The 55,029-nt window shown below is 70.3% G+C and carries 56 protein-coding genes (1 of these 56 only partly in view); 29 read left to right on the plus strand and 27 right to left on the minus strand.

Annotation, left to right across the window (positions count from 1 at the left end; genetic code table 11):
• Positions 1-143 precede the first annotated feature (143 nt).
• From mctP to ACZ6I3_RS36895, 3 genes are all read right to left on the minus strand, one after another.
• On the minus strand, positions 144-1,772 hold the full coding sequence (gene mctP, locus ACZ6I3_RS36885) for a monocarboxylate uptake permease MctP (RefSeq protein ID WP_469420714.1): 1,629 nt from the start codon (positions 1,770-1,772) through the stop codon (positions 144-146).
• On the minus strand, positions 1,769-2,023 hold the full coding sequence (locus ACZ6I3_RS36890; RefSeq protein WP_382835897.1) for a DUF3311 domain-containing protein: 255 nt from the start codon (positions 2,021-2,023) through the stop codon (positions 1,769-1,771). The genes mctP and ACZ6I3_RS36890 overlap by 4 nt, the downstream gene beginning before the upstream one ends.
• Positions 2,024-2,160: 137 nt before the next feature.
• On the minus strand, positions 2,161-2,925 hold the full coding sequence (locus ACZ6I3_RS36895; RefSeq protein WP_469420715.1) for a GntR family transcriptional regulator: 765 nt from the start codon (positions 2,923-2,925) through the stop codon (positions 2,161-2,163).
• Between the two features lie 267 nt (positions 2,926-3,192).
• On the opposite strand from ACZ6I3_RS36895, the gene ACZ6I3_RS36900 reads away from it, so the two are divergent.
• The 4 genes from ACZ6I3_RS36900 to ACZ6I3_RS36915 all read left to right on the plus strand — a co-directional run bounded on the left by ACZ6I3_RS36900 (position 3,193) and on the right by ACZ6I3_RS36915 (position 7,947).
• The gene (locus ACZ6I3_RS36900) at positions 3,193-4,473 is read left to right on the plus strand and encodes an extracellular solute-binding protein (RefSeq protein WP_469420716.1); all 1,281 of its coding nucleotides are present in this window, start codon (positions 3,193-3,195) and stop codon (positions 4,471-4,473) included.
• A gap of 73 nt (positions 4,474-4,546) precedes the next feature.
• Positions 4,547-5,533: a carbohydrate ABC transporter permease gene (locus ACZ6I3_RS36905; RefSeq protein WP_469420717.1), complete on the plus strand. Its 987-nt coding sequence runs from the start codon at positions 4,547-4,549 to the stop codon at positions 5,531-5,533.
• On the plus strand, positions 5,530-6,390 hold the full coding sequence (locus ACZ6I3_RS36910; RefSeq protein ID WP_469420718.1) for a carbohydrate ABC transporter permease: 861 nt from the start codon (positions 5,530-5,532) through the stop codon (positions 6,388-6,390). The genes ACZ6I3_RS36905 and ACZ6I3_RS36910 overlap by 4 nt, the downstream gene beginning before the upstream one ends.
• A gap of 9 nt (positions 6,391-6,399) precedes the next feature.
• On the plus strand, positions 6,400-7,947 hold the full coding sequence (locus ACZ6I3_RS36915) for a glycoside hydrolase family 3 protein (RefSeq protein WP_469420719.1): 1,548 nt from the start codon (positions 6,400-6,402) through the stop codon (positions 7,945-7,947).
• 161 nt (positions 7,948-8,108) lie between these two features.
• Here the strand turns inward: ACZ6I3_RS36915 and nagB are convergent, their stop codons facing one another.
• Positions 8,109-8,894, minus strand: coding sequence for a glucosamine-6-phosphate deaminase (gene nagB, locus ACZ6I3_RS36920; protein WP_469420720.1), 786 nt, complete (start codon positions 8,892-8,894; stop codon positions 8,109-8,111).
• Positions 8,895-9,140: 246 nt separating this feature from the next.
• Here nagB and ACZ6I3_RS36925 point away from each other — a divergent pair, with 246 nt between their 5' ends.
• Positions 9,141-10,214 carry an SIS domain-containing protein gene (locus ACZ6I3_RS36925; protein ID WP_469420721.1) on the plus strand — a complete coding sequence of 358 codons (1,074 nt, stop codon included), beginning with the start codon at positions 9,141-9,143 and terminating at the stop codon, positions 10,212-10,214.
• Positions 10,215-10,286: 72 nt separating this feature from the next.
• Here the strand turns inward: ACZ6I3_RS36925 and ACZ6I3_RS36930 are convergent, their stop codons facing one another.
• Entirely contained in the window at positions 10,287-11,039 is a 753-nt protein-coding gene (locus tag ACZ6I3_RS36930) for an SDR family oxidoreductase (RefSeq protein WP_469420722.1), read from the minus strand.
• 88 nt (positions 11,040-11,127) lie between these two features.
• On the opposite strand from ACZ6I3_RS36930, the gene ACZ6I3_RS36935 reads away from it, so the two are divergent.
• The gene (locus ACZ6I3_RS36935; RefSeq protein WP_469420723.1) at positions 11,128-11,781 is read left to right on the plus strand and encodes a TetR/AcrR family transcriptional regulator; all 654 of its coding nucleotides are present in this window, start codon (positions 11,128-11,130) and stop codon (positions 11,779-11,781) included.
• Positions 11,782-12,159: 378 nt separating this feature from the next.
• The gene (locus tag ACZ6I3_RS36940; RefSeq protein WP_382836010.1) at positions 12,160-13,626 is read left to right on the plus strand and encodes a sensor histidine kinase; all 1,467 of its coding nucleotides are present in this window, start codon (positions 12,160-12,162) and stop codon (positions 13,624-13,626) included.
• A 187-nt stretch (positions 13,627-13,813) separates the two neighbouring features.
• Here the strand turns inward: ACZ6I3_RS36940 and ACZ6I3_RS36945 are convergent, their stop codons facing one another.
• Together ACZ6I3_RS36945 and ACZ6I3_RS36950 are read right to left on the minus strand one after the other, a co-directional pair.
• The gene (locus ACZ6I3_RS36945) at positions 13,814-14,071 is read right to left on the minus strand and encodes a WhiB family transcriptional regulator (RefSeq protein WP_016639615.1); all 258 of its coding nucleotides are present in this window, start codon (positions 14,069-14,071) and stop codon (positions 13,814-13,816) included.
• Between the two features lie 322 nt (positions 14,072-14,393).
• On the minus strand, positions 14,394-15,362 hold the full coding sequence (locus ACZ6I3_RS36950) for a diacylglycerol/lipid kinase family protein (RefSeq protein WP_469420724.1): 969 nt from the start codon (positions 15,360-15,362) through the stop codon (positions 14,394-14,396).
• Positions 15,363-15,478: 116 nt separating this feature from the next.
• Between ACZ6I3_RS36950 and ACZ6I3_RS36955 the strand changes: the two genes are divergently transcribed.
• On the plus strand, positions 15,479-15,928 hold the full coding sequence (locus ACZ6I3_RS36955; RefSeq protein WP_469420725.1) for a hypothetical protein: 450 nt from the start codon (positions 15,479-15,481) through the stop codon (positions 15,926-15,928).
• A gap of 3 nt (positions 15,929-15,931) precedes the next feature.
• On the opposite strand, the gene ACZ6I3_RS36960 is transcribed toward ACZ6I3_RS36955, so the two are convergent.
• From ACZ6I3_RS36960 to ACZ6I3_RS36970, 3 genes are all read right to left on the minus strand, one after another.
• Complete coding sequence (locus ACZ6I3_RS36960; protein ID WP_469420726.1) at positions 15,932-17,068, minus strand: RNA polymerase sigma factor SigF; 1,137 nt, start codon at positions 17,066-17,068, stop codon at positions 15,932-15,934.
• A 17-nt stretch (positions 17,069-17,085) separates the two neighbouring features.
• Entirely contained in the window at positions 17,086-17,499 is a 414-nt protein-coding gene (locus ACZ6I3_RS36965; protein WP_003992877.1) for an ATP-binding protein, read from the minus strand.
• 260 nt (positions 17,500-17,759) lie between these two features.
• The gene (locus tag ACZ6I3_RS36970; protein ID WP_469420727.1) at positions 17,760-18,020 is read right to left on the minus strand and encodes a UBP-type zinc finger domain-containing protein; all 261 of its coding nucleotides are present in this window, start codon (positions 18,018-18,020) and stop codon (positions 17,760-17,762) included.
• A 62-nt stretch (positions 18,021-18,082) separates the two neighbouring features.
• Here ACZ6I3_RS36970 and ACZ6I3_RS36975 point away from each other — a divergent pair, with 62 nt between their 5' ends.
• Positions 18,083-19,681 (plus strand): Na+/H+ antiporter, encoded by a 1,599-nt coding sequence (locus ACZ6I3_RS36975; RefSeq protein WP_469420728.1) that lies wholly within the window; start codon positions 18,083-18,085, stop codon positions 19,679-19,681.
• Between the two features lie 114 nt (positions 19,682-19,795).
• On the opposite strand, the gene ACZ6I3_RS36980 is transcribed toward ACZ6I3_RS36975, so the two are convergent.
• Positions 19,796-20,713, minus strand: a complete 918-nt coding sequence (locus ACZ6I3_RS36980; protein ID WP_469420729.1) for a 1-aminocyclopropane-1-carboxylate deaminase/D-cysteine desulfhydrase — start codon at positions 20,711-20,713, stop codon at positions 19,796-19,798.
• Positions 20,710-21,162: a DUF6010 family protein gene (locus ACZ6I3_RS36985; RefSeq protein ID WP_469420730.1), complete on the minus strand. Its 453-nt coding sequence runs from the start codon at positions 21,160-21,162 to the stop codon at positions 20,710-20,712. Before ACZ6I3_RS36985 ends, ACZ6I3_RS36980 begins: the two co-directional genes overlap by 4 nt.
• Before the next feature lie 300 nt (positions 21,163-21,462).
• Here ACZ6I3_RS36985 and ACZ6I3_RS36990 point away from each other — a divergent pair, with 300 nt between their 5' ends.
• The 3 genes from ACZ6I3_RS36990 (at position 21,463) to ACZ6I3_RS37000 (ending at position 25,151) form a co-directional block, all read left to right on the plus strand.
• On the plus strand, positions 21,463-22,869 hold the full coding sequence (locus ACZ6I3_RS36990) for a family 2B encapsulin nanocompartment shell protein (RefSeq protein WP_469420731.1): 1,407 nt from the start codon (positions 21,463-21,465) through the stop codon (positions 22,867-22,869).
• A 111-nt stretch (positions 22,870-22,980) separates the two neighbouring features.
• Positions 22,981-24,150 (plus strand): family 2 encapsulin nanocompartment cargo protein polyprenyl transferase, encoded by a 1,170-nt coding sequence (locus tag ACZ6I3_RS36995; protein WP_469420732.1) that lies wholly within the window; start codon positions 22,981-22,983, stop codon positions 24,148-24,150.
• Positions 24,151-24,542: 392 nt separating this feature from the next.
• Positions 24,543-25,151 (plus strand): GNAT family N-acetyltransferase, encoded by a 609-nt coding sequence (locus ACZ6I3_RS37000; RefSeq protein WP_469420733.1) that lies wholly within the window; start codon positions 24,543-24,545, stop codon positions 25,149-25,151.
• Here ACZ6I3_RS37000 and ACZ6I3_RS37005 read toward each other — a convergent pair.
• Complete coding sequence (locus tag ACZ6I3_RS37005; protein ID WP_469420734.1) at positions 25,148-25,822, minus strand: TetR/AcrR family transcriptional regulator; 675 nt, start codon at positions 25,820-25,822, stop codon at positions 25,148-25,150. The two genes, ACZ6I3_RS37000 and ACZ6I3_RS37005, sit on opposite strands and share 4 nt — an antisense overlap.
• A gap of 111 nt (positions 25,823-25,933) precedes the next feature.
• Between ACZ6I3_RS37005 and ACZ6I3_RS37010 the strand changes: the two genes are divergently transcribed.
• The 5 genes from ACZ6I3_RS37010 to ACZ6I3_RS37030 all read left to right on the plus strand — a co-directional run bounded on the left by ACZ6I3_RS37010 (position 25,934) and on the right by ACZ6I3_RS37030 (position 28,841).
• A complete protein-coding gene (locus ACZ6I3_RS37010) occupies positions 25,934-26,518 on the plus strand; it encodes a dihydrofolate reductase family protein (protein WP_469420735.1) in 585 nt (194 codons plus the stop codon).
• 26 nt (positions 26,519-26,544) lie between these two features.
• On the plus strand, positions 26,545-26,841 hold the full coding sequence (locus ACZ6I3_RS37015; RefSeq protein ID WP_469420736.1) for a hypothetical protein: 297 nt from the start codon (positions 26,545-26,547) through the stop codon (positions 26,839-26,841).
• Positions 26,842-26,925: 84 nt separating this feature from the next.
• Positions 26,926-27,339, plus strand: coding sequence for a YciI family protein (locus ACZ6I3_RS37020; RefSeq protein WP_469420737.1), 414 nt, complete (start codon positions 26,926-26,928; stop codon positions 27,337-27,339).
• 34 nt (positions 27,340-27,373) lie between these two features.
• Positions 27,374-28,594: an RNA polymerase sigma factor gene (locus ACZ6I3_RS37025; protein ID WP_469420738.1), complete on the plus strand. Its 1,221-nt coding sequence runs from the start codon at positions 27,374-27,376 to the stop codon at positions 28,592-28,594.
• Between the two features lie 10 nt (positions 28,595-28,604).
• Positions 28,605-28,841, plus strand: a complete 237-nt coding sequence (locus ACZ6I3_RS37030) for a hypothetical protein (protein WP_469420739.1) — start codon at positions 28,605-28,607, stop codon at positions 28,839-28,841.
• Here ACZ6I3_RS37030 and ACZ6I3_RS37035 read toward each other — a convergent pair.
• Entirely contained in the window at positions 28,838-29,572 is a 735-nt protein-coding gene (locus ACZ6I3_RS37035; protein WP_469420740.1) for a VOC family protein, read from the minus strand. The two genes, ACZ6I3_RS37030 and ACZ6I3_RS37035, sit on opposite strands and share 4 nt — an antisense overlap.
• 105 nt (positions 29,573-29,677) lie before the next feature.
• Here ACZ6I3_RS37035 and ACZ6I3_RS37040 point away from each other — a divergent pair, with 105 nt between their 5' ends.
• Both ACZ6I3_RS37040 and ACZ6I3_RS37045 read left to right on the plus strand, forming a co-directional pair.
• On the plus strand, positions 29,678-30,832 hold the full coding sequence (locus ACZ6I3_RS37040; RefSeq protein ID WP_469420741.1) for an inorganic phosphate transporter: 1,155 nt from the start codon (positions 29,678-29,680) through the stop codon (positions 30,830-30,832).
• Positions 30,833-30,847: 15 nt separating this feature from the next.
• Complete coding sequence (locus ACZ6I3_RS37045) at positions 30,848-31,084, plus strand: hypothetical protein (RefSeq protein ID WP_469420742.1); 237 nt, start codon at positions 30,848-30,850, stop codon at positions 31,082-31,084.
• A gap of 84 nt (positions 31,085-31,168) precedes the next feature.
• Here ACZ6I3_RS37045 and sodN read toward each other — a convergent pair whose 3' ends face one another.
• On the minus strand, positions 31,169-31,564 hold the full coding sequence (sodN, locus tag ACZ6I3_RS37050; protein WP_469420743.1) for a superoxide dismutase, Ni: 396 nt from the start codon (positions 31,562-31,564) through the stop codon (positions 31,169-31,171).
• 145 nt (positions 31,565-31,709) lie between these two features.
• Between sodN and sodX the strand changes: the two genes are divergently transcribed.
• Positions 31,710-32,141, plus strand: a complete 432-nt coding sequence (gene sodX / locus ACZ6I3_RS37055; protein WP_469420744.1) for a nickel-type superoxide dismutase maturation protease — start codon at positions 31,710-31,712, stop codon at positions 32,139-32,141.
• Here sodX and ACZ6I3_RS37060 read toward each other — a convergent pair.
• Positions 32,027-32,674 carry a CGNR zinc finger domain-containing protein gene (locus tag ACZ6I3_RS37060; RefSeq protein WP_469420745.1) on the minus strand — a complete coding sequence of 216 codons (648 nt, stop codon included), beginning with the start codon at positions 32,672-32,674 and terminating at the stop codon, positions 32,027-32,029. The genes sodX and ACZ6I3_RS37060 overlap by 115 nt on opposite strands.
• A gap of 89 nt (positions 32,675-32,763) precedes the next feature.
• Between ACZ6I3_RS37060 and ACZ6I3_RS37065 the strand changes: the two genes are divergently transcribed.
• A complete protein-coding gene (locus tag ACZ6I3_RS37065; protein WP_469420746.1) occupies positions 32,764-33,534 on the plus strand; it encodes a methyltransferase in 771 nt (256 codons plus the stop codon).
• A gap of 65 nt (positions 33,535-33,599) precedes the next feature.
• On the opposite strand, the gene ACZ6I3_RS37070 is transcribed toward ACZ6I3_RS37065, so the two are convergent.
• Genes ACZ6I3_RS37070 through ACZ6I3_RS37080 form a run of 3 tightly spaced genes read right to left on the minus strand, consistent with a single transcriptional unit; the run spans position 33,600 to position 36,285 of the window.
• On the minus strand, positions 33,600-34,361 hold the full coding sequence (locus ACZ6I3_RS37070; RefSeq protein WP_469420747.1) for an amino acid ABC transporter ATP-binding protein: 762 nt from the start codon (positions 34,359-34,361) through the stop codon (positions 33,600-33,602).
• Positions 34,358-35,299, minus strand: a complete 942-nt coding sequence (locus ACZ6I3_RS37075; protein WP_469420748.1) for an amino acid ABC transporter permease — start codon at positions 35,297-35,299, stop codon at positions 34,358-34,360. The genes ACZ6I3_RS37070 and ACZ6I3_RS37075 overlap by 4 nt, the downstream gene beginning before the upstream one ends.
• Before the next feature lie 32 nt (positions 35,300-35,331).
• A complete protein-coding gene (locus tag ACZ6I3_RS37080) occupies positions 35,332-36,285 on the minus strand; it encodes an ABC transporter substrate-binding protein (protein WP_469420749.1) in 954 nt (317 codons plus the stop codon).
• Positions 36,286-36,879: 594 nt separating this feature from the next.
• Here ACZ6I3_RS37080 and ACZ6I3_RS37085 point away from each other — a divergent pair.
• From ACZ6I3_RS37085 to ACZ6I3_RS37100, 4 genes are all read left to right on the plus strand, one after another.
• The gene (locus tag ACZ6I3_RS37085; RefSeq protein ID WP_469420750.1) at positions 36,880-38,112 is read left to right on the plus strand and encodes an NAD(P)-dependent malic enzyme; all 1,233 of its coding nucleotides are present in this window, start codon (positions 36,880-36,882) and stop codon (positions 38,110-38,112) included.
• Positions 38,113-38,261: 149 nt separating this feature from the next.
• A complete protein-coding gene (locus tag ACZ6I3_RS37090) occupies positions 38,262-39,227 on the plus strand; it encodes a zinc-binding dehydrogenase (protein ID WP_469420751.1) in 966 nt (321 codons plus the stop codon).
• 121 nt (positions 39,228-39,348) lie between these two features.
• A complete protein-coding gene (locus ACZ6I3_RS37095) occupies positions 39,349-39,558 on the plus strand; it encodes an HTH domain-containing protein (RefSeq protein WP_469420752.1) in 210 nt (69 codons plus the stop codon).
• Positions 39,558-40,121, plus strand: a complete 564-nt coding sequence (locus ACZ6I3_RS37100) for a Clp protease N-terminal domain-containing protein (RefSeq protein WP_469420753.1) — start codon at positions 39,558-39,560, stop codon at positions 40,119-40,121. Before ACZ6I3_RS37095 ends, ACZ6I3_RS37100 begins: the two co-directional genes overlap by 1 nt.
• Before the next feature lie 22 nt (positions 40,122-40,143).
• Here the strand turns inward: ACZ6I3_RS37100 and ACZ6I3_RS37105 are convergent, their stop codons facing one another.
• Positions 40,144-41,265 (minus strand): PadR family transcriptional regulator, encoded by a 1,122-nt coding sequence (locus tag ACZ6I3_RS37105; RefSeq protein ID WP_469420754.1) that lies wholly within the window; start codon positions 41,263-41,265, stop codon positions 40,144-40,146.
• 1 nt (position 41,266) lies between these two features.
• Positions 41,267-42,235, minus strand: a complete 969-nt coding sequence (locus ACZ6I3_RS37110) for a DUF4097 family beta strand repeat-containing protein (protein ID WP_469420755.1) — start codon at positions 42,233-42,235, stop codon at positions 41,267-41,269.
• Positions 42,236-42,383: 148 nt separating this feature from the next.
• On the opposite strand from ACZ6I3_RS37110, the gene ACZ6I3_RS37115 reads away from it, so the two are divergent.
• Positions 42,384-43,223, plus strand: coding sequence for a hypothetical protein (locus ACZ6I3_RS37115; RefSeq protein ID WP_469420756.1), 840 nt, complete (start codon positions 42,384-42,386; stop codon positions 43,221-43,223).
• Positions 43,224-43,299: 76 nt separating this feature from the next.
• Here ACZ6I3_RS37115 and ACZ6I3_RS37120 read toward each other — a convergent pair whose 3' ends face one another.
• The 5 genes from ACZ6I3_RS37120 to ACZ6I3_RS37140 form a co-directional block, all read right to left on the minus strand.
• On the minus strand, positions 43,300-43,479 hold the full coding sequence (locus ACZ6I3_RS37120; RefSeq protein WP_003992906.1) for a DUF6104 family protein: 180 nt from the start codon (positions 43,477-43,479) through the stop codon (positions 43,300-43,302).
• 86 nt (positions 43,480-43,565) lie between these two features.
• Positions 43,566-47,393, minus strand: a complete 3,828-nt coding sequence (locus ACZ6I3_RS37125) for a multifunctional oxoglutarate decarboxylase/oxoglutarate dehydrogenase thiamine pyrophosphate-binding subunit/dihydrolipoyllysine-residue succinyltransferase subunit (RefSeq protein WP_469420757.1) — start codon at positions 47,391-47,393, stop codon at positions 43,566-43,568.
• Positions 47,394-47,674: 281 nt separating this feature from the next.
• A complete protein-coding gene (locus ACZ6I3_RS37130) occupies positions 47,675-48,787 on the minus strand; it encodes a HAMP domain-containing sensor histidine kinase (protein ID WP_469420758.1) in 1,113 nt (370 codons plus the stop codon).
• Complete coding sequence (locus tag ACZ6I3_RS37135) at positions 48,784-49,524, minus strand: response regulator transcription factor (protein WP_184590528.1); 741 nt, start codon at positions 49,522-49,524, stop codon at positions 48,784-48,786. The genes ACZ6I3_RS37130 and ACZ6I3_RS37135 overlap by 4 nt, the downstream gene beginning before the upstream one ends.
• 133 nt (positions 49,525-49,657) lie before the next feature.
• Positions 49,658-50,335: a spermidine synthase family protein gene (locus ACZ6I3_RS37140; RefSeq protein ID WP_469420759.1), complete on the minus strand. Its 678-nt coding sequence runs from the start codon at positions 50,333-50,335 to the stop codon at positions 49,658-49,660.
• A 173-nt stretch (positions 50,336-50,508) separates the two neighbouring features.
• Here ACZ6I3_RS37140 and ACZ6I3_RS37145 point away from each other — a divergent pair, with 173 nt between their 5' ends.
• The gene (locus tag ACZ6I3_RS37145; RefSeq protein ID WP_469420760.1) at positions 50,509-51,303 is read left to right on the plus strand and encodes a rhomboid-like protein; all 795 of its coding nucleotides are present in this window, start codon (positions 50,509-50,511) and stop codon (positions 51,301-51,303) included.
• A gap of 24 nt (positions 51,304-51,327) precedes the next feature.
• Here the strand turns inward: ACZ6I3_RS37145 and ACZ6I3_RS37150 are convergent, their stop codons facing one another.
• Positions 51,328-51,993 (minus strand): GNAT family N-acetyltransferase, encoded by a 666-nt coding sequence (locus ACZ6I3_RS37150; protein WP_469420761.1) that lies wholly within the window; start codon positions 51,991-51,993, stop codon positions 51,328-51,330.
• 177 nt (positions 51,994-52,170) lie between these two features.
• Between ACZ6I3_RS37150 and lon the strand changes: the two genes are divergently transcribed.
• Together lon and ACZ6I3_RS37160 are read left to right on the plus strand one after the other, a co-directional pair.
• Complete coding sequence (gene lon, locus ACZ6I3_RS37155; RefSeq protein ID WP_469420762.1) at positions 52,171-54,603, plus strand: endopeptidase La; 2,433 nt, start codon at positions 52,171-52,173, stop codon at positions 54,601-54,603.
• A gap of 175 nt (positions 54,604-54,778) precedes the next feature.
• Positions 54,779-55,029, plus strand: the 5' portion of a protein-coding gene (locus ACZ6I3_RS37160) for a MarR family winged helix-turn-helix transcriptional regulator (protein WP_469420785.1). It continues 244 nt past the right edge of the window; the window shows 251 of its 495 coding nt (coding positions 1-251); the start codon lies at positions 54,779-54,781; the stop codon falls past the right edge of the window.

The following is a 55,029-nucleotide window of genomic DNA, read 5'->3' on the forward strand; positions in this document are numbered from 1 at the left end:
GGGAGAGGGGGGGGGGGGGGGAGGTGGGGGGGGGGGGGGAAGGGGAGGGGGGGGGGGGGGGGGGGCGCGCCCCCCCCCCCCCCCCTCCCCCCCTCCCCCCCCCCCCCCCCCCCCCCGCTGCGGGCGTGCGAGTCCAGTCGGTTCTAGTGGGCGGAGCCCGCGGTGGCGGGCGGGAGTTCGACCTGGACCCCCGGGTCGCCCGCGTCGGCCGTGTAGTCCTCCGGCTTGGTCTCGTCGACGCCGTCGGGGGCCTTGAGGGCCTTCAGGGCGAAGGTGAGGACCACGGTGACCACCACGTTCAGGACGAACGCCGTGAGGCCGATGTAGCCGATCTCACCGATGCCGGGGATCTCCTTCGAGGAGCCGCCGAAGTGCTTCTGGGTCGGCGAGGCGACCCCGTACGCGGCGGCCGTGCCGTAGATCATGCCGACCGCCCAGCCCGCGAGCAGCGCCCAGCGGTGGAACCAGCGAGTGAACAGGCCGCCGACCAGGGCCGGGAAGGTCTGCAGGATCCAGATGCCGCCGAGCAGCTGGAAGTTGATGGCGACGGTCTTGTCCATGGTGAGGACGAAGGCCAGCGCGCCCACCTTCACCAGCAGGGAGACCAGCTTGGAGACCTTGGTCTCCTGCGCCGGAGTGGCGTCCGGCTTGATGAAGTCCTTGTAGATGTTGCGGGTGAAGAGGTTCGCGGCCGCGATGGACATGATGGCCGCCGGTACGAGCGCTCCGATGCCGATCGCCGCGAAGGCCACGCCGGCGAACCAGTCCGGGAACATCGTCTCGAACAGCTGCGGGATCGCCAGCTGCCCGTTCTGCACCTTGATCCCGGCCGCGATCGCCATGAAGCCGAGCAGCGCGAGCAGACCCAGCATCAGCGAGTACAGCGGCAGGATCGTGGTGTTGCGGCGGATCACCTCACGGCTGCGCGAGGACAGCGTCGCCGTGATCGAGTGCGGGTACATGAACAGCGCGAGCGCCGAGCCGAGCGCCAGCGTGGCGTACGTCCACTGCCCCGCCTCGGCCGGGACCAGGGCCCCGCGCGGCGCACCCGTCGCCGGGTTGGTCTGGCTGTACGCGTCGCCCGCCCTGGCGAAGATCTCGTCGAAGCCGCCCAGCTTGATCGGGATGTAGATGATCGCCACCGCGATGACGATGTAGATCAGGGTGTCCTTGACGAAGGCGATCAGGGCGGGGGCACGCAGGCCCGAGGAGTACGTGTAGGCCGCCAGCACGCCGAACGCGATCAGCAGCGGCAGGTCCTTGATGAACCAGTTGGTGTCCTCGCCGCCGCCGACGCCCATCACGTCCAGCACGGCCTGGATGCCGACGAGCTGGAGCGCGATGTACGGCATGGTCGCGAGGATGCCGGTGACGGCCACGGCGAGCGACAGGCCCTTGGAGCCGAAGCGGCCGCGCACGAAGTCGGACGTCGTCACATACCCGTGCTTGTGGGAGACCGACCACAGGCGGGGGAGGAAGGTGAAGATCAGCGGGTAGACCAGGATCGTGTACGGCACCGCGAAGAAGCCGGCCGCGCCCGCCGCGTAGATCGCCGCCGGTACGGCCACGAAGGTGTACGCCGTGTACAGGTCGCCGCCGAGCAGGAACCAGGTGACCCAGGTGCCGAACGACCGGCCGCCCAGGCCCCACTCGTCGAGGCTGTTCTCGTTCTCGGCCTTACGCCACCGTGAGGCCAGGAAGCCCATGACCGTGACGAGCAGGAAGAAGAAGATGAAGACGGCGAGCGCGACGCCGTTCACGCCGTCTTTCACCGCGCACCTTCCTTACGGGCGCGCTGGTCACGCTGCCACAGCTTGTACGCCGTCATCGTCAGCGCGGTGGAGATGAGCACCCACGCCATCTGGTACCAGTAGAAGAACGGGATGCCGATGAAGGCCGGGTCGGTCTTGGCGTACGAGCCGACCCACAGCATGGCCACGAAGGGCGCTACGAGGCAGAGGGCGATGACGACCCGCATCGGCGTCACCACCGGACCTCTACTGGCTTCTGGGGCTTGCGACATCGAGCGGCTCCGTCCCCTGAGTGATCACCTGTGTAATGCGCAGGCAATCTAGGTCAGGGTGCGGCGGGAACGGAACCCCTCGTCCGCAATGCGGTACCCAATAGAAACCCGGGCCCACCAGCGGTACGCGGCGCGCCCTACTCGACGGGCCGCTTCAGCCGTGCCACGAACTTGTACCGGTCCCCCCGGTACACCGACCGCACCCACTCCACCGGCTGTCCCTCCCGGTCCAGCGAGTGCCGGGACAGCATCAGCATCGGCAGGCCCACGTCCGTGCCGAGCAGGCCGGCCTCGCGCGGGGTGGCCAGCGAGGTCTCGATGGTCTCCTCGGCCTCCGCGAGATGGACGTCGTAGACCTCGGCGAGCGCGGTGTACAGGGACGTGTACTTCACCAGCGACCGCCGCAGCGCCGGGAAGCGCTTGGCGGAGAGATGGGTGGTCTCGATGGCCATCGGCTCGCCGTTGGCCATGCGCAGCCGCTCGATGCGCAGCACGCGTCCGCCGGGCGCGATGTCGAGCAGGACGGCGAGGCGGTCGTCGGCGGTGATGTAGCCGATGTCCAGCAGCTGCGAGGTGGGTTCGAGGCCCTGGGCGCGCATGTCCTCGGTGTACGAGGTCAGTTGCAGCGCCTGGGAGACCTTCGGCTTGGCGACGAACGTGCCCTTGCCCTGGATGCGCTCCAGGCGCCCTTCGACGACCAGCTCCTGAAGCGCCTGGCGCACCGTCGTGCGTGAGGTGTCGAACTCCGCGGCCAGCGTGCGCTCGGGCGGTACCGGCGTGCCGGGCGCCTGCGTGTCCGTCATGTCGAGCAGGTGCTTCTTCAGGCGGTAGTACTTGGGCACGCGTGCGGTACGGACGGGCGCCCCGCTCTCGTTCTCCGCACTGCTGACGTCGGTGCTCATGCTCCGCCTTCCCGGCTCGGTCCGCCGACACGATCCCACTTGTATACCGTCGGCGCCGCTTTTGGTCTAGTCCACCACGTCCAGTGGTCTACCCGAAGTATGGCGTGTGCAGTCGGCTTTTCGCTGGCTTATTACTTAAAGGACCCTGTATATGTAGGTCGCATAACGGCTGGTCAGAGCCTTATCGGGACTCTTGACAGGCCTCCTGGTCCGGGCCAAGCTCCTCCCTACTGGTCTACACCAATGGTCCAGGCTGAGGAGGGTGGCGTGAAGCGCAAGCTGATATCCGCGATCGGTATCGCGGGCATGATGGTCTCCATCGCGGCGTGCGGGGGCGAGGGCGGTGGTTCGGACAAGGGCGGCGCGGACGCCAAGGAGCTGACCGTCTGGCTCACCGTCGACGCCCAGAACAACTGGCCGCAGCTGGTGAAGGCCGCCGACGCCGCGGTCAAGAAGAAGCACCCCGGCCTCAAGATCAACCACGAGTACTACGGCTGGCCCGACAAGAACGCCAAGCTCGACGCCGTCCTCGCCACCGACAAGGCCCCCGACGTGGTCGAGATGGGCAACACCGAGATGCTCGGCTACATGGTCAAGGGCGCCTTCGCTCCCCTGGACCCGGCGAAGTTCGACAACTCCGACGCCTGGCTGGACGGCCTCAAGTCCTCGGTCACCTACGAGGACAAGACCTACGGCGTCCCGTACTACGCCGGCGGCCGCGTCGCCAACTGGCGCAAGGACATCGCGGCTTCGGTCGGGGTGAAGACGCCCCCCAAGACCTACAAGGAACTGACCTCCGCCCTGGACAAGATCCAGAAGAAGGAGGGCGGCAAGTACAACGCCTGGTACCAGCCCACCCGCGACTGGTACGCGGCCATGTCCTTCGTCTACGACGCCGGCGGCGCCATCGCCACCGAGTCGGGCGGCCAGTGGAAGGCCTCTCTCTCCTCGCCCGAGTCCCTCAAGGGCCTGACGGAGTTCAAGAACGTCGTCGACTCCTACATGCACGGCGACAAGACCAAGGACGAGTCCGACCGCTACATCGTCTACGGCCAGGGCAAGTCCGCCATGATCTTCGCCGCCGCCTGGGAGGGCGCGACCGCCGAGGACCCGAAGAACGACAAGTCCGGCAAGCTCAAGGGCAACCTCGAGAACTTCGTGATGCCCGGCCCGTCCGGCAAGAACATGCCCGTCTTCCTGGGCGGCTCCGACCTCGCCGTGCCGGTGAAGTCCGACGCGCAGGACCTGGCCGCCGAGTGGATCAACGCCTACACCGGCTCCTCCGGGCAGAAGGGCCTGATGGCCAAGGGCAATCTGCCCAACAACAAGACCGACCTCGCGACCCTGAAGAACGACCCGGCGACGGCGGTCCCCGCCACCGCGGCCGAGTCCAACTGGTTCGTCCCGATGGCCCCCGGCTGGGGCCAGGTCGAGAAGGCGCAGATCCTGCAGACCATGCTGCAGAGCATCGGCACCGGCAAGAAGTCCGTCGAGGCCGCCGCCAAGGACGCGGACGCCGCGATCGACAAGGTCATCAACACGAAGTGACCTACGGGCGGGGCTCCCTCACCGGGCGGAGCCCCGCCGTCGCCAGACCTGAGGGAGCGCCGAGGAGCACGCGATGAGTGCCGCAGACACCACCACCCCCGCCAAGGTGCCGCCACCGCGGCAGGCACCACCACCCCCTGCCGACGATCTGCCACGGGTGAAGCGGCCGTCGGGCGGGGCCACGGCCCCCTGGCTGCTGCTCGCGCCCTGCCTGCTGATCCTCGCCCTGGTCATGGGCTATCCGCTGGCCCGTCTTGTCACCCTGTCCTTCCAGAAGTTCGGGCAGTCCCAGCTGTGGGGCTTCCAGCCGGCCGAGTCGGTCGGGTTCGACAACTTCGCCAAGGTGCTGGGCGACGGCGAGTTCTGGGCCGTCGTCCTGCGCACCGTCGTCTTCGCGGCCGGAGCCGTCGTCTTCACGATGGTGATCGGCATGGCGCTCGCCCTGCTGCTCCAGCGGGTCTCCGGCTGGCTGAAGGTCCTCATCAACATCGTGCTGGTGGCGAGCTGGGGCATGCCGGTGATCGTGGCGACCACGGTCTTCAAATGGCTCTTCGACTCGGACTACGGCGTCTTCAACGCGCTGCTCAGCAAGCTTCCCGGCGTCGACATGATCGGCCACAACTGGTTCGCGAGCGGCCCCGAGGGCCTGGCCGTGATCATGCTGCTGGTGATCTGGGGAGCCGTGCCGTTCGTGGTGATCACGCTCAGTGCCGGTCTCACCCAGGTCCCGAAGGAACTGGAGGAGGCCGCCCGCCTGGACGGCGCCGGCTCCTGGGGTGTCTTCCGCTATGTCACCCTGCCCGTCCTCAAGCCGATCATCGTGATGCTCACGACCCTGTCGGTCATCTGGGACATGGGCGTCTTCCCGCAGGTGTTCGTCATGCGCAACGGCCACCCCGAGCCGGAGTTCCAGGTCCTCAACACCTACTCCTACGACCGGGCGTTCGTGGTCAACGACTACGCGCAGGGCTCGGCCATCGCGCTGATCACCGTCCTGCTGCTGCTCGGCGTGGTCGCCGTCTACATGCGGCAGATGCTGAAGATCGGAGAGGTCGAATGAGCACACTCAACACGCTCAGCGCGCCCGCCGGAGCCGGTCGCCGCAAGTCGCGGCTCGGCTGGAACCTCCTCGGCCTCCTGGTCTTCTTCGTCGCCGGCTTCCCGCTCTACTGGATGCTCAACACGGCGTTCAAGCCCGCCAAGGACGCCATCGACCCCGACCCGAGCCTGCTGCCCACCGGCCTCACCTTCGCCAACTTCGGCCGGGCGCTGGACATCGCCGACTTCTGGGGCCCGGTGGGCCGGAGCCTCGTGGTGTCGCTGGCAGTCGTCGTCATCGGCATGGTCGTCGGGCTGCTGGCCGCGCTCGCCATCTCCCGGTTCGCCTTCCGCGGCCGGAAGATCGTGATCGTGGGCATCCTGGCGGTCCAGATGGTCCCGCTGGTCGCCATGATCATCCCGGTGTTCCTGCTGCTCAACGACCTGGGCCAGTACGACCGGCTGACCGGCCTCATCATCACGTACCTGACCTTCGTCCTCCCGTTCACGGTGTGGACCCTGCGCGGCTTCATCGTCAACATCCCGAAGGAACTGGAGGAAGCGGCCATGGTCGACGGCTGCTCCCGCACCGGCGCCTTCCTCCGGGTCGTCTTCCCGCTCCTGGCCCCCGGCATGGTCGCCACCTCGGTCTACGGCTTCATCCAGGCCTGGAACGAGTACCTCTACGCCCTGATGCTGCTCAGCCAGAAGAACCAGACCGCGACCGTCTGGCTCGGCAACTTCACCACCAAGCACGGCACCGAATACGCCCCGATGATGGCCGGCGCCACGATGATGGCCGTGCCCATCGTCGCCCTCTTCCTCCTCGTCCAGCGCAAGATGGCCGCGGGCCTGACCGCGGGCGCCGTGAAGGGATGACCCCACCCGATGACGACACTCGCCAGCGGTGCCGACACGCTCACGCGTGACGCCCTGACGGTTCTCCAGCCCGGCTTCACCGGCACCACCGCCCCCGACTGGCTGCTGCGCCGGCTCGGCGAGGGCCTCGCCTCCGTCGGCCTGTTCGGCCGCAACATCGCCTCCCCCGGCCAACTGGCCGCGCTCACCGCGCAGCTGCGGGCCGAGCGCGACGACGTCCTGGTCGCGATCGACGAGGAGGGCGGTGACGTGACCCGCCTGGAGGTGCGGTCCGGCTCCTCCTTCCCGGGCAACCACGCGCTCGGCGCGGTCGACGACGTCGAGCTGACGCGAGCCGTCGCCCACGAACTGGGCCGCCGCCTCGCCTCCTGCGGCGTGAATCTCAACTGGGCCCCCTCCGCCGATGTGAACTCCAACCCGTCCAACCCGGTCATCGGCGTCCGCTCCTTCGGCGCCGACACGGCCCTGGCCGCCCGGCACACCGCTGCCTACGTCGACGGCCTCCAGTCCGCCGGAGTCGCCGCCTGCACCAAGCACTTCCCCGGCCACGGCGACACGGCCGTCGACTCCCACCACTCCCTCCCACGCATCGACGTCGCCGCGGACGTGCTCGCCGAGCGCGAACTGTCCCCTTTCCGCGCGGCCATCGCCGCCGGCACCCGGGCCGTGATGAGCGCCCACATCCTGGTCCCGGCCCTGGACCCCGACCACCCGGCCACACTCTCCCGGCGCATCCTGACCGGCCTGCTGCGCGGCGAACTCGGCTACGACGGCCTCATCGTCACCGACGGCATGGAGATGCGGGCCATCGCCGGCACCTACGGCATCGAACGCGGCAGTGTCCTCGCCGTCGCCGCAGGCGCCGACGCGATCTGCGTGGGCGGCGGCCTGGCCGACGACGCGACCGTACTGCGGCTGCGCGACGCCCTGGTCGCGGCGGTACACGCGGGCGAACTCCCGGAGGAACGCCTCGCCGACGCCGCCGACCGGGTACGGGCCCTGGCCCGCTGGACGGGCACGGCAACCTCCTCGCCCGAGGACCCGCACGCCGACGAAGTCGGCCTGCGGGCCGCCCGCCGCGCCCTCACGGTCACCGTCGCCCCGGGCCTGGAGCGCCCGGAGAGCTTCAAGCCCCTCACCGAACCGCCCTACGTCGCCGCCCTCACCCCCGTCGCCAACATCGCGGTCGGCGACGAGACCCCCTGGGGCGTCGCCGCGGAACTCCTCCACCTCCTGCCGGGCACCGTGACCGGCAGCTTCTCCGCCGAGCCCGGCAAGACCGACAAGGGCGGGGAGAGCGCAGGACGGGCGGCCCTTCAGGCTGCCGGCGCACGACGCATCGTCGCCGTCGTCCGCGACGAACACCGCCACCCTTGGATGGCCTCCGCCCTCAGCACCCTGCTGGCGGCCCGGCCCGACACCGTCGTGGTCGAGATGGGCGTCCCTCAGGCCGCCCCGCGCGGCGCCCTGCACATCGCCACCCATGGCGCGGCCCGCGTCTGCGGCCGGGCGGCAGCCGAGGTGATCACCGGGCTCACCGGGATACTGGGGTTGTAAGGCCGCATTCGGATGTAGGAGCTCTTACCAGACCATCGGCTCCATCCAGCGTGGCCGGGGACGACGTACTGGAGGCCGGGGCCCCGCGTCTGCGGCGTGATCCGATCGGCAGGGTCTTTGGTGACAGGGACTCCAGCGACAGGGACTCTGAAGGGCCGGCCCTAGATTCCTTGCCACTCCGGCTTGTTGACGTACGTGTGCCGGAAGTAGTCCGCGAGCTTCAGCTTCGACGCGGCGGCCTCGTCGACGACGACGGTCGCGTGCGGGTGAAGCTGGAGCGCGGACGCGGGGCACACCGCGGCGACCGGCCCCTCCACCGTCGCCGCGACCGCGTCCGCCTTGCCCTCGCCGGTGGCGAGCAGCACCAGGTGCCGGGCCTCCAGGATGGTGCCGATGCCCTGCGTGATCACGTGATGCGGCACCTGCTCGATGTCGCCGTCGAAAAACCGGGCGTTGTCGATCCGGGTCTGCTCGGTCAGCGTCTTGATCCGGGTCCGCGACGCCAGAGACGAGCACGGCTCGTTGAACCCTATGTGCCCGTCGGTCCCGATCCCGAGCAACTGAAGGTCCACGCCCCCGGCGTCCGACAGTGCCTTGTCATACGCCTCGCACGCGCCCTGCACGTCCTCGGCCGCACCGTCCGGGCCCGTGAACTGGCCCATCCCGATCCCCAGCGGCTCCAGCACCTCACGCCGCAGCACCGAGCGGTACGACTCCGGATGGTCGGCGGGCAGTCCCACGTACTCGTCGAGCTGCGCGATCCGCGCCCCCGTGACGTCCACGGCACCGGAGCGCGCCTTGGCCGCCAGCGCCTCGTACACGGGCAGCGGTGTCGAGCCCGTGGCCACGCCGAGCAGCGCCTCGGGCTTGCGCCGGAGCAGCTGGGCCATGGCCTCGGCGATGAGCTCGCCGCCCGCCTTGGCGTCCGGGACGATGACAACTTCCACGCTGGGCCTGCCGATCTGAGAGGAGTGCTCGACTGGGACTGGACCCCCGAGGGGCATGTGGTTTAGACCAATCTAACAGAGCGGGGCCGCCGCTCCCAGGGTGTACGCCCTCGCTCCCGAACGGGCGGCACGACTGTGCCGACCAGGCCTCCACCGGGTGAACAGTGCCGGTCCCGCGGGGGCGTTCTCCGGCCCGGGGGAGTGGAATGGGAGCTGCAGCCGCCCGCGCCACGGAAGGACCCCGCCATGACCGCCGCCGCCACACCGGACCCCCTCAGCGAGCTCCCGGGCCGGACCATGGCCCGGGAGATGACGGAACAGCCGGCCGTCCTGCGCCGGATCCTGGCCGACGGCGCCCCCGCCGTCCGGGACGTGGCACGGCGCATCGCCGCCCGCGCACCCCGCTTCGTCCTGCTGACCGCCCGCGGCACGTCCGACAACGCCGCCCTCTACGCCAAGTACCTTCTGGAGATCCGCCTCGGCCTGCCCTGCGGACTCACCTCGATGTCCACCACCACCGCCTACGGTGCCCGACCCGACCTCACGGACGTCCTCGTCGTCACCGTCAGCCAGTCCGGCGGTTCCCCGGACCTGGTCGCCTCGACCCGGGCCGCCCGCGAGGCCGGAGCGATCACCCTGGCCGTCACCAACAACCCCGACTCACCGCTCGCCGACGTCTCCGAGTACCACATCGACATCATGGCCGGACCGGAGCAGGCGCTCCCCGCGACCAAGACCTACACCGCCTCCCTCCTCGCGCTCTACCTGTTCGTCGAGGGCCTGCGCGGCGGCGACGGCGCGCCCGCGCAGGTCTTGCCTGACCTCGCCGAGCAACTCCTCGCCCGGCAGGACGAGGTGCGCACCCTCGCCGCCCGCTACCGCTTCGCCGAGCGCATGGTGATCACCTCACGCGGCTACGGCTACCCCACGGCCAAAGAGGCCGCCCTCAAGCTGATGGAGACCAGCTACATCCCCGCCCTCTCCTACTCCGGCGCCGATCTGCTGCACGGACCGCTCGCCATGGTCGACAACGTCTCCCCGGTCATCGCCGTGGTCACCGACGGCAAGGGCGGCGAAGCGCTCCAGCCCGTTCTCGACCGGCTGCGCGGCCGCGGCGCCGACCTGGTCGTCATCGGCCCCGGGCACCAGGTCGAGCAGGCGACGGCCGGCTTCGTCCTGCCGACGGACGGGGTGGCCGAAGAGGTCCAGCCCGTCCTGGAGATCATCCCTCTCCAACTCCTCGCCTACGAGGTCACCATCGCCCGCGGCCAGGACCCGGACGCGCCTCGCGCCCTGGCGAAGGTGACGGAGACGCACTGAGCCACGGGGGATTCACGGGCGCCGGGGGAGTGCCCTCGGTCCTGATCACCGTCGCGTGAGCCGGCGCCTCGTCTACGTGAGCGAACCTCCTGTCACATCCACCCAGCTCCCCGTCACCCACCGGCCCCCTTCCGAGACCAGGAACGCCACCACGTCGGCGACCTCGGCGGGCGCGCCCACTCCGCCCAGGGCCGATATCGCCGCGGCCTTCGCCCAGCTGTCGGCGCTTCCGTGGAGCAGCTCGGCCGTGTTGTCCGTGTCGATGAGCCCCGGCGCCACCGAGTTCACCGTGATGCCCCGAGGGCCCAGCACCTTGGACAGGTCCCGTGAGAGGACGTCCAGGGCGCCCTTCGTCATCGCGTACGCCACGTTGTCCGGCATCGCCGCCGTCCGGGCCAGGCCCGACGAGATATTGACGACCCGGCCGCCGTCCCGCAGTCGCGTCATGCCGTGCTTGAGGATGAAGAACGGCGCCTTCACATTGACCGCGAAGACCTGGTCGTACTCCCGCTCGTCCAGTGCCCCGATCGGTCGCGTCCTACCGATCCCGGCGTTGTTCACCAGGATGTCGAGCCCGTCTGCGTGCCGGTCGAACTCCTCCCACAGTGCTTCGGCGTCGCCCGGCACTCCGAGCTCCACGCCCACCGTGAACGCCGAGCCGCCCGCTGCCTCGATCGCCGCGGCCGTCTCCTTTGCCGCCGACTCGCTCCTGCCGTAGTGCACCCCGACCCGCGCGCCGTCGCGCCCCAGCCGCTCGGCGATGCCACGCCCGATGCCCCTGCCCGCCCCCGTGACGAGTGCTGTCCTGCCCGTGAGTACGCCCATGGCCGCGCCCCCTTCGCAATTTCCTAGTGGTCGCTACAGAAATGACCGTACAGCAGCCCGCAGACATTTCTCTAGTGCCCGCTATAAAATGCACCCCATGGTGAACGACGACGCGTCCGCGAAGGCCGGGAAGAGGGGCAGGCCTCGCGGCCGCCCCCGCTCCTTCGATCGCGAGACCGTGCTGGAGAAGGCCCTCCTGGCCTTCTGGGAGCACGGCTACGAGGCCACGTCCGTCTCCGATCTCACCCGCGTCATGGACATCGGCGCCCCCAGCCTCTACGCGGCCTTCGGTGACAAGCGCTCCCTCTTCGAGGAGGTCGTCCGCGTATACGGCACGGGGCACGGCTCGTTCACCGACCGCGCCCTCGCCGAGGAGCCCACCGCCCGGGCCGCCGTCGAGCGCACGCTGCGCGAGGCCGCCGCCGCGTACACGGAACCCGGCCACCCGCACGGCTGCCTCGTCGTCCACGCCGCCACGAACTGCTCGGACGCCGAGGTCGAGCAGTCGCTGCGGGACCGCCGCAACGCCAACGTCGCCGCCTTCGAGAGCCGCATCGAAGCCGATGTCGCCGCCGGCGTGCTGCCCCCGGACATCGACGCCGCCGCCCTGGCCCGTCACGTCGGAGTGTTGATCCAGGGCATGTCACAACAGGCGCGGGACGGGGCGAGCCGGGAGGAACTGGAGGCGGTCGCGAAAATTGCCATGACCATCTGGCCCCGCACAGGAACCCACACGGGTTAGGCTGCGTGGTGGACGTCAGTACGTCCGATTCGCGGGAGACAGAACAACAACGAACAGCCTCCAACGCATGGACACCCCTTAGTGGTCTAGTCCACAATGCGTACGAGGGTGCTTGCGAAGCACGTACAAGCCTCCGTCTTCCCCGCACAGGAGGACGGACCGAGGAACCGAGGCTCTCTGCCCTGACTGCCCCGGGTCCTCATCCTTCGGCCGACCGGGACCGCACACCCCACGGCCGATGCTGCTCCGGGCTGCGGTGCCGGGAGGGTTGAGGGTCCCTCTCAGGCGCCGCGGCCCGCGGGTGTTTCCGGGCCCGTACCGGATCCGAACATTTCAGAGCCGTACAAACCCCCGGGTACGCTCGCACACGTGCCCTCCATGAACGAACTCGTACGCCAGCACACCGCCCTCGACGACACCGATCTCGAGTGGCTGCACCTGCTGGTCTCGGAGTGGCAGTTGCTCTCCGACCTCTCCTTCGCCGACCTGGTCCTGTGGGTCCCCACCAGCGACGGAACCCGGTACGTCTCGGTCGCCCAGATGCGGCCCAACACCGGCCCGACCTCGTACCAGGACGACATGGTGGGCCACCTCGTCCCGCGAGGCCGCCGCCCCATGCTGGATGCCGCGCTCGACGAGGGCCGCATCGTGCGCGAGGGCGACCCCGAGTGGCGCGAAGAGGTCCCCGTCCGGGTCGAGTCGATCCCCGTGCGGCGGGAGGGACGCGTCCTCGGCGTCATCGCGCGCAACACCAACCTCCTCACCGTGCGCACGCCGAGCCGTCTGGAGCTCACCTACCTGCAGAGCGCCTCCGACCTCGCGCAGATGATCGCGGCCGGCTCCTTCCCGTTCGCGAACCAGCAGCTCGACATGGACGCCCTGCCCCGCGTGGGCGACGGTCTGATCCGGCTCGACGCCGACGCCATCGTCCAGTACGCCTCACCGAACGCCCTCTCCGCCTACCACCGCCTCGGCCTCGCCTCCGACCTCGTCGGCCAGCACCTGGGCCGGACCACCGCCGAACTCGCCCCGACCCGGGGCCCGGTGGACGAGGCCCTCGCCAAGGTCGCCAGCGGCTGGGCGCCCCGCGAGTTCGAGATCGAGGCCACTGACGGGGTCATCCAGTTCCGCGCGATCCCCCTCAGCCCCAAGGGCACCCGCATCGGCTCGCTGGTCCTGCTCCGTGACGTCACCGAACTCCGTCGCCGCGAACGCGAGTTGATCACCAAGGACGCGACGATCCGGGAGATCCACCACCGGGTCAAGAACAACCTCCAGACGGTGGCGGCCCTGCTCCGTCTCCAGGCCCGGCGCATCGAGTCCGACCGCGGTCGCGAGGCCCTCGAAGAAGCGGTGCGACGCGTCGGCTCGATTGCGATCGTGCACGAGACACTCTCTCAGAACCTGGACGAGCGCGTCGAGTTCGACGACATCGCCGACCGTGTCCTGGCCATGGTCGCGGAAATCTCCCCGGGCAAGGTCACGGGCCGGCGCACCGGCCGCTTCGGCATTCTCGACGCCGAGGTCGCCACGCCGTTGTCGATGGTGCTGACCGAGGTTCTGCAGAACGCCCTGGAGCACGGCTTCCGTGAGGGCGACACCGGCACGGTCGAGGTGTCGGCGGTTCGTGGCGGCACCACCAAGGAGGCCCGACTGCTGGTCACCGTCCAGGACGATGGCGTCGGCCTGCCGGAGGGCTTCGATCCGCACACCGCGGGCAACCTGGGCCTGCAGATCGTACGGACCCTGGTGGAGGGCGAGTTGGGCGGCACCTTCGACATGGTCCCGGCACCGGAGCGCGGCACCCGCGTGATCCTCGACATCCCGGTGCCGTCCCAGAAGTAGGAAACCGGTCCTCCGGAGAAGGCGCCCTGAACAGCATTGAGCCCCGGGCCACTTGGTGGCCCGGGGCTCAATGCTCGTTGCTGCTTTGCTAAGCGCATCGGGGGAACTGCGCGCTGCGGCTCGGGGGCGGGAGATGCGTACTCGCTGTACGCGCCGCCAAGCTCAGGCTGTCAGCAGGGGTGGGTTGTCAGGCGGAGGCCTGACGAGCCCGGTTGCGGGCGGCGCGGCGCTTCATGGCACGGCGCTCGTCCTCGCTGAGACCACCCCAGACGCCGGAGTCCTGGCCGGACTCGAGCGCCCACTGCAGACACTGCTCCATCACCGGGCAGCGACGGCAGACGGCCTTGGCTTCCTCGATCTGCAGCAGCGCAGGACCGGTGTTGCCGATGGGGAAGAAGAGCTCGGGGTCTTCCTCGCGGCAAACGGCGTTGTGACGCCAGTCCATGGCTGCTACCTCTCCTTGGTATTACGTGCAGGGCTTGCTTGTGAATGTGAACGCTTTCACGAATCCCTCAACAAGTGAAGGGCCGACAGCCAGGTTCCCTGGCGTGGGTCCTGTGAGTTGAAGAGGGATTCTGGTGATCAGTGGAGGCCGGTCTTGCGGGCCGTCCCGATCGCCACGTAGAGACTCGCAAACCTCAGCGGCGGATACAACCCCTTCTGGAAAGTTTTTTTTGATTCTTCGGTGTCGACTAGGTCACAGCCGTACTTCCATGGGGTGGATCCTGGCCTAAACGTTCGAGTGAAAGGACTTTAGCCAGTTCTGCTCACACAATCACACGCAGTGCACGGCGTACGCCTGTGAACGTCACGCTCGTTCGCAGGCCCAGGTGGTCACCGTCCATCTGGAGGGGGAGCGGCACCTTGGAATGCAAGGTGAACTCGGTCAAATCGTGCAGGGAAGTGGCGTGTTTGCCATGGGGTCCGCGCTCGGGGGACGAAGTGAGCAACTGGGTCCCATACCGGGCAACAGCAGCGGTGGACAGACGGCTGAGACCGAAGAGATCGAGGCCGGTATCGAACGAGGCCTTAGGCGCCGCGTAGATCGGGCGATTCCCCAGAAACGTCCATGGCGAGGTGTTCGAGACTATGGACAGCACGAGATCGGTGATCGGGTCCTCGCCGGCCCGCTCCAGCGTGATCATGCCGTGCCGGCGGTTGGTCTCACCGAGGAGCTGGCGCACGACCTGGCGTACGTAAAGGGCGTGTGTGGATTTCCGGCCGCGCTCGCGGTGCTGTTCCACCCGGCCGACCACACCGGCGTCGAAGCCGAGCCCGGCGTTGAAGGTGAACCATCGGGCCGGCACCGTCTCGTCCTCCGTGCCGGGCGTACCCGAGGCCAGGCCCAGGCCGACGGTGCGTTCGCTGCCGTCGCGCAGGGCGTCCAGCAGCGCGCCGGTCGCCTCCACGGCGTCATTGGGCAGACCGAGAGCACGGGCGAAGACATTGGTGGAGCCGCCCGGGACCACGGCGAGGCCGGGGAGGTGCCCCGGGGCGGGGCCGGCGTGCAGAAGGCCGTTGACCACTTCGTTGACCGTGCCGTCGCCGCCGAGGGCGACCACCAGGTCTATGTCCTCGCTGTCCGCCGCCTGCCGGCCCAGGTCGCGCGCGTGGCCGCGGTACTCGGTGGTGACCGCCTCCAGCTTCATCTCGCTGGCGAGCGCGTGGATCAGTACGTCGCGTGTGCGCGCACTGGTGGTGGTTGCCGCCGGATTGACCACGAGAAGTGCACGCATGACTGGCAGCGTACCTACTGGGGGGTACCGGGCCCATACCGAGGTAGGGATCAGGTAAGAGACCAGGGGTGAACCTCGCCACCGGGGGCGCGTACGACGAGGGCTACCCTTCAGGGGTGAGCAGTGAGCAGACCCCCACCACCGAGGAAATCACCGGCCCTCGCCCCCGGCGTCTGACGTACGCCGCGCTGCTGGCCGCGCTGGAGGGGCTCGCCCTGGTCGTCGGCGGCCTCTGGATCCTTGTCCTCGGCCTCACGGGGCATCCGGACGACCGGCAGCAGGCCGTGACCGGGGGCATCACACTGGTCCTGCTCGCGTTGCTGCCGCTGCTCGCCGCCCGCGGGCTGCTTGGCCGCCGCAGCTGGAGCCGCGGTCCTGCCGTCATCACCCAGCTCATGGCGCTGCCGGTGGCCTACAACCTGCTGCAGGCCGACAGCATGGCCATTCCGGCCGGGATCGCCCTCGCGGTCGTGGCCGTCACGGCGCTCGTCCTGCTCGTGAACCCCGAGACGACCCGGGCCCTCGGGATCCGCGGGCCCGGCAATCCCGGAAACGTGGAGAAGTAGCCGTCACTCCTCGACGAGGAGCTTCTCCCGCAGCTGTGCGAGCGTGCGCGCCAGCAGCCGCGAGACGTGCATCTGTGAGATGCCGACCTCCTGCGCGATCTGTGACTGGGTCATGTTGCCGAAGAAGCGCAGCAGCAGGATCCGCTTCTCCCGCGGCGGGAGGTCCTCCAGCAGCGGCTTGAGGGACTCCCGGTACTCCACGCCCTCCAGCGCCTCGTCCTCCGCGCCGAGGGTGTCCGCGACCGCCGGGGACTCGTCGTCGGTGTCGGGGACGTCCAGGGACAGCGTGGAGTACGCGTTGGCGGACTCCAGGCCCTCCAGGACCTCCTCCTCCGAGATCGCCAGCTTCTCGGCGAGCTCGTGGACCGTGGGGGAGCGGCCGTGCAACTGCGAGAGCTCGGCCGTGGCCGTGGTCAGCGCCAGGCGCAGCTCCTGCAGCCGGCGCGGGACGCGCACCGCCCAGCCCTTGTCGCGGAAGTGCCGCTTGATCTCGCCGACGACCGTCGGGGTGGCGTACGTGGAGAATTCCACGCCGCGATCCGGGTCGAAGCGGTCGACCGACTTGATCAGTCCGATGGTGGCGACCTGGGTGAGGTCGTCCAGCGGCTCACCGCGGTTGCGGAAGCGGCGCGCGAGATGCTCGACGAGCGGCAGGTGCATGCGGACCAGCTGGTTGCGCAGTTCCGCGTACTCCGGGGTGCTGTCCCCCAGGGTGCGCAGTTTGAGGAACATCTCGCGTGCCCCGCTGCGGTCCGGGGAGCCGTGGTGCGCACGCTGTGCGTGGTGCGCGCTCGGTGCCTGATGCTCGGAGTCTCGCTCGTGCTCGCTCATCGTCCCGCCCGTCGCCCTTCCCCGAGCCCTCGCCTCCTCCGCCACTCTCGGCTTCGCGTGAGTGGGAGGACCCCCTGGGACAGGGGATGCGGTGATCCCCCCGCCCGGAGGCGCGCTCCGCACGGCACCGCCCTGGTCCAGCCGCCCGCCGCCCGGGAGGACGGCCCCCGCGGAGTCGTCCTCAGGGTGCGGGCGGGCCTGCTCGGGGATGCCGTCGATGCCGTCCGCCATGCGCCGGGCCCCGCTCGGACCGCTCGTGCCCGTGCCTTCGGCCGGCAGCTCTCGTGTGCTGCGCTCTTCGTCCCGCACCGGCCCGTCCTCGCTCCTCACGCCGGCCCGGGTCCCGCGCCGCGCTGTTTGTAGAGGCTGATCGAAACGGTTTTGTCCTTGTCCACGGCGGAGGAGACCTTGCCCGCGAGGGCGGACAGGACGGTCCACGCGAACGTGTCCCGCGAGGGGGCATGGCCGTCCGTGGTCGGAGCCGAGACAGTGACCTCGAGTGAGTCGTCGACGAGGCGGAACACACAGCTGAGCACCGAGCCGGGCACGGCCTGCTGAAGCAGGATCGCGCAGGCCTCGTCCACCGCGATGCGCAGGTCCTCGATCTCGTCGAGGGTGAAGTCCAAACGGGCCGCGAGACCGGCCGTGGCCGTACGCAGCACCGACAGGTAGGCACCCGCGGCCGGCAGCCGGACTTCCACGAAGTCCTGGGTCGCGGGCTCGCCTGCGATCTGGGACACCCTCACCTCCATGGTGGTACAAGCGTTTCAGGGCCGAGGGTCGCCCCCCGGGGTAACGCGATACGTGGTTCAGCGGTGACGCTATCGCGCTCTCGACGGTCCTGTCCCCGGGACCCCAACCCCATGTCGTCACTCACAGTAAACCTGTGGATACGCTCCGTGTCTAGGGGTTGGGCGGGCCCAAATGGGAAGAGCGCGCGCCGGGTTGACGTACCCAGACGTCAGACGGTCGAACCGTCCGCCGCCGGGGTCTTGCGGAGTCACACCAGGACATGGTCGACGAAGCACCAGCGCCAGGTCTCCCCGGGCTCGTGCGTCCGCATCACGGGATGGCCGGACTCCTTGTGGTGCCCCGCCGCGTGTCGCCCCGGCGAGGAGTCGCAGCAGCCGACGTGACCGCAGCTGAGGCACAGCCGAAGTTGTACCGGATCCATGCCCTCCGCCAGGCACTCCGGACACGTCTCGCTGAGCGGGCCGGGTTCGGGGTGCGGCAGCGCGTCGGAGTGCGTGCACTGTTTCATGATTGCCAGGTTACGACGGCCGAGCGGAAGACCGCGCGGAAAAAAGAGGGCGGGCGAGAACGATGGACGTGATGCCACTGCTGTTGCTGGTGGCGGGCAGTGCCGCGATCGCCGCGGCCGCGCGGCGCACCCCGGTGCCGGCGCCGCTGCTGCTGGTGGCGATCGGGCTGGCGGTCAGCTACGTCCCCGGGGTGCCCGACTACACGCTCGACCCGCACATCGTCCTGCCGCTCATCCTGCCCCCGCTGCTGCACACGGCCGCCACCGACAGCTCCTACCTCGACCTGCGGGCCCAGCTCAGGCCGGTCGCGATGCTGTCCGTCGGGTACGTGCTGTTCGCGACCTTCGTCGTCGGCTGGGCCCTGTACCTGATCGTGCCCGACCTGCCGCTGACCGCGGCCCTGGTCTTCGGCGCGGTGGTGGCGCCCCCGGACGCCGTGGCGGCGACGGCGGTGGCGCGCCGGGTCGGGCTGCCGTCCCGGATCACCACGATCCTCCAGGGCGAGTCCCTGCTGAACGACGCCACCGCGATCACCGCCTACCGGGTGGCCCTCGCGGCCGCCGTCGGCGAGGGCGCGACCTGGGCCGGGGGCATCGGCGAGTTCCTGCTCGCGGCGATCGGCGGTGTCGTGGTCGGGCTGGTGCTGATGGCGCCGATCCACTGGCTGCGCACGCACGTCAAGGAGGCGCTGCTGCAGAACACGCTCTCCCTGCTGATCCCGTTCGTCGCCTACGCCGTCGCCGAGCAGCTGCACGCCTCCGGTGTCCTCGCCGTCGTGGTCGTCGCCCTCTACCTGGGACACCGCGCGTGGGAGGTCGACTTCGCCACCCGTCTCCAGGAGGAGGCGGTGTGGAAGATGGTGGCCTTCGTCCTGGAGTCGGCCGTGTTCGCGCTGATCGGACTGCAGCTGCCGGTCGTCCTGAGGGGCCTCGGACAGTACGAGGGCGCCGAAGCCGCCTGGTACGCGCTCGCCGTCTTCCTCGTGGTCGTCGCGGCCCGGTTCGTCTGGGTGTATCCGGCGACCTTCCTGCCCCGGCTGCTCTCGGCGCGGATCAGGGAGCGGGAGGACAATCCGACCTGGAAGGGGCCGTTCATCATCGCGTGGGCCGGTATGCGGGGCGTGGTCTCGCTGGCCATCGCCTTCTCGATCCCGCTGACCATGCACGACAGCGAGGAGCCCTTCCCGCATCGCAATCTGATCCTCTTCCTGACCTTTACGACGGTCATCGGCACCCTGGTCGTGCAGGGCCTGACCCTGCCCCCGCTGATCCGACTGCTGAAGGTCCCCGGGCGGGACACCCAGGCCGAGACGCTCGCCGAGGCGAACGCCCAGGCGCAGGCCTCCCGGGCCGCCGAGCGCCGCCTGGACGAACTCCTCACCGACGAGCGCAACGCCCTGCCCGCCCCGCTCGCCGACCGGCTGCGCATCGTCCTGGAGCGCCGCCGCAACGCCGTCTGGGAGCGGCTCGGGCAGGCCAACCCGGTCACCGGGGAGTCCGTCGACGACACCTACCGGCGGCTGTCGCGGGAGATGATCAGCGCCGAGCGCGAGGTGTTCGTCAGGCTCCGGGACGCCCGGTACATCGACGACGAGATGCTGCGGACCCTGCTGCGCAGGCTGGACCTGGAGGAGGCGGCGGCCTTCCGGGAGGCGGCGTAGCGGCGAGACGGCGCTGAGGCGCTGTCGGCCGGTCAGGAGACGTTGCCGGGCGTCAGGGAGACTCTGCCGGGCGGCCAGGAGACGCTGTCGGGTGTCAGGCGCCCCTGCCGGGCGTCACGGGAAGGGGCGGCCGGTGACGACGGCCGCCACCGTCGTCCCGCGCGGGAAGGCGCCTTCGTAGGCCAGGGCGACGAGGCCGTACAGCAGCTTGGCCACATACAGACGTTCGACGGGCAGGCCATGACGGCGTTCGAAGTCCGCCGCGAAGGCGTCGAGCTCGTCGGGCACGCGCGCGTAGCCGCCGAAGTGGAAGCGGTCGTCGAGGCTCCAGGAGCCGCGCGGGCCACCGAAGGCCTGCCGCTGCAAGGCCTCGGTCTCGGCGGCCAGGAAGCCGCCCCTAAGGACCGGCACCCCCAGGGCGCGCTGCCCGGGAGCGAGCCCGGCGGCCAGTCCCGCCAGTGTGCCGCCGGTGCCGCAGGCCACGGCCACGACATCGGCCTGGTCGTACAGCTCGGCGCCGAGTGCCCGGCAGCCGCGTACGGCCACGGCGTTGCTGCCGCCCTCGGGGACGACGTACGCCTCCTCGGCGTCAGCCGCGCGGAGAATCCCGGCCAGGGACTGCGGCTCCGACTTGCGGCGGTAGGTCGCCCTGTCGCTGAAGTGCAGCCGCATGCCGTCGGCCGCACACCGGGCGAGGGAGGGGTTGAGGGGGCGGCCGGCCAGCTCGTCGCCCCGTACGACACCGACGGTAGGGATGCCGAGCAGCCGGCCGGCCGCGGCCGTGGCGCGCAGGTGGTTGGAGTAGGCGCCGCCGAAGGTGACGACGGGACGGCCGGCCGCCGCCGCGAGGTTCGGCGCCAGCTTGCGCCACTTGTTGCCGACCAGCTCCGGGTGGATCAGGTCGTCCCGCTTCAGCAGCAGCCGGACGCCTCGACGCTCGAACCGGCCGTCGACGACTTCCCGCACCGGCGAGGGCAGCCGGGGGCGCAGGCTCGCGAGGCGGTGCCCGTCGGGGGCGTCGGGGCTGGTCACCTCGTCATTGTCGCCCGGGGCGGGTGCGGGCCGGCCTTCGGCCCGGTCCGGCTTCGGGCCCTCCGCCGGTTCCGTACGAACTCGATGAGTGACGGTCCGCCCCGCAGGCACCAGAGCGCGATCACCGGGTCGCAGATCGCGCAGCCCAGGGACGAGGTGTGGAGGAACGGGATGATCGGGTTGCCCTTGACGTGGTGGACGATGTCCCACGCCGTGTGCAGCAGCCAGCCGACGCCGATCCACGTCCACGACTCCAGACCGCGGAAGGCGACGTAGGTGACCAGCGCGGTGAAGGGGAACTCCCAGCCGCCCATGCCGCCGCCGCCCAGATACGCGGCACCGGCACCGGCGACCGTCACCGCGTTCAGGCGCCGCCGGTACGGTTCGCGGACCAGGGACATCAACAGGGCGTAGAGGATGCCGATGCCGATCGGCGCGATGTACTGCATCGATGGGGCCGTTTCTGGATCCGGGGAGGGAACGGCTCATCACGCTAGATCCGGTCCTGCCCGCTCCCCAGTGGCGTGAGCGACAGGTTTCCACGGATTGTCGCCACCCGGTCCGTGGCCGACCACCGGCCGGCCACGGCACCTTCGAACGCCGAATCGGGCTCCTCTGCCCAGTGATGCGAAGATCCATTCCCGCTCTTTCGGGTAATAGCACCGCGACGCTGAGTGAGGAAGGCTTGCCCCTGGACATCGATGCCCGAGGCATATGGGCGTTGGGCACAACCGGGAGGGCAGTTCTCTATGTCGGTAGGCGAAGAGGTCCGCGCGGAAGGCACCAAGCCGCAGCAGAGTCTCGGCACGGCGGCCGCGCGGAACCTGGCCACCACGACCAAGTCCGTGCCGCAGATGCAGGAGATCAGCTCCCGCTGGCTGCTGCGGACGCTGCCCTGGGTGGACATCCAGGGTGGTACGTACCGGGTGAACCGGCGGCTGACGTTCGCCGTGGGCGACGGCCGGATGACGTTCGTGAAGACCGGCGACCGCGTCGAGATCATCCCCGCGGAGCTGGGTGAACTGCCGGCGCTGCGGTCGTACGAGGACCAGGAGGTGCTCTCCGAGATCTCCCGCCGCTGCGAGCAGCGGGAGATCCGCGCGGGCGAGGTGATCGCCTCGTTCGGCAGCCAGTCCGACGAGGTGTACCTGCTGGCGCACGGCAGGGTGGAGAAGGTCGGCACGGGGCCGTACGGGGACGACGAGTCCCTCGGAGTCCTCGCCGACGGCGCCTACTTCGGCGACGACGCCCTGCTGGACGAAGACGCGATCTGGGAGTACACGGCCCGCGCGCTCACCGCGTGCACCGTGCTGGTGCTCCCCCGCCAGGAGTTCGCGCAGATCGCGGAGCGCTCGGACTCGCTGCGCGAACACCTGCGGCAGAGCCGCGCGATTCCCGAGCAGCGCTCCAACAAGTACGGCGAGAAGGAGATCGACCTCTCCTCCGGGCACTCCGGCGAGCCGGACATCCCGCACACCTTCGTCGACTACGAGGCCAGCCCACGTGAGTACGAGCTGAGCGTCGCCCAGACCGTGCTGCGCATGCACACGCGCGTGGCCGACCTCTACAACCAGCCCATGAACCAGACCGAGCAGCAGATCCGGCTGACGGTCGAGGCGCTGAAGGAGCGCCAGGAGCACGAGCTCGTCAACAACCGCGACTTCGGGCTCCTGCACAACTGCGAGTACGAGCAGCGCATCCAGCCGCACGACGGTGTGCCCGGCCCGGACGACATGGACGAGCTGCTCAGCAGGCGTCGCGGGACCAAACTGCTCCTCGCCCACCCGCGGGCGATCGCCGCGTTCGGGCGTGAGCTCAACAAGCGCGGGCTGGTGCCCGAGACCATCGACGTCGGCGGCAACCGCATCCCCACCTGGCGCGGTGTGCCGATCTACCCGTGCAACAAGATTCCGGTGACCGAGGCCCGTACGACGTCGATCATCGCGATGCGTACCGGCGAGGCCGACCAGGGCGTCATCGGCCTGCGGGCCTCCGGCATCCCGGACGAGATCGAGCCGAGCCTGTCGGTGCGCTTCATGGGCATCAACGAACAGGCCATCATCAAGTACCTGGTCACGGCCTACTACTCGGCCGCGGTCCTGGTACCGGACGCGCTCGGAGTGCTCGAGAACGTCGAGATCGGCCGCTGGCGGTGACGCTCCCGGTACGTCGGCCGTGTCCCCGCCCGCCCGGGCGGGTACATCCTCGGGGTACGCGCCCAGCGGCAGCGGAAGCGCCACCGTCCGCTCATACTCCGAGGCGGTCCCATGGGTGAGTCCCTTACGGAGTCCAGGACGGAGACGCCGCTGCCCGCCCCTGGTGAGCAGCGAGGCGCCCTGCCCCGGCGTGCGGCCGGGGTGCCGGAAAGGCGGGGGTCCATCGGGACGCAGCGGGAGGGCCGGCCCGCACCGGCCGAGGGGCACGAGGCGATCATGCTCCTGGACCGGGCCCGGGCGGAGGTCGACCCGGTGCTGCGGGCCGCGCTCGACTCGCTGCCCGGGCCGATACGCCGGATCGCGCTCTACCACTTCGGCTGGGAACAGGCGGACGGCACCCCGGCGGAGGGCGGCTCGGGCAAGGCGATCCGTCCCGCGCTCGTCCTCGCCGCGGCGGCCGCCCTCGGGGGTTCCGAGGCAAGGGTGGGGGCGGTCCGGGCGGCCGCGGCGGTGGAGCTGGTCCACAACTTCACCTTGCTGCACGACGACGTGATGGACCGGGACGCCACCCGCAGACACCGGCCCACCGCGTGGACCGTGTTCGGGGACGCCGACGCGATCCTCGGCGGGGACGCGCTGCAGGCACTGGCCCTGCGGCTGCTCGCGACGGATCCGCATCCGGCGGCCCGGGCCGCCGCGGCCCGGCTCGCGGACTGCGTGGTCGAACTGTGCGCGGGCCAGCACGCGGACACGGCCCTGGAGCGGTGCGACCCCGGCGAAGTCACCCTCGAGGAGGTGCTCGCCATGGCGGAGGCCAAGACGGGTGCACTGCTGGGGAGCGCCTGCGCGATCGGGGGCCTGTACGCGGGCGCCGGGGACGAGGACGTGGCGGCGCTGGACGCGTTCGGCCGGGAGGCCGGGCTCGCCTTCCAGCTCATCGACGACGTCATCGGCATATGGGGCGACCCGCACCGCACCGGCAAGCCCGTCGGCGCGGACCTGGCCGCCCGCAAGAAGTCCCTGCCGGTCGTCGCGGCCTTCACCTCGGGCACGCCGGCGGCCGCCGAGCTCGCCGCACTGTACGCACGACCCTGTGAGAAGGAGGACCTGGACCACATCGCCCTGACCGTGGAGCGTGCGGGCGGCCGTGACTGGGCGCAGGGCCAGGCGGCCGACCGGATGGCGCGGGCGATACAGCAACTGGCGCGCGCGGTGCCGGATCCGGAGGCGGCGGGCGGTCTGCTGGCCCTCGCCGAGTTCGTGACACGGCGCAGCAGTTGAGGTTCGGCAGTCGGTGACGTTCGCCGGCCGTTGACGATCACCAGCCGTCGAGGGGCGGCGGCAGTTGATGGCCGGCAGCGGTCGGCCGCCGGCAGGGGCTGACGGGTTGAGGTGGTCGACGGCCGTCCGCACAGCGTGATCCTTCGGGCGACCGGAGGCAGGACCCCGGAGCGTCGGGGCCGTGCGGCTCCTGACCCCGCACGGCTTCCGGACTCCGGTCGGCGGGTCCCGCACTGCCCCACGGTGTGCGGGGCCCGCCCCTTTTCAGGCATCGCGCGATGGAGTTTGGACAGATGTTCGACTGAATTCCGCCAAGCTCCCGCCCTGCCTGCCCCGGCGACTCTCAACCCTCCTACGATCAACGCCCGTCGGGACGAGCGAAGGGGCGGGGCATGGGCGTGGCGATCCGTACGGCGGGCGAGGCGGACCGGGAGTCGGTCGTCAGGCTGCTGGACGAGGCGTTCCAGGACGACCCCGTGAGCGGCTGGGTCTTCCCCGGTGCGGAGGACCGACGTGAACATCACCCCGGACTCATGGCCGCCTTCACCGACATCGTGCTGGCGGCCGGGCGTATCGACGTCACCGAGGACGGCTCGGCCTGTGCGCTGTGGTTGTCCGTACCGGCCGGTGACCACGACGGTGACCCCGAGGACGACGACGGTCCGGCCCAGGTGCGGGCGGCCGTCGATCCCGGCAACGAGCGCATCGAGCTGATCGGCCGGCTGACGGCCGCCATCCACCCCTCGGGGCGGGCCCACGAGTACCTGTGGATGATCGGCGTGGCCCCCGGCCGCCAGGGCGAGGGACTCGGCACCGCGCTCATCGAGTCGGTCCTCGACCGCTGTGACCGCGAGGGGCTGTCCGCCTATCTGGAGGCCAGCAACGCCCGCAGCCGCAAGCTGTACGAGCGCCTCGGCTTCGAGGTCGCCGGTCCGGTACTCGACCTCCCGGATGGCCCGGCCATGTGGCCGATGTGGCGCGAGCCGCGCACGGGCTCTTAGAACCCGCCCTCTTGCTCCTGGCCCTGGCCCTGAGCCTGGTCCAGGCCCCGGCTCTGACCCTGGTCCTGCTCCCGGCCCTGATCCTCATCCGGCAGCACCGTCGCCACGATCCGCTCCACCAGGCCGTCCGGCACGCCCACCCCGGGCAGTACGCCCTCCAGGACGCCCGGCAGGGTCAGATGCTCAAGGAGCAGCCCGAGCATGGCCAGATACAGCACGGCGACGGACTCGTCGCCACCGGGCAGCCCCGCCGTCCGGTGGAACTCCATCGCCTCCTCCAGGTCACCGCGCACCGACTTGGTGTAGGAGGCGAGCAGTTCGGGGCGCCGGGTGGCCTCCAGCCGTAGCTCCATGAGGGCCAGATAGCCCGTGCGGTCGCGGGTCGCGCGGGCCATGAGGTCGTGCATGAAGGCCATGACCAGCGAGCGGTCCTTCGGCCGGGTCATCAGCTCGGCGACCACCGCGGGATCCGGCGCGAGCCGTATGTGCAGCCGGGTGTCGATCTGGCGCAGCAGGTCGGCGCGTCCGGTGAAGTAGTTGGAGGCGGTGCCCACGGGCACACCGGCCTCCGCGTCCACCGCACGGAACGTCAGTCCGCGCGCGCCCTCCCGTGCGAGCACCTCGACACCGGCGTCGACGAGTGCGGCCCGGCGCCCGGGATTGCTGACCATGCGGAGTCCCTTCTCCCACTTCCGACGGCTCGCGGAAAATGCTTGCAACCACTACATCAGGAGTACTACAACTGAAGTCGTTGCAATGACAGCCTACGAAAAGAGACCGGCTTGCGAAAGCTCACGTACTTCATCGCCTGCTCCATCGACGGCTTCATCGGGGACCCGGACGGCGACGCGGCGTCGATGTTCCCCTTCGTCGACGAGGAGTTCTTCGCCTTCCTGAAGGCGGAGTATCCGGAGACCATGGCGACCCACGGCCGTCGGGCCCTCGGCCTCGACGACCTGCCGAACCAGCGGTTCGACACCATCGTCCAGGGCCGCGGCAGCTACGACCTCGCCCTGGCGGAGGGCATCACCAGCCCCTACGCACACCTGCGCCAGTACGTCGCCTCCGGCACGCTGAAGGTGTCGCCGGACCCGAACGTCGAGATCATCGCGGACGATCTGGTCGGCAAGGTCCGCGCACTGAAGGCCGAGGACAGCGAGTTCGGCATCTACCTGTGCGGTGGCTCGAAGATCGCGGGCGAACTGATCGACGAGATCGACGAGCTCGTCATCAAGACCTATCCGCTGGTGTACGGCTCGGGCATGCCCATGTTCGGGGCCGGGTTCGCGATCTCGGAGTTCACCCTGGAGTCCGTGCGTACGTTCGGCAACGGCGTGCTGGTGCGCTCGTACAGCAGGAAGCGCTGAGCCCCCGACCGTCCTACTCTGAGGACATGGGCAGAGACGAACACGTCTGTCCGACCTGCGGGCAGCCAGTGGAAACAGTCGTCCGGCGCCACAAGACGCTGGGCACGTGGGTCCCCTTGTGGGTGGCGGGCCCCTGCCACAACCCCGAGTGCGGGGCCCACGACGCGGAGGCCACTCACCGCGCCTCCACCGTCGCGGACACGCGGCCTGCCGAGGAAACCCGGTTCGGCGCGGGCCCCCGTTCGGCCGGCGATGACACCGCCCCACCTGCGACGACCCCGGCCGAAACGGCCCCCGGAGAAACCGTCACGGAAAACTCCTGAGCTCGTGTCGAGAATCCCGGGCCGGCTCCGACGTCCCCTGTGAGAGCCGCCCGGCAGGGTGGTGAGAGCCGAAGGAGCGGACTGATGAAGTACCTGGTCATGGTGCAGGGCACACAGACGGACTACGAGGCCATGCGCGGCAAGGCGTCAGCGGACTCGCCCGCCTGGAACGCGGAAGAGCTGCAGGCGATGTTCGCCTACATGGGAGCCATCAACGACGATCTCTCCGAGACCGGTGAGTTCGTCGACGGGCAGGGCCTGGCCGAGCCGGCGCAGACCCGGCATGTCACCCTCGGCGACGACGGCAAGGCCGTGATCACCGACGGCCCGTACAGCGAGACCAAGGAGCTGCTGGCCGGCTACTGGGTCCTGGAGTGCGAGAGCCTGGAGCGGGTCACGGAGATCGCCGACCGCATCTCCCGCTGCCCCCAGCCGGCCGGTGCCCCCGACTACCCGGTCGTGATCCGCCCGATCATGGACGGCAGCGGGGACATCTGACGAGCCGGCCCGTACGACGCCGACGGACCCGCCGGTGAGGAGCACACCCGAGGTCGAGGACCTGCTGCGCCGGAACGCGCCGCAGGTCCTCGGCGCGCTGGTCAGACGGTACGGGCACTTCGACGCGGCCGAGGACGCCGTACAGGAGGCGCTGCTCGCGGCGGCCGGGCAGTGGCCCTCGGCGGGCGTGCCCGGCAATCCGCGCGGCTGGCTGATCAAGGTGGCCTCGCGGCGGCTGACCGACGCCCTGCGCAGCGAGGAGGCCCGGCGGCAGCGCGAGGAGCGGGCGGCGGCGCTCACGCCCCGCGACGCCTTCACCGCCCCGCCGCCGGGGGAGCGCGCTCCCCGTGAGGACGACACCCTCTCGCTGCTCTTCCTGTGCTGCCATCCGGACCTCACACCGCCCGCCCAGATCGCGCTCACGCTGCGCGCCGTCGGCGGGCTGACCACGGCGGAGATCGCCCGCGCGTATCTGGTCCCCGAGGCGACGATGGCGCAGCGCATCAGCCGGGCCAAGCAGAAGGTGCGGGGCGTGCGCTTCGGCCGTCCGGACAGCTGGGAGCAGCGGCTGCCGTCCGTACTGCAGACCCTCTACCTGATCTTCAACGAGGGCTACACCGCCACCTCCGGCACCGCCCTCCAGCGCCCCGACCTGGCGGGCGAGGCCGTACGGCTGACCCGTACGGTCCACCGGCTGCTGCCCGAGGACGGCGAGGTGGCCGGGCTGCTCGCGCTGATGCTGCTCACCGACGCCCGCCGTGACGCGCGCAGCGGACCGGGCGGGGAGCTGATCCCCCTCGACGAGCAGGACCGCGACCGCTGGGACAGGGCCGCGATCGAGGAGGGCGTCGCGCTGGTGACCCGGGCCCTGTCCCGGGGCAGGCCCGGGCCGTACCCCCTGCGGGCCGCGATCGCCGCCGTGCACGACGAGGCGCCTTCGCCCGAGGCGACGGACTGGGCCGAGATCCTGGGCCTGTACGACGTCCTCGTCGGCCTGGTCCCCGGGCCGGTCGAACGCCTCAACCGCGCGGTCGCCGTCGCCATGGTCCACGGCCCGCGCGCCGGCCTGACCGAACTGGACGCCTTGTCGGGCACGTTGAAAGGCCACCGCCTGGACGCCGTACGCGCTCACCTCCTCGAACGCGCGGACGAGCCCGAAGCCGCCCGGGCCGCCTACGAGTCGGCGGCCGCCCAGACCCTCAGCCTGCCCGAGCAGCGCTATCTCCAGGCGCGGGCGGCGCGCTTGAGGGACTAGCGTGTAAGGCATGGGCATGACGGGGGAGGGGCGTCGCGGGGTGTGGCGCCGGGCGGTCATCGTGTGGGCGCTGGTCGTGGTCGTCGCGGGTGGGCTGACCTTGTGGATGCAGGACTCGACGGAGCCTCAGGGGCCGTATGTCTGGACGGAGACGAAGCCCGACGAGACACCGAGCCCGCCGCCCTGCCCGACACCCGAGGGCGTCGATGCGGCCCTGTGCGCGTACGCGTACACGGAGGCCGACTAGCCGCGCGGCCCGCTCGTCTCCGGGTCCCGGGCCGTCAGGCAGTACGTGCCGCCCGCCGGGTCGCGCATCACCGTCCAGCCGGAGCGGTCGGCCACGCGTACGGCCCCGAGGCCCTCGTGCCACGCCCGGGTCGCGGCGACGTCCGTGCACGCGAGGTCGAGGTGGGCGGCGGCCGGGCGTTCCTCGCCGAGGCGTTGCAGAAGCAGCCGGACCGGCAGGCCGGGAGGCGGCTCGACCACATGAAACTCCGGGAGCGAGCCGGGGCGCGACACCCAGCCGTCCAGCAAGCCGCTCCAGAAGGCGACTTCGGCCTCGTACGACGACGGCGGGACGTCCACGCACACCTGGTCGAGCCGGCTGCCCCGCACCACACCCGGGCGCGACGCCTGGCCGCGCCACGGATCCCCGCAGAACAACTGCCCGCCGGGCGAACGCAGCACGACGAGCGACCCGAGGTCCGCCACCACGCCCGCCCCGAGCCGCACCGCCGAGTCCGCGAACTCCGCCACGTCGTCCACACAGAAGTCGAGATGCGCCCCGCCTTCCCCCGACCGCACCGCCTGGGACTTCACACATGCGTCGGCGCCGTCGGAAAGCAGGGTCACGAACTCGGAGTGCTCCCCACGGAATTCGGAAAGCCGTGTGTCCGTGACGGCCGTCCAGAAGTCACATGCGGTGCCGAAGGCCTCGTGTGGCCGGTCGACGAACGCGTAGGTCCAGCGGATCCTCATGGGCGGGATCGTAGAGGAACCCCGTCACGGCCACCTGCGTGAACCTTGACCAGCCTTTGCCTCGCCGTTCCCCGCGTATTGGTCTGGCCTTGTTTGCATTCAGGAATGGACCACATCACGTTCCTCGTGGCGGTCGTCATCGTCACGGCGCTCGCCTTCGACTTCACCAACGGATTCCACGACACGGCGAACGCGATGGCCACGTCCATCGCCACCGGCGCGCTGGCTCCCCGTACGGCGGTCCTGATCAGCGGTGTCCTCAACGTCGTCGGTGCCTTCCTCTCCACCGAGGTGGCCAGGACCATCTCGGGCGGCATCGTGGACGACACCCTCGTCAGCCCGGGGATGATCTTCGCGGGGCTGGTCGGGGCGATCCTGTGGAACCTGCTGACCTGGCTCGTGGGGTTGCCCTCGAGCTCCTCGCATGCCCTGTTCGGCGGGCTGATCGGGGCCGTGTGGGTCGGGGCGGGCAGCCACGGCGTCAACTTCGACAAGGTCGTCGAGAAGGTGCTCGTCCCGGCGGTGGCCTCGCCGCTCGTGGCCGGTGTCGCCGCGCTGATCGCCACCTACCTCGCCTACCGGCTCACCGACCGCGCCCGCAAGGACTCCGTCACCAAGGGCTTCCGGATCGGCCAGATCGCCTCCGCCTCGCTGGTATCCCTCGCCCACGGCACGAACGACGCGCAGAAGACCATGGGCGTCATCACCCTCACCCTGATCTCGGCCGGCGCGCTCGGCCACGACGCCGGCCCGCCCCTGTGGGTCATCGCCTCCGCGGGCCTCGCCATCGGCCTCGGCACCTACCTCGGCGGCTGGCGGATCATCCGCACGATGGGCAAGGGCCTCACCGAGATCCAGTCGCCGCAGGGCTTCGCAGCCGAGACCGCCTCCACCACCGTCATCCTCACCTCCGCCCACCTCGGCTTCGCCCTGTCCACCACCCAGGTCGCCTCCGGCAGCATCCTCGGCGCGGGGCTCGGCCGCCGGCTCGCGGAGGTCCGCTGGGGCGTCGCGGGCCGCATGGTGATCGCCTGGATGGTCACCCTGCCCGCCGCCGCGCTGGTCGGCGGCCTGGCCGCGAGCGTCGTCCAGAACGGCGGCGACCTCGGCACCGCGGTCGTCGCGCTGGTCGGTGCGGCCCTGGCCGCGGGCATCGTGGCCGTCTCGCGCCGCAACCCGGTGCACGCGCACAACGTCAACGACGCGCACGAGGTCAGCATCCGCACCGAGCCGCCCGCCAAGGTCGGCACGGCAGCCTGAACGACGGGACTCGACATGCATCTGGACTGGACCGCACTCGGCCAGGTCGCCGCGGTGAGCGTCGGCGCCACCGTCGCCGTGGTCGTGGTGTTCGCCTTCGGCGTCCTCGGCCTCGCCCGCCTGGAGGGCGCCCGCGCACAGCCGGGCGGCACCTCCTCCGCCCTCGGCCTCACCCAGGCCACCCTGTGCTTCCTCGCCTGCGCGGCCGTGGTGGCGTACGGGATCTACCTGATCGTGCCTCAGTTCCACTGACCGACGGCTACGACCGGCCATCACCTACGACAAAGGGGCCCGACCGGTTGTCCCGGCCGGGCCCCTTCGCAGTGGCCATGGACTTCAGGCCTTCTTGGTCTCCCAGAAGATCTTGTCGATCTGGGCGATGTAGTCCAGAGCCTTCTGGCCGGTCGCCGGGTCGGTCGAGCCCTTGGCGGCCGAGAGGGCCTTGAGGGCGTCGTTGACCAGCTGGTGCAGCTCCGGGTACTTCTCGAAGTGCGGCGGCTTGAAGTAGTCGCTCCAGAGCACGGACACGTGGTGCTTGGCGAGCTCGGCGCGCTGCTCCTTGATGACGGTGGCGCGCGCCTGGAAGTGCGGGTCGTCGTTACCGGCCATCTTGTCCTGGACGGCCTTGACCGACTCCGCCTCGATGCGGGCCTGGGCGGGGTCGTACACACCGCAGGGCAGGTCGCAGTGCGCACTGACCCTGACCTTGGGGGCAAACAGGCGGGAAAGCATGGAGCATTCCTTCCTCGTGATCGTCTTCTCACAGGGGACATTACTCCGTGGGGGACGGGTTTTCGCGGGTGCCCCCATGGGCTTAGGGCAAAAGTCCGGGGTGAGACTGAGACTGGTGGAGGAAGAACCGGGGAGGTGCCGGGTGATGCCGGAGCTGTCGCAGGAGTCCGAGCGGGGGAGGTCGGCCGCGCCCTTCGGCGTCGCCGAGGTGACCGGGCCGTCCATGGTGCCCACGCTGTACCACGGGGACCGGCTCCTGGTGCACTACGGGACGCGGGTCAGGCCGGGTGACGTCGTCGTACTGAGGCACCCCTTCCAGCAGGACCTGCTCGTCGTGAAGCGGGTCGCCCAGCGGCGCGAGAGCGGCTGGTGGGTGCTCGGGGACAACGCGTACGCCGGTGGTGACAGCACCGACTACGGCGTCGTGCCGGACGACCTGGTGCTGGGGCGGGTCCGGTTCCGCTACCGGCCGCGCGGGACCGGGCGTTCGCCGTGGGCGCTGCTCGGCTGGGCGCTGTCGGCCGCCAGGCCCGTCTTCTCCGACAAGTCGGCTTCGCGGCGCTTGCGGGCGCGGTAGGCCGCCACGTTGGCGCGGGTCGCGCAGCGGTCGGAGCAGTAGCGCCGGGAGCGGTTCGTGGAGGTGTCCAGGTAGGCATTGCGGCAGGGCGCCGCCTCACACAGGCCGAGGCGGTCGGCGCCATGCTCGGTCAGGTGGAACGCCAGGCCCATCGCCGCGATCGCCGCGTAGCCCGCGGTGGCGTTGGACGGGTGGTCCGCCAGGTGCATGTGCCACAGGGGGCGGCCGTCGTCGTCGCGGAAGTCGTGCCCGGAGATCTGCGGGCTCACGGGGAACTCCAGGAGGAGGGAGTTCAGCAGGTCGACGGCCAGGGTCTCGTCGCCCGTGTCGGCCGCCTCGAAGACCGCGCGCAGCCGGGCCCGGATCGAGCGGAACCGCGTCACGTCCGAGTCGGTGGCGCGGCGGGCCGCCGACTGACTGGCGCCGAACAGGTCGCGGACGGCCTCGACCGACGTCAGCGTGTCCTTGCCCCGGGCCGGTTCCTCGGTGTTGACGAGGCGCACGGCATAGTCCGAGTAATAGGCCAGTTCCACTTGTAGTCCTTACGGAGGGGCTTTATTGTCGTGAGCGCGCACTTGTAACAGCTGATGGTGCTTCCAGGGTATTACGAGGGAGGGGTTCGATGACGGACGCCGACACCACTGCGGCCACCACCGACTGGCGTGCCTGGCAGGAGAGCTGGGACCGGCAGCAGGAGTGGTACCTGCCCGACCGCGAACAGCGGTTCGGGATCATGCTCGACATGGTCGAGGCCCTGGTGGGCACCGCCCCGCGCGTACTCGACCTCGCCTGCGGAACCGGCAGCATCACCGCCCGGCTGCTCGCCCGGTTCCCCCAGGCCACCAGCACCGGCGTCGACCTCGACCCGGCGCTCCTCGCCATCGCCGAGGGCACCTTCGCGGGCGACGACCGGGTCGGCCTCGTCACCGCCGACCTCAAGGACCCCGACTGGCCGGCGAAGCTGCCGTACGACTCGTACGACGCCGTCCTGACCGCGACGGCCCTGCACTGGCTGCACCGGGAACCCCTCGCGGACCTCTACGGCCAGGTCGCGGGACTCGTCCGCGACGGCGGTGTGTTCATGAACGCGGATCACATGATCGACGAGTCGACGCCCCGGATCAACGCCGCCGAGCAGGCACAGCGGCACGCCCGTATGGATCAGGCCAAGCGGGACGGCATCCTGGACTGGTCCGAATGGTGGCAGCTCGCCGCCCAGGACCCGGTCCTCGCGGGGCCCACCGCCCGGCGCTACGAGATCTACGGCGAACACGCCGACGGCGACATGCCCTCGGGCGCATGGCACGCGCGCGTGCTGCGCGAGAAGGGATTCGGGGAGGCCAGGCCGGTGTGGTGCTCGCCCTCGGACACCCTGCTGCTCGCCCTGAGGTAACCGGGCGCGGACCACGCGAAGGGGGCGGTACGGAGTTCCGTACCGCCCCCTCGGTGTGCGTACCGTCAGAGCACCTTGGACAGGAACGACTTCGTCCGCTCGTGCTGCGGGTTCGTCAGCACCTCGCGCGGGTGACCGGATTCGACCACCACACCGCCGTCCATGAAGACCAGGCTGTCGCCCACCTCGCGGGCGAAGCCCATCTCGTGGGTGACGACGATCATCGTCATGCCCGACTCGGCGAGGTCGCGCATGACGTCCAGGACGTCACCGACCAGCTCCGGGTCGAGCGCCGAGGTCGGCTCGTCGAACAGCATCAGCTTCGGGTCCATGGCGAGGGCCCGGGCGATGGCGACGCGCTGCTGCTGGCCGCCTGAGAGCTGCGAGGGGTAGCTGCCCGCCTTGTCGGCCAGGCCCACCCGGTCCAGGAGCTCCTGGGCGCGTGTGCGGGCCTGGCTCCTGCTCACGCCCTTGACCTGGACCGGTGCCTCCATGACGTTCTCGACGGCCGTCATGTGCGGGAACAGGTTGAAGCGCTGGAAGACCATGCCGATGTCCCGGCGCTTGACCGCGACCTCGCCGTCCTTGAGCTCGTAGAGCTTGTCGCCCTTCTGGCGGTAGCCGACCAGCTCACCGTCCACGTACAGGCGGCCGGCGTTGATCTTCTCCAGGTGGTTGATGCACCTCAGGAAGGTCGACTTGCCGGAGCCGGAGGGGCCGATGAGGCAGAACACCTCGCCCTGCTTCACCTCCAGGTCGATGCCCTTGAGGACTTCTACGGGGCCGAAGGACTTGTGGACGCCCTCGGCCTTGACCATGGCGGTCATGCGGTGCCTCCCGTCGACGCCGAGCGGTTGGACAGGGACAGCAGGTTCGCCTTGATCTTCTGGAACGGGGTCGCCGGGAGGGATCGGCTCGAACCACGCGCGTAGTACCGCTCCAGGTAGTACTGGCCGATGCTGAAGATCGAGGTCAGCAGCAGGTACCAGGCCGCCGCGAGGAACAGCATCTCGGCGGGGGCACCGGAGGTCTGGCCGATGTCCTGGGCGGCGCGGAGCAGCTCGGGATACTGGACGACCGAGACCAGCGAGGTCGTCTTCAGCATGTTGATGACCTCGTTGCCCGTCGGCGGCACGATCACGCGCATCGCCTGCGGGATGACGATCCGGCGCAGCGTCTTGGTGTGGCTCATGCCCAGCGCGTGCGACGCCTCGGTCTGGCCCTCGTCGACCGAGAGCAGACCGGCACGGCAGATCTCCGCCATGTACGCCGCCTCGTTGAGGCCGAGGCCCAGCAGCGCCGTCAGGAACGGGGTCATGAAGTCCGACCACTCGTCCTTGTAGAACGGCCCGAGGTTGATGTACTCGAAGACCAGGCCCAGGTTGAACCAGACGATCAGCTGCACCAGGACCGGGGTGCCGCGGAAGAACCAGATGTAGAACCACGCGATCGACGAGGTCACCGGGTTCTTCGACAGGCGCATCACGGCCAGCAGGACGCCGCCGACGATGCCGATCGCCATGGACAGGACGGTCAGCAGGAGCGTCTTGCCGACGCCGTCCAGGATGCGGTCGTCGAAGAAGTAGTCCGGGATCGCATCCCAGTTGATCTTGCCCTGGGAGAACGCGTAGACGATGCCGCCCAGCAGGGCGAGCGCGACGACGGCGGTGACGTACCGCCCGTAGTGCCGGACCGGGATGGCCTTGATGGCCTCCGGTCCGGCCGGGGGTGTGTCGGCCGGCGTCTTGTCGATGTCAACAGTCACGGGTGTTGCCTTTCAGTGCCGCTGGGGCGCGGTCACTTGCCGCCGTTGATCGTGGCTTCCGTGATGGCGCCGTCCGTGACGCCCCACTTCTTCATGATCTTCTCGTACTCGCCGTTCTTGATGATCGCCTCCAGCGCGGCCTTGAGGGCGTCACGGAGCTGCGTCTGGTTCTTGGCGACCGCGATGCCGTACGGAGCGGCCTCGACCTGCTCGCCGACCAGCTCGAAGTCCTTGCCGCCGCCCGAGGTCTTCACCGCGTACGCGGCGACCGGGAAGTCGGACGAACCGGCGGCCGCGCCGCCTGCGCGCAGGCGGGTCTGGGCCTGCTGGTCGTTGTCGAAGGCCTCGATGGCGATCTTCTTGCCGGCCGGGCACTTCTTCGACTCCGCCTTGGCGAGGTCCTCGGAGACCGTGCCGCGCTGCAGCACGATCTTCTTGCCGCACAGGTCGGACCAGGTCTTGATGCCCTGGTCATCGCCCTTCTTGGTGTAGATCGAGACACCGGCGGTGAAGTAGTCCACGAAGTCGACGCCCTCACCGACCTTCTTGCCGGTGTCGGAGTCGATGCCCTCCTGGCGGTCCTTGGTGTCGGTCATCGCGGACATGGCGATGTCGTACCGCTTGGAGCGCAGACCCGTGATCAGCGTGTCGAAGGTGCCGTTCTCGAACTGGAAGTCGACCCCGAGCTGCTTGCCCATGGCGGCGGCGACGTCCGGGTCCATACCGACCGTCTTGCCCGCGTTGTCCTTGAACTCGACCGGGGCGTACGCGATGTCGGAACCGACCTTGATGACGCCCTTGTCACGGATGGACTTCGGCAGCTTGTCGGCGAGCGGGGCCGAAGCCGCCGTGTCGCTGTCCGAGCCGTTGTCCTTGGTCTGGTCACCGCATCCGGTGAGCAGCAGCGCGCCTGCGACCGCGATCGCACCGACCGCTGCTAGCCGGGAGTGCGCGGCGGTCGTACGACGGGTGGAGCTTGCGGTCATGGTGGGTTCCTCCGGCGGATGGGTGGAGTTGCCGATGGGGCCGGCGACTGCCGGTGCGGCAGCGCCATGGGTCGACGAGTGCACGCACCTTCGAGTGTCGCGACCTCGTGTGATTACGGCATCTTGCCATTCGGACTGCGCGATTCTGGCGGCCAGCCATGTCAAAATCGGATAACGGGCGATCCCCGAACCGCATCACCCAGGTACATCACGGCTGGACCTTCTATAGGAATCGGTGCTTCCGGCCGGAAAATCTTCGGCGTAACCAGGGATTTCAGCATGGGGCCCGCGAACTTCGCGGATGCTTGAGTGGTTGTCGCCAGTTTGTCCAGGGCTTGTCCCGAAAATGGACGAAGCGTCGGGGCGGCGTCATGTGACCTTCGCGTTATGGACTCGTCGTCGGCGCCGTCCGTCCGGTAAGAAGGGTCTTTACACCCCTCATCCGGGGCTCAGGGCGCGTGTGCGGCGCGCCCGTCGCGTATGTGCCCGTACGTAACTCGTACACAGCACGACCATGGCCGTACGCGGTGCCCGCCCACGCCTCACCAGGAGTGGCCACCCTCAAACCAATGAAGATTTAAGGGGTAAAACGAAGTGGCAGCGGAGATCGTCAATCCTCGCAGCGAGAGCACGACGGACGATACGGGTCACGAGGGCCGTGCGGAGCCCCTCGACCCCTTCGACCCGGCGTTCGCATTGCATCGCGGCGGCAAAATGGCCGTGCAGGCCACGGTGCCGGTCCGTGACAAGGACGACCTGTCCCTGGCGTACACGCCCGGGGTCGCGAAGGTGTGCAGCGCGATCGCGGAGCAGCCGGACCTCGTCCACGATTACACGTGGAAGTCGTCGGTCGTCGCCGTCGTGACGGACGGTACGGCCGTGCTGGGGCTCGGTGACATCGGGCCCGAGGCCTCCCTCCCGGTGATGGAGGGCAAGGCGATTCTGTTCAAGCAGTTCGGGGGCGTGGACGCGGTTCCGATCGCGCTGAACTGCACGGACGTCGACGAGATCGTCGAGACCGTGGTGCGGCTCGCGCCGTCGTTCGGCGGGGTCAATCTGGAGGACATCTCGGCGCCCCGGTGCTTCGAGATCGAGCGGAAGCTGCAGGAGCGGCTGGACATTCCGGTCTTCCACGACGACCAGCACGGTACGGCGGTGGTGACGCTGGCGGCCCTGCGGAACGCCGCGCGGCTGAGCCAGCGGTCGTTGGGGGAGCTGCGGGCTGTCATCTCCGGGGCGGGGGCGGCCGGTGTCGCCATCGCGCGGATGCTGGTCGAGGCCGGGATCGGGGATGTCGCGGTGGCCGACCGCAAGGGTGTCGTGTCGGCGGACCGGGGCGACCTCACCGCGGTGAAGCGGGAGCTGTCCGGGTTCACGAACAAGGCGGGGATCAGCGGGTCGCTGGAGGCCGCGCTGGACGGGGCCGATGTGTTCATCGGGGTGTCCGGCGGGACGGTGCCGGAGGCCGCTGTTTCCTCGATGGCCGAGGGTGCGTTCGTGTTCGCCATGGCGAACCCGAACCCTGAGGTCCACCCGGAGGTCGCGCACAAGTACGCGTCCGTGGTGGCCACCGGGCGGTCGGACTTCCCCAACCAGATCAACAACGTGCTGGCGTTCCCGGGGATCTTCGCGGGGGCGCTGCAGGTGCGGGCCTCCCGGATCACCGAGGGGATGAAGCTGGCGGCGGCCGAGGCGCTGGCGTCCGTGGTCGGGGACGATCTCGCGGCCGACTACGTCATCCCGTCGCCGTTCGACGAGCGGGTCGCGCCGGCGGTTACGGCGGCTGTGGCCGCGGCCGCGCGGGCTGAGGGTGTGGCCCGGCGGTGACCCTGCCGTGATGTGGCCCCGTCCGAGTGTGGACGGGGCCATTTCCTTTGGTCGGGGTGGGTGGGGCTGTTCGGAGTGCATGGCAAGAGGGTGTGTCTCACATGCGGCGGTGGTTCCAACGGTCGGTCCGGGAACCTATCGTCAAGGTCATGTTCGCTGTCTATGCCGCCCGAATCGACCGCGACCAGCCGCTGACCGGCCTGGAGTTGGGAGAGCGCCCGGCTCCCGAGGCCCGCTCCGGCTGGAGCACCGTCACGGTCAAGGCCGCCTCCCTCAACCACCACGACCTGTGGTCCCTGCGCGGCGTCGGCCTCGCAGAGGACAAGCTGCCGATGATCCTCGGCTGTGACGCCGCCGGTGTCGACGAGGACGGCAACGAAGTCGTCCTGCACTCCGTGATCGGGCAGACCGGGCACGGGGTGGGCCCCAAGGAGCCGCGTTCCATCCTCACCGAGCGGTACCAGGGCACGTTCGCGGAGCAGGTCGCCGTGCCGACCTGGAACATCCTGCCCAAGCCCAAGGAGCTCTCCTTCGAGGAGGCCGCTTGTCTGCCGACCGCGTGGCTGACCGCTTATCGGATGCTGTTCACCAACGCGGGTGTTCGGCCCGGCGACTCCGTGCTGGTGCAGGGAGCCGGCGGTGGTGTCGCCACGGCCGCCATCGTGCTGGGGAGGGCGGCCGGGCTGCGGGTCTTCGCGACCAGCCGGGACGAGGCCAAGCGGAAGCGGGCCGTGGAGCTGGGGGCCGTGGAGGCCGTGGAGTCCGGAGCGCGGCTGCCGCAGCGGGTCGACGCGGTGATCGAGACCGTCGGGGCGGCGACGTGGTCGCACTCCGTGAAGTCGCTGAAGCCCGGAGGCACGCTGGTGATTTCCGGTGCGACGAGTGGTGACCGGCCGTCGCACGCCGAGCTGACCCGAATCTTCTTCCTCGAGCTCAAGGTCGTCGGTTCCACGATGGGCACCAAGGACGAGCTGGAGGATCTGCTCGCGTTCTGTGCCGCCACCGGTGTGCGGCCCGTGATCGACGAGGTGCTGCCCATGGACCGCGCGCGTGAAGGCTTCGAACGGCTGGCTTCGGGTGAGCAGTTCGGGAAGGTCGTGCTGACAAATTCCTGAGGGTTCGGGGGGTTCCTGAGGTGCTCCCTGTGTGACGTCGGCGGTCGGTCCGGGATGGGCCGGCCGCTTTCGTGTGTCAACTGGGGTTGACGGAGGTCGGGCGTCAACGTAGGTTGACGGTATGACCGAAGCAACGGATCTGGCCGAGCGCGCGGGTGACCGTGATCCACGGGTCGGCCTGCGGGCCGTCGCCGCGCTGCGCAAGCTGCTGGAGCAGCTGGAAGCCGTACAGGTGCGCAATGCGCGCAATCAGGGCTGGTCGTGGCAGGAGATCGCCGCCGAACTCGGTGTGAGCAGGCAGGCCGTGCACAAGAAGTACGGGAGGCATTGATGTTCGAGCGGTTCACGAACGACGCCCGGGGTGTGGTGAAGAGCGCGTTCGAGTACGTGGAGGAGGGGGACGGGCAGAGTGTGGAGCCGGAGCATCTGCTGCTGGCGCTGCTCGACCGTGAGGGCAGTCGTGGTTCGTTCGCGCTGACCGCTCTCGGGCTCGGGGAGCGGCGGGAGTCCGTGCGCCAGGCGCTGCGTCAGGCGCGGCGGCGGGCCGGGCTGTCACAGGCCGACACCGACGCGCTCGCCGGGTTGGGGATCGACGTGGCGGAGATCGTCGCCCGGGTGGAGGAGGTGCACGGGGTCGGCGCCTTGTCCGGCGACCGTAAGGACAAGGGGTGGTGGTCGGGGCGGCCCTCGTTCGGGCGGGGTGCCAAGGGGGTTCTGGAGCACTCCTTGCGCGTCGCCCTGGCCCAGCGGGACCGGCACATCGGTGATGAGCACATCCTGCTGGCCCTGACCATGCGCCCCGGCGTGCCGGCCGAGGTCCTCGCCGACCACGGGGTGACGTACGAGTCCCTGGTGCGGGTGCTGTACGGAGGTGGCGAGGCCAAGGCCGGGTGACGGGGGGTTCCCCTCCGGCTGCCTACTTCTTCGGCGTGCGCAGCAGTGCTCCTATGTGGGCCGCCGCCGTCGACAGGTGGCTGCGGGCGTCGCGCAGTTGGTCGGAGGTGACGCCGTGGTCGCGGGCCGCGTCGCGGATGTCGTCCCGGAAGCGGTCGAGCAGGCGGTCCAGGGCACGGGCGGGGTCGCCGGTGGAGTCCGCGGTGTCCTCGTGGGCCCAGGCAGGTTCGTAGGCGGCCGGGAAGTCCGCAGAGGGCTGTGAGGGCGGCTCGGGGGGTGCCTCGGGGGTGGTCGGCCGGTGGGGGCCGGGCCGCGTGCCGGATGCCGTGTTGGATCCGGTGCCGGTGCCCGTTCCCGTGCCGGTCCAGTCGAAGCCGAAGTCCTTGCCGTAGCCCTTTCCGAACTCGCCCACCTCCTTGACCAGTTCGCTCAGGCCCTCGCGCAGGCCCGTAGGCCAGTCGCCCCGCGTGAAGTGGTCCTGCACCTGCTCCTGGACCCGGCGGGCGATGTGCTGCACCTGCTCCTGCGCCTGGGCCCGGGCCTGCTCCTGGGCCTCCTTCGCCTGGCGGCGGGCGCGCTGGGCGTCCTCGCGGGCGCGGCGGCTCTCGTCCTTGGCGCGGCGGGCCTGTTCCTTCCACTCCTGCCTGGCGCGCCGCATCTCCTCCTTGGCGACGCGCCAGGCCTCCTTGTCGCCGTAAGCCGTGAAGTCACCGAAGGGGGCGTCCTGTGCGCCGGAGGTCTTGCCGCCGTCGCCGCGGCGGGCCTCGGTCGCCGCCGCGCGCATCTCGCGGCGCAGGTCGCCCGCGGCTCCGCGCACATCAGCCTGGATCTCGGCGGCCAGCTCCGCGACCGACTCGCGGATCTCCAGTTCCAGATCGGCCAGCTCGCCGCTGCGGTCGGCCAGTTCGGCCCGGCCGGCGTCCGTGATCGAGTACACCTTGCGGCCGCCCTCGGTGGTGTGGGTGACCAGGCCCTCGGCCTCCAGCTTGGCCAGGCGCGGGTAGACCGTGCCCGCCGACGGTGCGTACAGCCCCTGGAAGCGCTCCTCGAGGAGGCGGATCACCTCGTAGCCGTGGCGGGGGGCCTCGTCCAGCAGCTTCAGCAGGTAGAGGCGGAGGCGGCCGTGGGCGAAGACGGGGGGCATGTCAGAGCACCTTCTTGTCGGTCGTGCCGTCGGCCGGGGCGTCGGTGGCGCCCTCGCTCCGGCCGGAGACGGAATTGTCCCCCGAGTCGCCCCGCGGGCCGACCGGCGGGTCCGTCGGCGAGTGGCCCGAGCCGGGGTGTGTCTCCCAGGGCTCGTCCTCGTCCTCTCCGGCCGGGCGGCGCAGCAGGGCGATGGAGCCGGACACGGTGGTGGCCCGCAGTGTGCCGTTTCCCGCTCCGAGACGACCCGTGATCTTGTGGGCGCCCCACTGGCCGTGCACCCGTAGTCCGTCGAAGGCGTTGGAGATGGCACCGCTCGCCGTGTTGGCCTCGACCTCCGCGTCCGCCGGGTGGGGCAGGCGGATCGCGATCTCGCCCGAGACGCTGGTCAGCCGCACATCCGTGGGGCCGTCCGGATCGAGGTCGATGATCATGGAGCCGCTGACTGATTCGGCCCGCACGGAGGGGCCGGAGCCCTCGACCACCGTGAGGTCGCCGGAGACGGAGTTGAACCGGAGGTCGCCGGTCACGTCCTGGGCCTCCAGGCTGCCGGAGACCGTGTCGGCGCGGACCGGGCCGGAGAGTCCCACCAGGGTCGTGTCGCCCGTGACGCCCTTCACCACGGACGGTCCCTGGATCCCGGAGATCACGGCGGCCGCGCCGACCACCCCCACCTCCACCCGGGTGCCGGCCGGGACGGCCAGGGAGACCACCGCGCTGCGGCGCCAGCCCTTGCGGTCCAGCCACTTGAGGAAGCCCTTCCAGGGCAGGTCCTCGTAGGCCACCGTGAGCGTGCCGTCCTGCTGGGTCACCACCAGCGGTGGGCCCTCGATCTCGGAGATCTCCAGGCGGGCGGAACCTTCGTCCGTGCCCACCACGTTCACCGTTCCGTTGACGAGTCGCACGTGCAGATCGCTCACGGGCTCGTCGAAGGTGAGCTTCTTCGGTTCCGCGACAGACCACTCGGACATGGTGCAGACCTCCCCGACTCAACGCGCCATATCGCGTCTTCTCGTATTCACGATATATCGTGGCAAGGGAAAGTCAAGACACTCGTTGTGGGGGTGGCGGGGTGGGTAAAAGTGTTCACATGGGGGCGAGCCGACCTAGCGTGTGACCATGCCGACGGAAGCTGGCCGTACCGGACCCGCAGGTCCCGCCCCTGGGGCGCTGCTGCTGTGCAGGGAGGTGCCCGGGGCCGTCGCGCCCGTCGCCCACCTGCTGCGCGAACCCATGCAGCTCATTCGAGCGGGCGACGGCTGGAGCGTGCTCGTCCCCGAGGGCGGGCCCTGGCGGGACGGCGGTGAGCCCGTCGACCGGGTGGTCACCGGCTGGGCCACGGCCCTCGCCGTCGGCGCGCCCTGGCCCGTCCTCGCCCTGTGGTGGGACACCGACCACGCGGGTTTCCTGCTCGCGTCCGGCTTCCGCCGCCCGGTCGGCTTCGACTGGCTCGCGAGCGGCGTAGCGGTGGGGGAGGACGAGGCGATGCGCACCTTCGCAGCGCGCGTGGGCCTCGATCCCGTCCTGGCCGTCCAGGACCTCGACGAACTGGCGAAACCCGACTCCGCGGCCGATGCCCGCACCCGGCTGCGCGGCCTGCTGGCGGTCCTCGCGCGCGTGGGCGTCGCACTGCCTCCCGAACTCGCCCCCGGCGAACCCGCCGACCGCCTCCGGGAAGCCGCCGCGCTCCGGCCGGACAGCCTCCCGGTCGCATGGCCGGGCGGGCGTGAGGCCGTCGCGGAGCGCCACACCGTCGGCCGCAGCCGCCTCGGCCCCTGGATGCCCTGGACCGGTGACCCCAGGGCCCGGGCCCTGGCTCTCGCTCAAGTGGCGGCGGGCGTACCGCTCCTGGCCTGGGGGCTACGGCGGCGCAGCGGGGGCTGGGTCGCCGCCGGAGGGCTGCTGCTGGCCAACGGCACGCTGGGCCTGGCGTACGGCCTCATGTATCCACGCGACTGACCGGTGACCGCTCGTATCCACGCGACTGACCGCTGACAGCTCGCGCGACTGACCGCTCGGGCCCGGCGGCGGGTTCCTACTCGTCGTCCTCGTCGTCCAGCCGTGCCAGCCACGTCGCCAGGCGCTCCACCGGCACCTCGAAGTCGGGGTTCAGATCGACGAACGTCCGCAGCTGCTCGGCGAGCCACTCGAAGGTGACCTCCTCCTCGCCGCGCCGCTTCTCCAGTTCCTCGATGCCACGGTCCGTGAAGTACATGCCGTCAAGGATAGGTGCGCGCAAACGGCTGGGCCGCACCCCCGTAGCGGGGATGCGGCCCGGTCACGTAGGACGCGCGAGGGCGTTTACGCCTCGAACACCTCACGCACCAACTGCTCCTGCTCGGCCTGGTGCCGCTTCGCGGAACCGACCGCCGGGGACGAGCCGTGCGGGCGCGAGATGCGGCGCAGGCGCTCGCCGTGCGGGACGTCGGCGCCGACCGCCAGGTCCAGGTGGTCGATCAGGTTGAGCGCGATGAACGGCCAGGCACCCTGGTTCGCCGGCTCCTCCTGGGCCCACAGGTACTTCTCGGCGTTCGGGTACTTCTTGATCTCCGCCTGGAGCTCGGCACCCGGCAGCGGGTACAGGCGCTCGATGCGGATGATCGCCGTGTCCGTGACGCCCCGCTTCTGACGCTCGGCCTCCAGGTCGTAGTAGACCTTGCCGGCGCAGAAGACGACCTTCTTGACCGCGGCCGGGTCGACCGACGCGTCGCCGATGACCGGCTGGAACTGGCCCGTCGTGAACTCCTCCGCCTGCGCCGCCGCCGCCTTCAGGCGCAGCATCGACTTCGGCGTGAAGACCACCAGCGGCTTGTGGTGCGGGTTGTGCACCTGCCACCGCAGGAGGTGGAAGTAGTTCGACGGCGACGTCGGCGTGGCGACCGTCATGTTGTTCTGGGCGCAGAGCTGCAGGAAGCGCTCCGGGCGGGCCGAGGAGTGGTCCGGGCCCTGGCCCTCGTAGCCGTGCGGCAGGAGCAGGACGACGCCGGACGTCTGGGCCCACTTCTGCTCGGCCGACGAGATGAACTCGTCCACGACCGTCTGGGCGCCGTTGACGAAGTCGCCGAACTGCGCCTCCCACATCACGAGCGCGTTCGGGCGGGCCAGCGAGTAGCCGTACTCGAAGCCCATCGCCGCGTACTCGGAGAGGAGGGAGTTGTAGACGTTCAGTCGCGCCTGGTCCTCGGAGAGGTACTGCAGCGGCGTGTACTCGTCGCCCGTGGTGCGGTCGATGATGACCGCGTGGCGCTGGCCGAACGTACCGCGCTGCGAGTCCTGGCCCGCGAGGCGGACCGGGACGCCCTCCAGCAGGAGGGAGCCGATGGCGAGGGTCTCGCCCATGCCCCAGTCGATCGTGCCGTCCTCGACCATCGACGCCCGGCGCTGCAGCTGCGGCAGCAGCCGCGGGTGGACGGTGATGTGGTCGGGGATGTTGACCTGGGACTCGGCGATCCGCTTGACGACCTCCGAGGTCACCGCGGTGTTCACGGCGACCGGGAACTCGGCCTGTGGGTCGGTGGGCTCCGCGGCGGCCGGCTGCGCGGTGGCCTCGCGGACCTCCGTGAAGACCTTCTCCAGCTGGCCCTGGTAGTCCTGAAGCGCCTGCTCGGCCTCTTCCAGGGTGATGTCGCCGCGACCGATGAGGGACTCGGTGTACAGCTTGCGCACCGAGCGCTTCTTGTCGATCAGGTCGTACATCAGCGGCTGGGTGAAGGCCGGGTTGTCCGACTCGTTGTGACCGCGGCGGCGGTAGCAGATGAGGTCGATCACCACGTCCTTGTTGAACGCCTGGCGGAATTCGAAGGCCAGGCGGGCAACGCGGACGACGGCCTCGGGGTCGTCGCCGTTCACGTGGAAGATCGGCGCCTCGATCATGCGGGCCACGTCGGTGGCGTACATCGAGGAGCGCGACGACTCGGGGGCAGCCGTGAAGCCGACCTGGTTGTTGATGACCACGTGGACCGTGCCGCCGGTGCGGTAGCCGCGCAGCTGCGACATGTTCAGGGTCTCGGCCACCACGCCCTGGCCCGCGAAGGCCGCGTCGCCGTGGATCGCCACCGGCAGGACCGTGAAGTCCGTGCCGCCCTTGTTGATGATGTCCTGCTTGGCGCGGGCGATGCCCTCCAGGATCGGGTCGACCGCCTCCAGGTGGGAGGGGTTGGCGGCCAGCGAGACCTTGATCTGCTCGCCGTCCAGGCCCGTGAAGGTGCCCTCGGCGCCCAGGTGGTACTTCACGTCGCCGGAGCCGTGCATCGACTTCGGGTCGAGGTTGCCCTCGAACTCGCGGAAGATCTGGGCGTACGACTTGCCGACGATGTTCGCCAGGACGTTCAGCCGGCCGCGGTGGGCCATGCCGACGACGACCTCGTCGAGGCGGGACTCCGCCGCGCTGTCCAGGACCGCGTCCAGCAGCGGGATGACGGACTCGCCGCCCTCCAGGGAGAAGCGCTTCTGGCCGACGTACTTCGTCTGCAGGAAGGTCTCGAAGGCCTCGGCGGCGTTCAGCCGGCGCAGGATGCGCAGCTGCTCCTCGCGCTCCGGCTTGGTGTGCGCCCGCTCGATGCGGTCCTGGATCCACCGGCGCTGCTTCGGGTCCTGGATGTGCATGAACTCGACGCCGGTGGTGCGGCAGTACGAGTCGCGCAGCACGCCGAGGATGTCGCGCAGCTTCATCAGGGACTTGCCGGAGAAGCCGCCGACGGCGAACTCGCGCTCCAGGTCCCACAGGGTGAGCCCGTGCTCGGTGATGTCCAGGTCGGGGTGCTTGCGCTGCTGGTACTCCAGCGGGTCGGTGTCGGCCATGACGTGGCCGCGGACCCGGTAGGAGTGGATCAGCTCGAAGACACGGGCGGCCTTGGTGACGTCGTCGTCGTGGCTGGCGTCGATGTCCTTGAGCCAGCGGACCGGCTCGTAGGGGATGCGCAGCGCCTCGAAGATCTCGTCGTAGAAGCCGTTCTCGCCGAGGAGGAGGTTCGCGACGATCCGCAGGAACTCGCCGGAGGCGGCGCCCTGGATGACCCGGTGGTCGTAGGTCGACGTGAGCGTCATGACCTTCGAGATGCCGAGCTTGTTCAGCGTGTCCTGGGACGTGCCCTGGAACTCCGCCGGGTAGTCCATGGAACCGACGCCCATGATCACCGACTGGCCGGGCATCAGACGCGGCACGGAGTGCACGGTGCCGAGGCCGCCGGGGTTGGTCAGGGAGACCGTCACACCGGTGAAGTCGTCCATGCCGAGCTTGCCGTCGCGGGCGCGGCGGACGATGTCCTCGTAGGCCTGCCAGAACTCGAAGAAGTTCAGGGTCTCGGCCTTCTTGATGCCCGCGACCACGAGCTGGCGGTCGCCGTTGGGCTTGACCAGGTCGATGGCGAGGCCGAAGTTGACGTGCTCCGGCTTGACCAGGGTCGGCTTGCCGTCCTTCTCCACGAAGGAGTAGTTCATCGACGGCATGGCCTTGATGGCCTGCACCATCGCGTAGCCGATCAGGTGCGTGAAGGAGATCTTCCCGCCCCGGGCGCGCTTCAGGTGGTTGTTGATGACGATGCGGTTGTCGAACAGCAGCTTCACCGGGACGGCGCGCACGGACGTGGCCGTGGGCACTTCCAGGGAGGCGTTCATGTTCTTCGCGACCGCGGCGGCGGGGCCGCGCAGCACGACCTGCTCGGGGCCCGAGGGAGCCTCGGCGGCGGGCTCGGCCTTCGGCTTCGCGGCGGCCGGCTTGGCGGCGGCCGGAGCGGCCTTCGCCGGGGCGGCGGCCTGGGCCGGGGCCTGCGCGGCGGGCTTCGCCTGGGCCGGAGCCGAGGCGGGAGCCGGCGCGGCGGCGGGCTTCTCGGCCGCCGGGGCGGGGGCCGCGGCCTGGGCGGGGGCGGCCTGGGCCGCCGGCTGGGCGGTGGTGGTCCCCGCGGCCCCCGCGGCCGCGGTACCCGCCGGAGCCGGGGCGGCGGCCGCCCCTGGCTTGTAGTCGGCGAAGAAGTCCCACCAGGCTCGGTCTACCGAGTTCGGGTCCTGGAGGTACTGCTGATAGATCTCGTCGACGAGCCACTCGTTGGCACCGAACGACGCGGCAGGGTTCTTCCCCGCTTGGTCGGTGTCGGTCGAGATGCTCGAGTTACTGGGGGACTGTGGCGACACGGCGGCAACCGCCCTCTTCCGCTTCACAAGATGATGGACAGCGGGAATCAAGGCTACGCCTCCCGGACCGGGTAGGTCAGGCCGGGCCCGTTCAACGTCACGCAAGTCACACTTCGAAGCGTGTTTCAGCGCTTGAAATGGCGGGAAACAAGCGTGGTTCCGCTTAAGGAGGGAAGGGGGGAGCGGCACCCGGGGCGCCGATGGCGCGGGTCTGTGCCTGATCACACGTGTCCGTCAGCGCGGACGCCCGTGGATCTTGAGGCTCCGCTTCGAACTTTACGTCAACTTGGCAGAGATGTAAGTCCCGGAAGAGTGACAAGAATCCGGCAACCTCGCTCGGATTCGGCCACTCCGATCCGACCGCCGTGCAGATCCACCGCCCAGCGGGCGATCGCCAGGCCGAGACCTGTGCCGCCGTCGCTGGCCGGGCCCTGCGGCCGCTTGGCGCTGCCGCGGTTGAACCGCTCGAAGACGCGGTGCCACTCGGACTTCGGAATGCCGGGGCCCTCGTCCAGGACCTCCAGCTCCAGCGACTCCGGCAGCGTGCCGCGCCGCGCCTTGACCGTCACCCGGCCGTGCGGCGGGCTGTGCTTGACCGCGTTGTCGATGAGATTGGCCACGACCTGGTGGATGCGCTCCGGGTCGGCGTGCGCGGTCAACTCCGGCGGGGACACATCGAGGTGCAGATGGACGTCCGTACGGGTGTGACTGCCCGAGCCGGTGGCGATGCCCGCGCGCACGGAGGCGACCATGTTGGCCTCCTTCAGCACGCCCGACAGATACGGCCACACCTCGAAGCGCCGCTGTTTCAGCGGTACGACGCCGTTGTCCAGGCGGGACAGGTCCAGCAGCGTCTCCACCAGCCGGCCGAGCCGCTCGGTCTGCTTCAGGGCCGTGCGCATGGTCTCCGGGTCGGCCTGGGTGACGCCGTCGACGATGTTCTCCAGCACCGCGCGCAGACCCGCGATGGGCGTGCGCAGCTCGTGCGAGACGTTCGCCACCAGCTCCTTGCGCTGGCGGTCCTGGGCCTCCAGCTCGTCGGCCATGGCGTTGATCGTCACCGCCAGGTCGCCCAGCTCGTCACGGCGGTTGTCCCGCACCCGGCGGGTGTAGTCGCCCTGCGAGATGGAGCGGGCCACGGCGGTCATCTCGTCCAGCGGCGCGGTGAGCGAATGGGCCACGAACTGCGTGATGAGGAGTGTGGCGATCATCGAGAAGACCGTGATGAAGCGCAGCTCCGTCTTCGTGTGCACCGCGATCACCGACAGACCTGTCGTGATCAGCACCGAGATGACGACCAGCGCGCCCAGCTTGGTCTTGATAGAGAACGGGCTCACCCCGCCCCAGGGTTCCGGCTCCCCGGGGTTTCTCCGTGCGGCCGGTCCGCCGCTCATGGCGTCGGGGTCTCCAGGGCGTAGCCCACGCCGTGCACCGTGCGGATCCGCTCGGCGCCGATCTTCCGGCGCAGCGCCTTGATGTGGCTGTCGACGGTCCGGGTGCCGGAGGCGTCCGCCCAGTCCCAGACCTCGGCGAGCAGCTGCTCGCGCGAGAGCACCGCGCGCGGGGTGTTCGCCAGGCAGACCAGCAGATCGAACTCGGTCGGCGTGAGGTGAACATCCTCACTCCGCACCCGCACGCGTCGCTGAGCGTGATCGATCTCCAGCTCGCCGAGGCGCAGGATGCCGCTGCGCGGCGTGGCGGCGGCCAGCGCGGCCCGCTCCACACGGCGCAGCAGTACGTGCACACGCGCCGCCAGCTCCCGCATCGAGAACGGCTTCGTCATGTAGTCGTCGGCGCCGACGCCCAGCCCGACCAGCATGTCGGTCTCGTCGTCGCGCGCCGTGAGCATCATCACCGGCACCGGCCGGGCGGCCTGCACGCGCCGGCAGACCTCCAGACCGTCGAAGCCGGGCAGCATGATGTCGAGGATCAGCAGGTCGGGCTGCCAGGCCTCGGCCGTGTCGACCGCGGCCGGACCGTCGCCCGCCGTTTGCACGAGGAATCCCTCGGCGCGCAGGCGGGTCGCGATGGCGTCCACGATCGTGGCGTCGTCCTCGACGACGAGAACCCGGCGCTGTGCGCCCGGGGTAGCCGTCGCCGAACCGTTGTGGGAGGTCTGTGTCTGCTCCATCGCCCGCCCCTGGGGTGCTTTCCGGAATCAGTGGGGTGATTCCTTCTGACTGGCTGTGCCTGCGCATCGTTGCGATTGACGCTTGAATGATCGGCGTCAGAGGAGCAGCGTACGGGGAGTCAGCACGCCTTTGCTATCCAGGGCGGATGCCGAGGTGTACGACGTCCGGAACGCCCCGGGCAACCGGGATCTCTTCGGTACGCACCCGCTGGAACCCGGCATTCCGCAAGGTTTCTTCGAATTCCGGCGAGGGCTGGGCGGACCAGACGGCGAGTACGCCACCGGGTCTCAACACCCTTGCGCAGCTTGCCAGTCCGGCGCCCGAGTAGAGATTTCCGTTGCCCTCCGTGACGGTCCAGCCGGGGCCGTTGTCGATGTCGAGACACAGGGCGTCGAACGTGTCGGATGTCTCATTGACGTACGCCACGAGATCGGATTCGACGATTTTCGCGCGGGGGTCGGCCAAGGCCTCGGCGGAGAACGCGGAGAGCGGGCCGTCGAGGTGCCATTCGACAATCGCGTGCTCGCGTTCCACGACCGTGATCTCTCCCCAGCGGGGGTCCGCCGCCGCGTGGGCGAGGGAGAAGCCGACGCCGAGTCCGCCGATCAGCACGTCCGGGCGGGCCCGGCCGGCCAGGGCCTCCAGGGCCGCCTCGACCAGCCGCCGCTCCGAGCGGCCGTCGGAGGTGTCCATCAGGAAGCAGCCGTTGGCGATGATCTCCAGGCGGTCTCCGCGCCGCCGCAGCACGACCTCGCCGTGCGGGCCCTCGCGCCGGTCCAGTACATCGGGCAGGTCGTTCGAGGTGGACATCCGAGCATCCTGGCAGGTGCGGGGTGTCCGGCGCCAAGCATTACGGAGCGGCCGGCGGGGGGACGCGGGGCGCTCCTTTCGGGTTGCTGTGAATCGGCTCTCGCGTGGTGCCGGTCACAGACAGGGGGGTAGGGGTACGCGAAGGCTGGGGCATGATGGAAGGAGTGCCCGTTTTGGAACGCACCGCGCCGCCCGACGAGACGGCCGCGACGGCGCCGGCGGGCGCGCCCGTTTCCGACGCGCCGGGGCTGCTGGACGGGGTCCCGAGGCAGCGGGGCCCGCGCGAGGGCGGGGGTGCGGGCGTCCGGGAGCCCGTCCCGGTGAAGGAGCCCCGCCTCCGGGTGCCGCGCCCCTGGCGGCTGCTGCCCACGCCGACGGGTACGCCGTTCACGTTCGGGTACGCGCTCGTGCTCTGTGTCACCTCGCTGATCTCCGCGTACGCGGACCCCGCGCTGGTCCACGCCCTGCTCCAGGGCTCCAGCACCGATGTGGCGCATCTGGTGCGGACGCCGGGGCTGGTGCTGGTCGGCAGCGCGCTGTGGGTCGCGGGCGGGGTGGCCTCGCCGTTCACGATCGGATTCGTGCTGGTGCTGACCGCGCTGGAGCGACGGATCGGGGGCCTGCGCACGGCCGGTGTCTTCCTGCTCGGGCACGCCCTGGCCACGCTGGCGACCGAGGTCCCGGTGGGGCTCGCGGTGCTGGCCGGGCACCTCCCCGACAGTTCGCTGCACCGCCTCGACTACGGCGTCAGCTTCGGCGTCGCGGCCGGCACCGGCGCCCTGGCCGGCCTGCTGCCCCTCTGGCTGCGGGTGCCGCTGCTGGCCGTCTTCGGCGGGATGCTGCTCCAGGACCTCCTCGCCTTCACCGACCCGATGACGAACTGGGGCCACCTGATCGCCCTGGCCATCGGCATCACGACCTGGCCGGTGCTGCGGCGGTGGGGCGCGAAGCGGGCTGCCGGGGGCTGAGGGCGAGCCCGTCAGGCCCGGGGGCTAGGGCGAGGCAGGCGGGGCGGTCGGCGGGCAGTGCTTGGCGCTGGTCAGCAGGGCCACCATCTCCCAGCCCAGTGCCTCGTAGAGCCCTCGTCCAGCGGGTGTCCCGGACAGGACACCGGTGCGTGCTCCCTGCTGGAAGGCCGCGTTCTGCAGCGTCCGCATGACGAGGCTGCCGAGCCCTCTGCGGCGGTGCTCGGGGGCCGTCTCGATCTGGTCGGCGACGGCGGTCGCGCCGGTCGGGGCGATCTGGCCGCGCGCGGCGAGGGAGCCGTCCGGCGCGGCGACCAGGACGCGCGTCACCCCGCCGCGTGACCAGGTGCGCAGCCGGTAGCCGTCGGGAACGTCCGGAACATCGCCCGCTGCCAGGGGGACCGTCATCAGGTAGCCGGGCTCGGGGTCGATCCACCAGTGGTCGTCCAGCCAGCCGGCGATCACCGAGGGATCCCGGAACGCCTTCAGCCAGACCGCGTCCCCGGTCACTTCGCCGGCCACCTTGCGGACGGCCGTCTCGTCGAGATCCTCGCCCGTCGCGCCGAACACATGCCGTGTGACGTGGCCGATCGCCCCCACGTCGATCGTGCAGCCCCATGGCTCGGTCAGGGGCGGAGCCGCCCCGCGCGACACGACCCATCCGTCCACCCATGCCCGCACGGTCGCTTCCACGCCGCCCCCCAGGTAATGGCCAACCTCGCTATTTATCTATTACAGAAGCCGACCTTACGCGTCCGCCCTCCTCCCGTGTCACAGGTGATCGCTGACAGCGAACGGACGTCGGGGAACATCCGGTAGCTCCCGTGCATTGAGTCGGCATAGCTCAACTTGACTGCCGAAGGGGAGATCATGGCTGCTGAGTCCAAGGCGTTCACACCGCTCACCCTGCCCGTGCTGCCGCTCGACAACGAGGTCGTGCTGCCCGGGATGGTGGTCCCGCTGGATCTGAGTGACTCCGAGGTCCGTGCCGCGGTGGAGGCCGCTCAGGCCGCTGCCAGGTCAACACCCGGGAAGCCCCGGGTACTCCTGGTGCCGCGGATCGACGGGACCTACGCGAACACCGGTGTCCTGGGCACCGTCGAGCAGGTCGGAAGGCTCGCCGACGGCGATCCGGGCGCCCTGATCCGCGGCCGGGGCCGGGTGCGCATCGGGGCGGGGACCACGGGTCCGGGCGCCGCCCTCTGGGTCGAGGGCACTCACCTCGACGAGTCCGTGCCGGAACCGCTGCCCGGCCAGGTCGCCGAACTGGTCAAGGAATACAAGGCCCTGGCCACCGCGTGGCTGCGCAATCGCGGCGCCTGGCAGGTCGTCGACCGGGTCCAGGCCATCGACGACGTCTCAGCGCTCGCCGACAACTCCGGCTACTCGCCGTTCCTGACCACCGACCAGAAGATCGAGCTGCTGGAGACCACCGACCCGGTGGCCCGGCTGAAGCTCGCCGCCCAGCAGCTGCGCGACCACCTCGCCGAGCAGGACGTGGCCGAGTCCATCGCCAAGGACGTCCAGGAGGGCGTCGACAAGCAGCAGCGCGAGTTCCTGCTGCGGCGTCAGCTGGAAGCCGTCCGCAAGGAGCTGCGTGAGCTGAACGGCGAGCAGGACGGTGAGGAGTCTGACGACTACCGCGCCCGTGTGGAGGCCGCCGACCTGCCGGAGAACGTCCGCGAGGCCGCGCTCAAGGAGGTCGACAAGCTGGAGCGGTCCTCCGACCAGTCGCCCGAGGGCTCCTGGATCCGCACCTGGCTCGACACGGTCCTGGAGATGCCGTGGAACGAGCGATCCGATGACAGCGCTGCCGCCTACGACATCCAGGGCGCCCAGGCCGTCCTCGACGCCGAGCACGCGGGCCTTCAGGACGTGAAGGAGCGGATCACCGAGTACCTCGCCGTGCGCAAGCGGCGTACCGACCGGGGCCTCGGCGTGGTCGGCGGGCGGCGCGGCGGTGCCGTGCTCGCGCTCGTGGGCCCGCCCGGCGTCGGCAAGACCAGCCTCGGTGAGTCCGTCGCCCACGCGATGGGCCGGAAGTTCGTGCGCGTCGCCCTCGGCGGTGTGCGCGACGAGGCCGAGATCCGCGGCCACCGGCGTACGTACGTCGGCGCGCTGCCGGGCCGGGTCGTCCGGGCCATCAAGGAGGCCGGGTCGATGAACCCGGTCGTGTTGCTCGACGAGATCGACAAGGTGGGCTCGGACTTCCGGGGCGACCCGGCCGCCGCCCTCCTCGAAGTCCTCGACCCGGCGCAGAACCACACCTTCCGGGACCACTACCTGGAGGTCGAGCTGGACCTGTCGGACGTCGTCTTCCTGGCCACCGCCAACGTCCTGGAGGCCATCCCGGAGGCGCTGGCCGACCGGATGGAGATCGTCCGCCTGGACGGCTACACCGAGGACGAGAAGGTCGTCATCGCCCGCGACCACCTGCTGCCGCGCCAGCTGGAGCGGGCCGGGCTCGCCGAGGGCGAGGTGACCGTCGACGAGGGCGCGCTGCGCAAGCTCGCCGGTGAGTACACGCGCGAGGCGGGCGTCCGCAATCTGGAGCGGTCCGTCGCACGGCTGCTGCGCAAGGTCGCCGCCCAGCACGAACTGGGCGAGCGGAAGCTGCCGTACACCGTCACGGACGGGGATCTGCGCGCACTGATCGGCCGGCCGCACCACGTGCCCGAGTCCGCGCAGGACCCGGCGGAGCGGCGGACCGCGGTGCCGGGCGTGGCGACCGGGCTCGCGGTGACGGGAGCGGGCGGTGACGTGCTCTATGTGGAGGCGTCGCTGGCCGACCCGGAGACGGGCGCGGCCGGGCTGACCCTGACCGGCCAGCTGGGCGACGTGATGAAGGAGTCCGCGCAGATCGCGCTGAGCTTCCTGCGTTCCCGCGGTGCCGAGTTCGAGCTGCCGGTGGGTGATCTGAAGGACCGGGGCGTGCACATCCACTTCCCGGCGGGCGCGGTCCCCAAGGACGGCCCCAGCGCCGGCATCACGATGACCACGGCCCTCGCGTCCCTGCTGTCCGGCCGGCTGGTCCGCACGGACGTGGCGATGACCGGTGAGGTCTCGCTGACCGGGCGGGTCCTGCCGATCGGCGGCGTGAAGCAGAAGCTGCTGGCCGCGCACCGCGCGGGGGTCACCACCGTGATCATCCCCAAGCGCAACGAACCCGACCTGGACGACGTCCCGGCCGAGGTGCTGGACAGGCTCGACGTCCACGCCGTGACCGACGTCCGCCAGGTCCTGGAGCTGGCGCTCGCGCCCGCGACGAACGGGGCGGCGCCCGAGGTTCCGGTGGCCGCGTGACGGAGGTCGCCGGATAGGGAAGGCCCGGGTTCTCGTGAGGGAGGCCCGGGCCTTCACCGTGTGGTGGCCCTGTGTACGAGTACGCCGTGACCTGCGGAATACTTGCCGAACTGCGGCGATGACGGCAGGTGACGGAGAATCCCAGTACGGGGCGACGACCGAGGCAGGGGCTGACGTGCAGGACAACGGGAACGGCGACGGGCCGGGAGACGAATCCGCCCTGGCCGCGAGCGGTGTGGACCAGCCCGCCTTCCTCGCGCTGGAGCGTGAGCTGACCGTGCTGCTGCGGCGCGCTCGGGCCAACCAGGGCGAGATGGCCCGCGAGGTCCACCCCGACCTGGAGTCGTCCGCGTACGGGCTCCTCGTCCGGCTCGACGAGTGCGGCAAGCAGCGGGCCACCGAGCTTGCCGCCTACATCGGCGTCGG

The organism is Streptomyces sp. NPDC041940 (assembly GCF_055589465.1).

Bases quoted from the DNA above. Each gene is read 5' to 3' on its own strand.
- ACZ6I3_RS36945 (WP_016639615.1), bottom strand. From the start codon at position 14,071: ATGGACTGGCGTCACAACGCCGTTTGCCGCGAGGAAGACCCCGAGCTC.
- ACZ6I3_RS37135 (WP_184590528.1), bottom strand. From the start codon at position 49,524: ATGGAGCAGACACAGACCTCCCACAACGGTTCGGCGACGGCTACCCCG.
- ACZ6I3_RS37030 (WP_469420739.1), top strand. From the start codon at position 28,605: ATGGGCATGACGGGGGAGGGGCGTCGCGGGGTGTGGCGCCGGGCGGTC.
- ACZ6I3_RS37120 (WP_003992906.1), bottom strand. From the start codon at position 43,479: ATGTACTTCACGGACCGTGGCATCGAGGAACTGGAGAAGCGGCGCGGC.
- ACZ6I3_RS37005 (WP_469420734.1), bottom strand. From the start codon at position 25,822: ATGGTCAGCAATCCCGGGCGCCGGGCCGCACTCGTCGACGCCGGTGTC.
- ACZ6I3_RS37000 (WP_469420733.1), top strand. From the start codon at position 24,543: ATGGGCGTGGCGATCCGTACGGCGGGCGAGGCGGACCGGGAGTCGGTC.
- ACZ6I3_RS36950 (WP_469420724.1), bottom strand. From the start codon at position 15,362: ATGCGTGCACTTCTCGTGGTCAATCCGGCGGCAACCACCACCAGTGCG.
- ACZ6I3_RS37100 (WP_469420753.1), top strand. From the start codon at position 39,558: ATGTTCGAGCGGTTCACGAACGACGCCCGGGGTGTGGTGAAGAGCGCG.
- ACZ6I3_RS37090 (WP_469420751.1), top strand. From the start codon at position 38,262: ATGTTCGCTGTCTATGCCGCCCGAATCGACCGCGACCAGCCGCTGACC.
- ACZ6I3_RS37045 (WP_469420742.1), top strand. From the start codon at position 30,848: ATGCATCTGGACTGGACCGCACTCGGCCAGGTCGCCGCGGTGAGCGTC.
- ACZ6I3_RS36940 (WP_382836010.1), top strand. From the start codon at position 12,160: ATGAACGAACTCGTACGCCAGCACACCGCCCTCGACGACACCGATCTC.
- ACZ6I3_RS36985 (WP_469420730.1), bottom strand. From the start codon at position 21,162: ATGCAGTACATCGCGCCGATCGGCATCGGCATCCTCTACGCCCTGTTG.
- ACZ6I3_RS37115 (WP_469420756.1), top strand. From the start codon at position 42,384: ATGCCGACGGAAGCTGGCCGTACCGGACCCGCAGGTCCCGCCCCTGGG.
- ACZ6I3_RS36910 (WP_469420718.1), top strand. From the start codon at position 5,530: ATGAGCACACTCAACACGCTCAGCGCGCCCGCCGGAGCCGGTCGCCGC.
- ACZ6I3_RS37080 (WP_469420749.1), bottom strand. From the start codon at position 36,285: ATGACCGCAAGCTCCACCCGTCGTACGACCGCCGCGCACTCCCGGCTA.
- ACZ6I3_RS37035 (WP_469420740.1), bottom strand. From the start codon at position 29,572: ATGAGGATCCGCTGGACCTACGCGTTCGTCGACCGGCCACACGAGGCC.
- sodN (WP_469420743.1), bottom strand. From the start codon at position 31,564: ATGCTTTCCCGCCTGTTTGCCCCCAAGGTCAGGGTCAGTGCGCACTGC.
- ACZ6I3_RS36890 (WP_382835897.1), bottom strand. From the start codon at position 2,023: ATGTCGCAAGCCCCAGAAGCCAGTAGAGGTCCGGTGGTGACGCCGATG.
- ACZ6I3_RS37070 (WP_469420747.1), bottom strand. From the start codon at position 34,361: ATGACCGCCATGGTCAAGGCCGAGGGCGTCCACAAGTCCTTCGGCCCC.
- ACZ6I3_RS37140 (WP_469420759.1), bottom strand. From the start codon at position 50,335: ATGTCCACCTCGAACGACCTGCCCGATGTACTGGACCGGCGCGAGGGC.
- sodX (WP_469420744.1), top strand. From the start codon at position 31,710: ATGCCGGAGCTGTCGCAGGAGTCCGAGCGGGGGAGGTCGGCCGCGCCC.
- ACZ6I3_RS37020 (WP_469420737.1), top strand. From the start codon at position 26,926: ATGAAGTACCTGGTCATGGTGCAGGGCACACAGACGGACTACGAGGCC.
- ACZ6I3_RS37105 (WP_469420754.1), bottom strand. From the start codon at position 41,265: ATGCCCCCCGTCTTCGCCCACGGCCGCCTCCGCCTCTACCTGCTGAAG.
- ACZ6I3_RS36930 (WP_469420722.1), bottom strand. From the start codon at position 11,039: ATGGGCGTACTCACGGGCAGGACAGCACTCGTCACGGGGGCGGGCAGG.
- ACZ6I3_RS36990 (WP_469420731.1), top strand. From the start codon at position 21,463: ATGTCGGTAGGCGAAGAGGTCCGCGCGGAAGGCACCAAGCCGCAGCAG.
- lon (WP_469420762.1), top strand. From the start codon at position 52,171: ATGGCTGCTGAGTCCAAGGCGTTCACACCGCTCACCCTGCCCGTGCTG.
- ACZ6I3_RS36905 (WP_469420717.1), top strand. From the start codon at position 4,547: ATGAGTGCCGCAGACACCACCACCCCCGCCAAGGTGCCGCCACCGCGG.
- ACZ6I3_RS37130 (WP_469420758.1), bottom strand. From the start codon at position 48,787: ATGAGCGGCGGACCGGCCGCACGGAGAAACCCCGGGGAGCCGGAACCC.
- ACZ6I3_RS37095 (WP_469420752.1), top strand. From the start codon at position 39,349: ATGACCGAAGCAACGGATCTGGCCGAGCGCGCGGGTGACCGTGATCCA.
- ACZ6I3_RS37015 (WP_469420736.1), top strand. From the start codon at position 26,545: ATGGGCAGAGACGAACACGTCTGTCCGACCTGCGGGCAGCCAGTGGAA.
- ACZ6I3_RS36970 (WP_469420727.1), bottom strand. From the start codon at position 18,020: ATGAAACAGTGCACGCACTCCGACGCGCTGCCGCACCCCGAACCCGGC.
- ACZ6I3_RS37040 (WP_469420741.1), top strand. From the start codon at position 29,678: ATGGACCACATCACGTTCCTCGTGGCGGTCGTCATCGTCACGGCGCTC.
- ACZ6I3_RS37110 (WP_469420755.1), bottom strand. From the start codon at position 42,235: ATGTCCGAGTGGTCTGTCGCGGAACCGAAGAAGCTCACCTTCGACGAG.
- ACZ6I3_RS36895 (WP_469420715.1), bottom strand. From the start codon at position 2,925: ATGAGCACCGACGTCAGCAGTGCGGAGAACGAGAGCGGGGCGCCCGTC.
- ACZ6I3_RS37065 (WP_469420746.1), top strand. From the start codon at position 32,764: ATGACGGACGCCGACACCACTGCGGCCACCACCGACTGGCGTGCCTGG.
- ACZ6I3_RS36995 (WP_469420732.1), top strand. From the start codon at position 22,981: ATGGGTGAGTCCCTTACGGAGTCCAGGACGGAGACGCCGCTGCCCGCC.
- ACZ6I3_RS36975 (WP_469420728.1), top strand. From the start codon at position 18,083: ATGGACGTGATGCCACTGCTGTTGCTGGTGGCGGGCAGTGCCGCGATC.
- ACZ6I3_RS36935 (WP_469420723.1), top strand. From the start codon at position 11,128: ATGCACCCCATGGTGAACGACGACGCGTCCGCGAAGGCCGGGAAGAGG.
- ACZ6I3_RS36925 (WP_469420721.1), top strand. From the start codon at position 9,141: ATGACCGCCGCCGCCACACCGGACCCCCTCAGCGAGCTCCCGGGCCGG.
- ACZ6I3_RS36915 (WP_469420719.1), top strand. From the start codon at position 6,400: ATGACGACACTCGCCAGCGGTGCCGACACGCTCACGCGTGACGCCCTG.